At 64.5% G+C, this 56701-nt stretch carries 52 protein-coding genes, 3 tRNA genes and 2 riboswitches (2 of these 57 only partly in view); of the genes, 16 read left to right on the top strand and 39 right to left on the bottom strand.

Going from position 1 to position 56701, the window contains the following annotated elements:
• The 5 genes from AC0KWY_RS02240 to AC0KWY_RS02220 all read right to left on the bottom strand — a co-directional run.
• Positions 1–447 carry the start of a putative bifunctional diguanylate cyclase/phosphodiesterase gene (locus AC0KWY_RS02240; RefSeq protein WP_474028033.1) on the bottom strand. 1632 nt of this gene lie to the left of the window's left edge, so 447 of the gene's 2079 nt are visible here — the first part of the coding sequence; its start codon is at positions 445–447; its stop codon lies off the left edge, out of view.
• A 187-nt stretch (positions 448–634) separates the two neighbouring features.
• Positions 635–1642, bottom strand: coding sequence for a UDP-glucose 4-epimerase GalE (gene galE / locus AC0KWY_RS02235; protein ID WP_474028032.1), 1008 nt, complete (start codon positions 1640–1642; stop codon positions 635–637).
• A 22-nt stretch (positions 1643–1664) separates the two neighbouring features.
• Positions 1665–4166 carry an ATP-binding protein gene (locus tag AC0KWY_RS02230; RefSeq protein ID WP_474028031.1) on the bottom strand — a complete coding sequence of 834 codons (2502 nt, stop codon included), beginning with the start codon at positions 4164–4166 and terminating at the stop codon, positions 1665–1667.
• 221 nt (positions 4167–4387) lie between these two features.
• A tRNA-Arg gene (locus tag AC0KWY_RS02225) sits at positions 4388–4464 on the bottom strand.
• 22 nt (positions 4465–4486) lie between these two features.
• Positions 4487–4563: transfer RNA gene (locus AC0KWY_RS02220), tRNA-Pro, on the bottom strand.
• A gap of 165 nt (positions 4564–4728) precedes the next feature.
• Here AC0KWY_RS02220 and dksA point away from each other — a divergent pair.
• Positions 4729–5154 (top strand): RNA polymerase-binding protein DksA, encoded by a 426-nt coding sequence (dksA, locus tag AC0KWY_RS02215; protein WP_474028030.1) that lies wholly within the window; start codon positions 4729–4731, stop codon positions 5152–5154.
• Between the two features lie 162 nt (positions 5155–5316).
• Here dksA and pnp read toward each other — a convergent pair whose 3' ends face one another.
• The 14 genes from pnp to AC0KWY_RS02145 form a co-directional block, all read right to left on the bottom strand.
• Complete coding sequence (gene pnp / locus AC0KWY_RS02210) at positions 5317–7437, bottom strand: polyribonucleotide nucleotidyltransferase (RefSeq protein ID WP_474028029.1); 2121 nt, start codon at positions 7435–7437, stop codon at positions 5317–5319.
• A gap of 134 nt (positions 7438–7571) precedes the next feature.
• On the bottom strand, positions 7572–7841 hold the full coding sequence (gene rpsO / locus AC0KWY_RS02205; RefSeq protein ID WP_474028028.1) for a 30S ribosomal protein S15: 270 nt from the start codon (positions 7839–7841) through the stop codon (positions 7572–7574).
• Positions 7842–7940: 99 nt separating this feature from the next.
• Entirely contained in the window at positions 7941–8846 is a 906-nt protein-coding gene (gene truB / locus AC0KWY_RS02200) for a tRNA pseudouridine(55) synthase TruB (protein WP_474028027.1), read from the bottom strand.
• Between the two features lie 5 nt (positions 8847–8851).
• A complete protein-coding gene (gene rbfA, locus AC0KWY_RS02195; RefSeq protein WP_474028026.1) occupies positions 8852–9241 on the bottom strand; it encodes a 30S ribosome-binding factor RbfA in 390 nt (129 codons plus the stop codon).
• Positions 9241–12006 carry a translation initiation factor IF-2 gene (gene infB / locus AC0KWY_RS02190; RefSeq protein WP_474028025.1) on the bottom strand — a complete coding sequence of 922 codons (2766 nt, stop codon included), beginning with the start codon at positions 12004–12006 and terminating at the stop codon, positions 9241–9243. The genes rbfA and infB overlap by 1 nt, the downstream gene beginning before the upstream one ends.
• Positions 12007–12023: 17 nt before the next feature.
• Positions 12024–13496, bottom strand: coding sequence for a transcription termination factor NusA (gene nusA / locus AC0KWY_RS02185; protein WP_474028024.1), 1473 nt, complete (start codon positions 13494–13496; stop codon positions 12024–12026).
• A gap of 21 nt (positions 13497–13517) precedes the next feature.
• The gene (gene rimP / locus AC0KWY_RS02180; protein WP_474028023.1) at positions 13518–13958 is read right to left on the bottom strand and encodes a ribosome maturation factor RimP; all 441 of its coding nucleotides are present in this window, start codon (positions 13956–13958) and stop codon (positions 13518–13520) included.
• 150 nt (positions 13959–14108) lie between these two features.
• Positions 14109–15122: a 23S rRNA pseudouridine(2605) synthase RluB gene (gene rluB / locus AC0KWY_RS02175; RefSeq protein WP_474028022.1), complete on the bottom strand. Its 1014-nt coding sequence runs from the start codon at positions 15120–15122 to the stop codon at positions 14109–14111.
• On the bottom strand, positions 15109–15654 hold the full coding sequence (scpB, locus tag AC0KWY_RS02170; RefSeq protein WP_474028021.1) for an SMC-Scp complex subunit ScpB: 546 nt from the start codon (positions 15652–15654) through the stop codon (positions 15109–15111). The genes rluB and scpB overlap by 14 nt, the downstream gene beginning before the upstream one ends.
• A complete protein-coding gene (locus tag AC0KWY_RS02165; protein WP_474028020.1) occupies positions 15623–16495 on the bottom strand; it encodes a segregation and condensation protein A in 873 nt (290 codons plus the stop codon). Before AC0KWY_RS02165 ends, scpB begins: the two co-directional genes overlap by 32 nt.
• 43 nt (positions 16496–16538) lie before the next feature.
• Entirely contained in the window at positions 16539–17741 is a 1203-nt protein-coding gene (locus tag AC0KWY_RS02160; protein WP_474028019.1) for a tryptophan--tRNA ligase, read from the bottom strand.
• Positions 17742–17753: 12 nt separating this feature from the next.
• Positions 17754–18401 (bottom strand): site-2 protease family protein, encoded by a 648-nt coding sequence (locus AC0KWY_RS02155; RefSeq protein WP_474029692.1) that lies wholly within the window; start codon positions 18399–18401, stop codon positions 17754–17756.
• A gap of 11 nt (positions 18402–18412) precedes the next feature.
• The gene (locus AC0KWY_RS02150) at positions 18413–19039 is read right to left on the bottom strand and encodes an L-threonylcarbamoyladenylate synthase (protein ID WP_474028018.1); all 627 of its coding nucleotides are present in this window, start codon (positions 19037–19039) and stop codon (positions 18413–18415) included.
• A gap of 3 nt (positions 19040–19042) precedes the next feature.
• Positions 19043–19882: a 3',5'-nucleoside bisphosphate phosphatase gene (locus tag AC0KWY_RS02145; RefSeq protein WP_474028017.1), complete on the bottom strand. Its 840-nt coding sequence runs from the start codon at positions 19880–19882 to the stop codon at positions 19043–19045.
• 110 nt (positions 19883–19992) lie between these two features.
• Positions 19993–20081, top strand: a riboswitch (glycine riboswitch).
• A gap of 7 nt (positions 20082–20088) precedes the next feature.
• Positions 20089–20178: riboswitch (glycine riboswitch) on the top strand.
• A gap of 76 nt (positions 20179–20254) precedes the next feature.
• On the opposite strand from AC0KWY_RS02145, the gene gcvT reads away from it, so the two are divergent.
• Genes gcvT through gcvP form a run of 3 tightly spaced genes read left to right on the top strand, consistent with a single transcriptional unit; the run spans position 20255 to position 24645 of the window.
• Entirely contained in the window at positions 20255–21346 is a 1092-nt protein-coding gene (gcvT, locus tag AC0KWY_RS02140; RefSeq protein ID WP_474028016.1) for a glycine cleavage system aminomethyltransferase GcvT, read from the top strand.
• Positions 21347–21366: 20 nt separating this feature from the next.
• Positions 21367–21753, top strand: coding sequence for a glycine cleavage system protein GcvH (gene gcvH / locus AC0KWY_RS02135; protein WP_474028015.1), 387 nt, complete (start codon positions 21367–21369; stop codon positions 21751–21753).
• A gap of 12 nt (positions 21754–21765) precedes the next feature.
• The gene (gene gcvP, locus AC0KWY_RS02130; RefSeq protein ID WP_474028014.1) at positions 21766–24645 is read left to right on the top strand and encodes an aminomethyl-transferring glycine dehydrogenase; all 2880 of its coding nucleotides are present in this window, start codon (positions 21766–21768) and stop codon (positions 24643–24645) included.
• A 70-nt stretch (positions 24646–24715) separates the two neighbouring features.
• On the opposite strand, the gene AC0KWY_RS02125 is transcribed toward gcvP, so the two are convergent.
• Genes AC0KWY_RS02125 through AC0KWY_RS02115 form a run of 3 tightly spaced genes read right to left on the bottom strand, consistent with a single transcriptional unit; the run spans position 24716 to position 26462 of the window.
• Positions 24716–25396, bottom strand: a complete 681-nt coding sequence (locus AC0KWY_RS02125) for a DUF799 domain-containing protein (RefSeq protein WP_474028013.1) — start codon at positions 25394–25396, stop codon at positions 24716–24718.
• Positions 25393–25767, bottom strand: coding sequence for a DUF4810 domain-containing protein (locus AC0KWY_RS02120; protein WP_474028012.1), 375 nt, complete (start codon positions 25765–25767; stop codon positions 25393–25395). The genes AC0KWY_RS02125 and AC0KWY_RS02120 overlap by 4 nt, the downstream gene beginning before the upstream one ends.
• 17 nt (positions 25768–25784) lie before the next feature.
• Positions 25785–26462: a CsgG/HfaB family protein gene (locus AC0KWY_RS02115; protein ID WP_474028011.1), complete on the bottom strand. Its 678-nt coding sequence runs from the start codon at positions 26460–26462 to the stop codon at positions 25785–25787.
• A 226-nt stretch (positions 26463–26688) separates the two neighbouring features.
• On the opposite strand from AC0KWY_RS02115, the gene AC0KWY_RS02110 reads away from it, so the two are divergent.
• Entirely contained in the window at positions 26689–27225 is a 537-nt protein-coding gene (locus AC0KWY_RS02110; protein WP_474028010.1) for a DUF2946 family protein, read from the top strand.
• 6 nt (positions 27226–27231) lie between these two features.
• Here the strand turns inward: AC0KWY_RS02110 and AC0KWY_RS02105 are convergent, their stop codons facing one another.
• Positions 27232–27435, bottom strand: coding sequence for a hypothetical protein (locus tag AC0KWY_RS02105; RefSeq protein WP_474028009.1), 204 nt, complete (start codon positions 27433–27435; stop codon positions 27232–27234).
• A gap of 204 nt (positions 27436–27639) precedes the next feature.
• Here AC0KWY_RS02105 and AC0KWY_RS02100 point away from each other — a divergent pair, with 204 nt between their 5' ends.
• The 5 genes from AC0KWY_RS02100 to AC0KWY_RS02080 all read left to right on the top strand — a co-directional run bounded on the left by AC0KWY_RS02100 (position 27640) and on the right by AC0KWY_RS02080 (position 30423).
• A complete protein-coding gene (locus AC0KWY_RS02100) occupies positions 27640–27801 on the top strand; it encodes a hypothetical protein (RefSeq protein WP_474028008.1) in 162 nt (53 codons plus the stop codon).
• Between the two features lie 81 nt (positions 27802–27882).
• Positions 27883–28014, top strand: coding sequence for a hypothetical protein (locus AC0KWY_RS02095; RefSeq protein ID WP_474028007.1), 132 nt, complete (start codon positions 27883–27885; stop codon positions 28012–28014).
• An 86-nt stretch (positions 28015–28100) separates the two neighbouring features.
• On the top strand, positions 28101–28553 hold the full coding sequence (locus tag AC0KWY_RS02090; protein ID WP_474028006.1) for a hypothetical protein: 453 nt from the start codon (positions 28101–28103) through the stop codon (positions 28551–28553).
• A 28-nt stretch (positions 28554–28581) separates the two neighbouring features.
• A complete protein-coding gene (locus AC0KWY_RS02085; RefSeq protein WP_474028005.1) occupies positions 28582–28911 on the top strand; it encodes a hypothetical protein in 330 nt (109 codons plus the stop codon).
• Positions 28912–28935: 24 nt separating this feature from the next.
• Positions 28936–30423, top strand: coding sequence for an esterase/lipase family protein (locus tag AC0KWY_RS02080; RefSeq protein ID WP_474028004.1), 1488 nt, complete (start codon positions 28936–28938; stop codon positions 30421–30423).
• A gap of 4 nt (positions 30424–30427) precedes the next feature.
• On the opposite strand, the gene AC0KWY_RS02075 is transcribed toward AC0KWY_RS02080, so the two are convergent.
• The 4 genes from AC0KWY_RS02075 to AC0KWY_RS02060 all read right to left on the bottom strand — a co-directional run bounded on the left by AC0KWY_RS02075 (position 30428) and on the right by AC0KWY_RS02060 (position 33909).
• The gene (locus tag AC0KWY_RS02075; protein ID WP_474028003.1) at positions 30428–31303 is read right to left on the bottom strand and encodes an arginase; all 876 of its coding nucleotides are present in this window, start codon (positions 31301–31303) and stop codon (positions 30428–30430) included.
• A gap of 223 nt (positions 31304–31526) precedes the next feature.
• A tRNA-Ser gene (locus AC0KWY_RS02070) sits at positions 31527–31619 on the bottom strand.
• Positions 31620–31676: 57 nt separating this feature from the next.
• Positions 31677–32897, bottom strand: a complete 1221-nt coding sequence (locus AC0KWY_RS02065; RefSeq protein WP_474028002.1) for an aspartate kinase — start codon at positions 32895–32897, stop codon at positions 31677–31679.
• Positions 32898–32982: 85 nt separating this feature from the next.
• The gene (locus tag AC0KWY_RS02060) at positions 32983–33909 is read right to left on the bottom strand and encodes a histone deacetylase family protein (protein ID WP_474028001.1); all 927 of its coding nucleotides are present in this window, start codon (positions 33907–33909) and stop codon (positions 32983–32985) included.
• 125 nt (positions 33910–34034) lie between these two features.
• Between AC0KWY_RS02060 and AC0KWY_RS02055 the strand changes: the two genes are divergently transcribed.
• From AC0KWY_RS02055 to mltB, 4 genes are read left to right on the top strand one after another with little or no spacing between them, the layout of a single operon-like run.
• Positions 34035–34982 carry an AAA family ATPase gene (locus tag AC0KWY_RS02055; RefSeq protein WP_474028000.1) on the top strand — a complete coding sequence of 316 codons (948 nt, stop codon included), beginning with the start codon at positions 34035–34037 and terminating at the stop codon, positions 34980–34982.
• A 5-nt stretch (positions 34983–34987) separates the two neighbouring features.
• Positions 34988–35941, top strand: a complete 954-nt coding sequence (locus tag AC0KWY_RS02050; RefSeq protein ID WP_474027999.1) for a DUF58 domain-containing protein — start codon at positions 34988–34990, stop codon at positions 35939–35941.
• Entirely contained in the window at positions 35938–37884 is a 1947-nt protein-coding gene (locus AC0KWY_RS02045) for a transglutaminase TgpA family protein (protein ID WP_474027998.1), read from the top strand. Before AC0KWY_RS02050 ends, AC0KWY_RS02045 begins: the two co-directional genes overlap by 4 nt.
• Positions 37881–38900 carry a lytic murein transglycosylase B gene (gene mltB, locus AC0KWY_RS02040; protein ID WP_474027997.1) on the top strand — a complete coding sequence of 340 codons (1020 nt, stop codon included), beginning with the start codon at positions 37881–37883 and terminating at the stop codon, positions 38898–38900. The genes AC0KWY_RS02045 and mltB overlap by 4 nt, the downstream gene beginning before the upstream one ends.
• Positions 38901–38906: 6 nt before the next feature.
• On the opposite strand, the gene rpoS is transcribed toward mltB, so the two are convergent.
• From rpoS to AC0KWY_RS02015, 5 genes are read right to left on the bottom strand one after another with little or no spacing between them, the layout of a single operon-like run.
• Positions 38907–39845: an RNA polymerase sigma factor RpoS gene (rpoS, locus tag AC0KWY_RS02035; protein WP_474027996.1), complete on the bottom strand. Its 939-nt coding sequence runs from the start codon at positions 39843–39845 to the stop codon at positions 38907–38909.
• A complete protein-coding gene (locus tag AC0KWY_RS02030; protein WP_474027995.1) occupies positions 39842–40744 on the bottom strand; it encodes a peptidoglycan DD-metalloendopeptidase family protein in 903 nt (300 codons plus the stop codon). The genes rpoS and AC0KWY_RS02030 overlap by 4 nt, the downstream gene beginning before the upstream one ends.
• Positions 40741–41403: a protein-L-isoaspartate(D-aspartate) O-methyltransferase gene (locus AC0KWY_RS02025; RefSeq protein WP_474027994.1), complete on the bottom strand. Its 663-nt coding sequence runs from the start codon at positions 41401–41403 to the stop codon at positions 40741–40743. Before AC0KWY_RS02025 ends, AC0KWY_RS02030 begins: the two co-directional genes overlap by 4 nt.
• The gene (gene surE / locus AC0KWY_RS02020; protein ID WP_474027993.1) at positions 41400–42140 is read right to left on the bottom strand and encodes a 5'/3'-nucleotidase SurE; all 741 of its coding nucleotides are present in this window, start codon (positions 42138–42140) and stop codon (positions 41400–41402) included. Before surE ends, AC0KWY_RS02025 begins: the two co-directional genes overlap by 4 nt.
• A complete protein-coding gene (locus AC0KWY_RS02015; protein WP_474027992.1) occupies positions 42140–42454 on the bottom strand; it encodes an H-NS histone family protein in 315 nt (104 codons plus the stop codon). Before AC0KWY_RS02015 ends, surE begins: the two co-directional genes overlap by 1 nt.
• Before the next feature lie 295 nt (positions 42455–42749).
• On the opposite strand from AC0KWY_RS02015, the gene AC0KWY_RS02010 reads away from it, so the two are divergent.
• Positions 42750–43016: a hypothetical protein gene (locus AC0KWY_RS02010; protein WP_474027991.1), complete on the top strand. Its 267-nt coding sequence runs from the start codon at positions 42750–42752 to the stop codon at positions 43014–43016.
• 12 nt (positions 43017–43028) lie between these two features.
• Positions 43029–44990, top strand: coding sequence for an asparagine synthase (glutamine-hydrolyzing) (gene asnB / locus AC0KWY_RS02005; protein WP_474027990.1), 1962 nt, complete (start codon positions 43029–43031; stop codon positions 44988–44990).
• On the opposite strand, the gene AC0KWY_RS02000 is transcribed toward asnB, so the two are convergent.
• The 7 genes in view from AC0KWY_RS02000 to AC0KWY_RS01970 are tightly spaced (at most 28 nt apart) and all read right to left on the bottom strand, a layout consistent with a single transcriptional unit that may run on beyond the window.
• Positions 44991–45755 (bottom strand): enoyl-CoA hydratase/isomerase, encoded by a 765-nt coding sequence (locus AC0KWY_RS02000; protein WP_474027989.1) that lies wholly within the window; start codon positions 45753–45755, stop codon positions 44991–44993. It lies immediately after the preceding gene.
• A gap of 2 nt (positions 45756–45757) precedes the next feature.
• On the bottom strand, positions 45758–46936 hold the full coding sequence (locus tag AC0KWY_RS01995) for a beta-ketoacyl synthase N-terminal-like domain-containing protein (RefSeq protein WP_474027988.1): 1179 nt from the start codon (positions 46934–46936) through the stop codon (positions 45758–45760).
• Positions 46937–46964: 28 nt separating this feature from the next.
• A complete protein-coding gene (locus AC0KWY_RS01990; RefSeq protein WP_474027987.1) occupies positions 46965–47210 on the bottom strand; it encodes a phosphopantetheine-binding protein in 246 nt (81 codons plus the stop codon).
• Between the two features lie 27 nt (positions 47211–47237).
• Positions 47238–48491 carry a hydroxymethylglutaryl-CoA synthase family protein gene (locus AC0KWY_RS01985; protein WP_474027986.1) on the bottom strand — a complete coding sequence of 418 codons (1254 nt, stop codon included), beginning with the start codon at positions 48489–48491 and terminating at the stop codon, positions 47238–47240.
• Positions 48488–49729 carry a cytochrome P450 gene (locus tag AC0KWY_RS01980; protein WP_474027985.1) on the bottom strand — a complete coding sequence of 414 codons (1242 nt, stop codon included), beginning with the start codon at positions 49727–49729 and terminating at the stop codon, positions 48488–48490. The genes AC0KWY_RS01985 and AC0KWY_RS01980 overlap by 4 nt, the downstream gene beginning before the upstream one ends.
• 14 nt (positions 49730–49743) lie before the next feature.
• Positions 49744–50559, bottom strand: a complete 816-nt coding sequence (locus AC0KWY_RS01975; protein WP_474027984.1) for an FkbM family methyltransferase — start codon at positions 50557–50559, stop codon at positions 49744–49746.
• A gap of 27 nt (positions 50560–50586) precedes the next feature.
• A protein-coding gene (locus tag AC0KWY_RS01970; protein ID WP_474027983.1) for an amino acid adenylation domain-containing protein crosses the window boundary here: on the bottom strand, positions 50587–56701 show its 3' portion. The gene runs 1295 nt beyond the window's last position; 6115 of the gene's 7410 nt are visible here — the last part of the coding sequence; its start codon lies beyond the right edge, outside the window — the gene reads right to left on this strand; its stop codon occupies positions 50587–50589.

Below are 56701 nucleotides of genomic sequence, written 5' to 3'. Positions count from 1 at the left end.
GATGCCTTCGTTGGCGGCCTCGAAAACCATTTGCGCCAGCTTGCGGTCGATCGTCCGCCCCCGGTGGCGGGCGCAACGCTGCAAGGCCTCCAGCAGTTGCGCCGGATCGAGCGGTAGCGTCAGATAAGCGTCGATCCCATCGCGGATGACGCGATCGAGCAAGGCAAGATCAGCCGCCGACGTGGTAACGATCACCGCGATATCCGGGTCCCATTGGCGAGCCTTTTCGCACAAGGCCAGGCCGTCTCCGTCCGGGAGCGTCTCGGCAACAAAAACGATGTCGGGTTCATCGGCCCCGCAACTGGCAAGAGCGCTGACCATGGAGTCGGCGAGCGAGGTCTCGCGCACGTGCAGGGCAACGCATTCGGTCAGCATCTGACGCCGGGCGCTATCGCCGTTGACGATCAGCACGCGCAGGGAAGCGAGATCAATGGAAAGTTCCGGCATCGCCGCAGTCACCACATACCGGGAAAAGCAGCGGTGGTCCCGCCGGAAAAACGGGGAAAGGAATCAGTCGCCAGACAGGACAAGGGAGCTTCCGGAAAGCATAAAACGAATCGCGGAATTTACCCGTAGCCAGCGAAAAAACCTATACAACCTAGGTCATACCCGCCTGCCGGCAGGGACTCCAGGCTTATATCAGGCCTTGCGGATTGTTCGATTGCCAGCGCCAGACATCCTCGCACATCGCCGCCAGATCGCGGGTTGCCCGCCAACCCAGCTGCGCTTCGGCATTGGCCGGATCGGCATAGCAACTGGCGATATCACCCGGGCGACGCGCAACAATCCGGTACGGCACCGGCCTCCCGCTTGCCTTCTCGAAGGCCCGGAGCATTTCCAGCACGCTGTAGCCGCGGCCGGTTCCCAGATTGACCGTCAGTTCGCCCGGTGCGCGCGCCAGGGCGTCAAGGGCCGCGAGATGACCGAGGGCCAGGTCGACAACGTGGATGTAGTCGCGCACGCCGGTGCCGTCAGGCGTCGGATAGTCGTTGCCGAAGACCGCCAGTTCCGGACGCAGACCGACGGCAACCTGGGAAATGAAGGGCATCAGGTTGTTGGGAATGCCGTTCGGACTTTCGCCGATCAGGCCGCTGAGATGGGCGCCAACCGGGTTGAAATAGCGCAGGATGGCGACGCGCCAGGCCGGATCGGCGCGCCGCAGGTCGCGCAGGACTTCCTCGATCATCAGCTTGCTGCGCCCGTAGGGATTGGTCGCCTGCAGCGGAAAGTCCTCGCGGATCGGCACCGCGTGCGGATCGCCATAGACCGTCGCCGACGAGCTGAAGACCAGCTTGCGCACGCCAGCTTCCACCATGGCGCGGAACAGGCACAGGCTGCCGCAGACGTTGTTGTCGTAATAGGCGAGCGGTTTTTCCACCGATTCGCCGACCGCCTTGAAACCGGCAAAATGAACCACCGAATCGATCGGATTTTCGGCAAACAGACGCGCCAGCAGGGCCTGATCGCGGACGTCGCCCTGCACGAAGGCCGGCCGCCGGCCGCTGATGGTTTCGATCCGGTCGAGCACGCGCAGGCTGCTGTTGCTGAGATTGTCGAGAATCAGCACCGATTCGCCACGGGCGAGCAGTTCGACGACGGTGTGCGAACCGATGTAGCCGGTTCCCCCGGTGAGCAGAATCATGATTTCTCCCTGAACGGTGATCTCATTCCGCCGACCGTCCATTCGCCCGTAGCCATTGCAGCAAGGCGGCAAACAGCAACCCCGGCGCCACCGGCTTGCCGAGGTGATCGTTCATGCCGGCGGCCAGACAGGCCTGACGATCTTCATCGTAAGCATTGGCGGTCATGGCCAGGATCGGCGTCCGCTGGTTCAGCGATCCGCCGCGGATCGCGGCGGCTGCCTCGATGCCGTTGCGGTTCGGCATCTGCATGTCCATCAGGATCAGGTCGTAGCGATTCTCGCTGGCCATGCGCACCGCCTCGTCGCCGTCGACGGCGAGATCGATGACCAACCCGACGTCTTCCAGCAAATCGCAAGCCACTTCGCGGTTGATCGGATCGTCCTCGGCCAGCAGGACGCGGGCACCGAGAAAGTCGCGGCGCAGCGCCAGCTCCGGCGATTCCGCGACGAGGCAGGCGCTACCATCGGCCTCGATGACCGGCTGCTTGTCGAGCTTCACGACGAACCAGAAACGACTGCCCCGACCGGGTTCGCTTTCGACGCCAATTTCACCGCCCATCAACTCGACCAGGCGCCGGCTGATCGCCAGCCCCAGCCCGGTTCCGCCAAAGCGCCGGGTCATCGAGGAATCCGCCTGCTCGAAAGGCGTGAACAAACGCGGCAGGGCTTCGGCGGCAATGCCAATGCCGGTGTCGCTGACTTCGCAGCGCAGGCGCAGTTGCGCTCCGCTATCCTCAAGCACCGCGAAACGCAGGCCGATACTGCCGACCTCGGTGAACTTGAGGGCGTTGCCGAGCAGATTGATCAGCACCTGCGACAACCGCAAGGGATCGCCCAGCAAGGCCTGTCGCGCGCCAGCCGGCAACGGCTCGACAAGCAACCGCAAACCTTTTTCCTCGGCCCGATGCGCCGTCACCCCCAGCGCGCTGTCGAGAATCTCGGTGAGACGGAACGGCCGCTTCTCGAGCGCCATGCGCTCGGCCTCGATCTTGGAAATATCGAGGATGCCGTTGATCAGGTCGAGCAGGTGCGCCGACGACTGCCTTGCCTTGGCCAGGCGTTCGCGATCCCGGGGATCGCCGGTCTTGCGCCAGACCAGCTCGATCATGCCCATGATGCCGTTCATCGGCGTGCGCAGTTCGTGACTCATGTTGGCCAGGAAGGCACTTTTCGCCCGGCTCGCCGACTCGGCTTCCGCCTTCGCCCGGACCAACTCGGCGGTCCGTTCGACGACCAGCGCTTCCAGATTGTCACGATGCGCCTGCAGCTCCTCCTGGACCCGCTTCAATTCGCTGACGTCGGTGATACCGCCGAGCAGGCCGGCGATCCGCCCGTCGGCATCGGCAAAGGTAGCCTTGTGGAAGATCACCTGGCGCCGCCCTCCGGGACCCATGATGCTCCATTCGTAGCTCTGCGTTCCCGGCTCGGCAAACAGGCGGCGGTCCATTTCGTCGTAGCGCTCGGCGATTTCCGCAGGCGCCATGTCGAACACGCTGTGACCGACGATCTCGTCGCGGCGCTTGCCGAGCAATTGCTCGAAAGCGCGATTGCAACCGCGATAACGGCCCCCGGCATCCTTGTAGAAGAAAGGAATCGGCAGGCATTCGATCAGCGTGTTGAGAAAAACCGCCTGATCGCCGAGTTGCCGCCAGGAACGGCGCAGCAACCAGGCCGCGCCCAAGGTGGCGAGGAAGAACACGAGCAGCAGGACCAGCGTGCGCTGCAACTCCCGCCGCCAATCGGCCATGAAGTCCTGCGGCGCCATCGCCACGGTCAACACGAAAGGCGTGTGCTGAATCCGGCGGAAGGCATAAACGCGCTCGATCCCGTCTGCCCCCGTATTGGCCAGAACGCCATCCGTAACGCCGGCGTCGAGCCGGGCCGCGAAGCCCTGTAGCAGAGACGAGGCCGCCGCACCGGCGCCCTCCCCTGACGGGGCCGGATGGGCGGTCAGCAGGCTCAGGTCGAGATAGCGGATTGCCGCCTCGCCATGGGTGCCCAGTTGCAGCGGCGCCAACTGGCGGGTGAAATGATCCAGCGTGACCGCCGCCGTCACGACGCCGGCAAACGCTCCGTCGGCACGCCGCCAGGAACGGGTGAAGGCAACCACGCGGATTTTCGACACCTTGCCGAGCACCGGCTCGGCCACGATCAACTGTTCGCCGGGCGCTGCCTGATGGGCGGCGAAGAACGGCCGGTCGGTCAGCGAGACCGGCGCCCGGCGGTCGACGCCTTTGCCCCAACGCAGGTACCCCTCGGCATCGCTGACGCGAAAGGCGTCGATCGCCCGGTGCCTCCCCAGATGCAGTTGCAGGACGTGCTCGATTCTCTCGTCGGACAACTGGCCTTCGCTTCCCAGCCACTCGAGCATATCGACGATACCGAGCAGGCTCAAATCGATGCGCCTGACCGAATCGCCGACCCCCAACTCAAGCACGGCGGCCAGATTGGCGGCATTTTCCCGGACCTGAGCCAGCACCCGTTGGCGACTGGTCTGCAAGCTGTTTGCGGCGATCGCGATCATCAGCAGATTCAGCAACAGCACCCCGAGCACCAGCAGCCGATAAAAACGCCGCCCACTGCCAGGAAGAAGCGCAGCCGGAACATTGGCGGAAAGATTACGGGAAAACATCAATGAAGCTGCAATGGCGGACAGTGAATGACGAGAACCGGAATTATCACATTTCCATCGGCTTTTACGTCGGCACTTGTCAGGAAACGCCGAATCGGGCGTTGCAACGAGCCTGGCGCGCCCGGAGGGACTCGAACCCCCGACCTATTGCTTAGAAGGCAATTGCTCTATCCAGTTGAGCTACGGGCGCGCGGGTTGCCGCCGGAAGAGGATGGTCGGGGCGGTGGGATTCGAACTCACGACCCTCTGCTCCCAAAGCAGATGCGCTACCAGACTGCGCTACGCCCCGACAAGGCTGCGGATTGTATCAGCGAGATCGCCGCGACGCCAGCAATGCAGCGAAAATAGCCGATTCATGACAGCGGCACATTGCGCTGCAGCAAGGCTTTTCCTTGCCTCACCCCGGGCTTTCTGATATTTAATCGCTTTTTTCGTCACTGGAAGCGCTCACAAAATGGCAGAAGACCTGCTTCACAAACATTTCACTCCTTACGAGCCGAAGGCTGGTGAGGATTACATGAGCAACAAGCAACTCAGTCATTTCCGGAAAATCCTGGAATCCCTGAAAAAGGAACTGAGCGAGGACATCGATCGCACGGTGCACACCATGCAGGACGAAGCGACGGTGTTCGCCGACCCCAACGACCGCGCCAGCCAGGAAACCGACATGGCGATCGAACTGCGCAATCGTGACCGCGAACGCAAGCTGATCAAGAAGATCGACGAAACCCTTGGCCGCATCGACGAGGGCGATTACGGGTTCTGCGACAAATGCGGCGTTGAAATCGGCATCAAGCGCCTCGAAGCACGCCCGACGGCAACGCTGTGCATCGACTGCAAGACGCTCGACGAACTGAAGGAAAAGCAGATGGCGAAATAATCGCCAATCGCTTTCAGCGCAGACTCACCTTGAGGTGAGTCGTCGCAGAAAACAGATGGCCGGGTGACACTGGCCAGCCGTTTTCACCCCCCGGGCAGAGCCGTCCGGGGCGACGAAAAAAGGGCACCTTGCGGTGCCCTTTGTCTTGCGGGAAGTACCGGATTACTGTGCTTCGGCGGCCGGTTGAGCAGCCGCTTCCTCGGCAACCGCCTTCATCGACAGCTTGACGCGGCCGCGGTCGTCGGTCTCGAGAACCTTGACGCGCACGACCTGACCTTCCTTGACGTAGTCTTCGACCTTGTTGACGCGCTCCTTGGCGATCTGCGAGATGTGCAACAGACCATCCTTGCCCGGCAGAACCGAAACGATCGCACCGAAGTCGAGGATCTTGAGCACGGTGCCTTCGTAGATCTTGCCGATCTCGACTTCCGCGGTGATCGCGTCGATCTTGGCGCGAGCGGCGGCGGCAGCCTCGCCCGAGGTGGCGGCGATGGTGATCGTGCCGTCGTCCTGGATGTCGATGGTGGTGCCGGTTTCCTCGGTGATGCTGCGGATCACGGCGCCGCCCTTGCCAATCACGTCACGGATCTTCTCCGGATTGATCTTGAAGGTGTACAGACGCGGTGCATAGGCCGACATCTCTTCACGCGGGCCGGCGGCAGCTTCCTGCATCAGGTTCAGGATGTGCAGGCGAGCGTCCTTGGCCTGAGCCAGTGCCACCTGCATGATTTCCTTGGTGATGCCCTGGATCTTGATGTCCATCTGCAGCGCGGTGATGCCGCTGGTCGAGCCGGCGACCTTGAAGTCCATGTCGCCGAGGTGATCTTCGTCGCCGAGGATGTCGGTGAGCACCGCGAAGCGGTTGCCGTCCTTGATCAGGCCCATGGCGATACCGGCGACGTGCGCCTTCAGCGGCACGCCGGCATCCATCAGCGCCAGGCAGCCGCCGCAGACCGAAGCCATCGACGAGGAGCCATTGGACTCGGTGATTTCGGAGACGACGCGCATCGAGTACGAGAAATCTTCCGGCTTCGGCAGCACGGCCAGCAGCGCGCGCTTGGCCAGGCGGCCGTGACCGATTTCACGACGCTTCGGGGTGCCGACGCGGCCGCATTCGCCGGTGGCGTACGGGGGCATGTTGTAGTGCAGCATGAAGCGGTCGCGGTATTCGCCGGCCAGCGCGTCGATGATCTGCTCGTCACGGTTGGTACCGAGCGTGGCGACGGCCAGGGCCTGCGTTTCACCACGGGTGAACAGGGCCGAGCCATGGGTGCGCGGCAGGACGCCGGAACGCATGGTGATCGGGCGCACGGTGCGGGTGTCGCGACCGTCGATGCGCGGGGCGCCCGACAGGATGCGACCGCGGACGATGCCGGCTTCGATTTCGAAGAACAGGTTGCCGACGGTGTTGGCATCCGGTGCGCCTTCTTCGCCGGTGCACAGCGCGGCGACGGCTTCAGCGGAAAGCGCCTTGACGGTCTGGCTACGGGCCTGCTTCGAGGTGATGCTGTAAGCCTCTTCGAGCTTGGCACCAACCAGGTCCTTCAGGCGGGCAACCAGGGCTTCGTCCTTGGCCGGCGCTTGCCAGTCCCATTCCGGCTTGCCGGCTTCCTCGACCAGTTCGTTGATGGCGTTGATCGCCTTCTGCATCTCGGTATGGCCAAACACCACGGCGCCGAGCATGACTTCTTCCGACAACTGGTCGGCTTCCGATTCGACCATCAGCACGGCGGCTTCGGTACCGGCGACGACGAGGTCGAGCTGGCTGTCCTTGAGCTGCGAGAGCGTCGGGCACAGCACGTACTGACCGTTGATGTAGCCGACGCGGGCGGCGCCGATCGGGCCGGCGAACGGAATGCCGGAGATAGCCAGGGCGGCGGAGGCACCGATCATCGCCGGGATGTCGGAATCGATTTCCGGGTTCAGCGAGATGACGGTGGCGACAACCTGGACTTCATTGTAGAAACCATCCGGGAACAGCGGACGGATCGGGCGGTCGATCAGGCGGCAGGTCAGCGTTTCCTTTTCCGAAGGACGGCCTTCGCGCTTGAAGAAACCACCGGGGATACGGCCGGCAGCGTAAACCTTTTCCTGATAATCGACGGTCAGCGGGAAGAAATCCTGACCGGGCTTGGCATTCTTGGCACCGACGACGGTCACCAGAACGACCGTCTCTTCCATCGAGACAACAACGGCGCCGCCGGCTTGGCGGGCGATTTCGCCGGTTTCCAGGGTCACCTGGTGTTCGCCGTAGGCGAAGGTCTTTTTCACGACATTAAACATTGACTTCCTTTCTCTCTCATCACATTAGACAACAATAACAACAACTTGCACGATACTGGATCAACAACGCCACGACAAAAAACAAAAAAGCGGCCGGGAAATTTCCGGGCCGCCTTCCTTTGCTTCAGCCGCGCTTACTTGCGCAGACCAAGCTTGGTGATCAGGTTGCGGTAGCGCTCGACATCGGAACCCTTCAGGTAATCGAGCAGCTTGCGACGCTGCGAAACCAGATGCAGCAGACCACGACGCGAGTGGTGATCCTTCTGGTGCTCCTTGAAGTGCGGCTGCAGATCGTTGATACGAGCGGTCAGCAGCGCGACCTGGACTTCCGGAGAGCCGGTATCGCCCTTGGCACGTGCGAATTCGGCAACGATGCCGGCTTTTTGTTCGGTGGTGATAGCCATTTCAAAACCTCTTGCCTGATGCGACGCAGCCCCGGTTTGATAGAGCGAACGCCTGTTGATGGGATTTCCCGGACACGGGAAGCGGCGGATTATAACAGATCAGTTTGCCAGCTGCACCAGTCTTTTCGGCCACAGGCGCCCGCCCGGACCGGGTTCGCCGACACCGATCAGGCAATCATCGGCATAGACGCGGATCTTGCCCGTCAGGCCAGCCGGCAGGTCGACCGGATTGCCATGACGGAAGCGCGACTCGGCCTCGCCGCTCAGGTTGACCCGTGGCAGGCTTTGCAACAGGGCATCCACCGGACTCAGCCAGGCCGGTCTTGCCGCTTCGTCCAGGGCTTCGAGTTCGGCCAGCGTCGCCGCACCGGCCAGCGTCAGATCGCCGACCCGGGTCCGCCGCAGCGCCGTCAGGTGGGCGCCGCAGCCGAGCGCGGCACCGATGTCGGCAGCCAGGACACGGATATAGGTACCTTTGCTGCAACTGACCGAGAGGCGCAATTCGTCGCCGGCAAAGGACAGCACGTCGAGCGCGTGGATCGTCACCGGCCGCGCGGCGCGCTCGACTTCGATACCCTGGCGGGCCAGCTCGTAGAGGGGCCGCCCATCGCGCTTCAGGGCGGAATGCATCGGCGGCACCTGCAGGATGTCGCCAGTGAAGGCCGGCAACACCCGCCGCAGGTCGGCTTCCTCAACCGCCACGGCATGCGTCGCGATCACCTTCCCTTCGGCATCGCCGGAATCGGTGACGACACCGAGACGCAAGGTCGCTTCGTAGGTCTTGTCGGCATCGAGCAGATCGGCGGAAAACTTGGTCGCCTCGCCAAAGCACAGCGGCAGGAGACCGGTCGCCAGCGGATCGAGGGTGCCGGTATGGCCGCCCTTGGCCGCCGAAAAGAGACGACGCGCCTTCTGTAGCGCGTCATTGGAAGTCAGGCCGAGCGCCTTGTCGAGCAGCAACACGCCGTTGACCTGGCGCCAGGTCCGTTTCACCTTCGGCTGCATCGCGCTCAGCGGTCGTCGTTGTCGTCCGCTTCGGCGGACACCGAATTGGCCTGATCGATCAGCTGGGACAGGTTCATCCCGCGCTCCAGCGAACTGTCGTAGATGAAATGCAGTTCGGGCAGCGTATGGATATGGATGCGCCGACCCAGTTCGCGGCGCAGGAAACCGGCGGCGCGCTTCAAGCCCTGCTCGACCTCGGCCAGATGCTCGGCGTTCAGGGTCGTGAAGAAGACCTTGGCGTGAGCGTAATCCGGCGTCAGTTCGACGGCGGTCAGGCTGACCATGCCGACGCGCGGGTCCTTAAGTTCGGTACGGATCAGGTCGGCGAGGTCGCGGCGCACCTGCTCCGCGACCCGATCGCTACGCTGAAATCCTCGGGGTCCCTGCTTCTTCATTACAGCGAACGCGCCACTTCCTGGATTTCGTACACTTCGAGCTGATCGCCTTCCTGAATGTCGTTATTGCCACGCAGGGAGAGACCGCACTCGAAATTGGAACGCACTTCCTTGACGTCGTCCTTGAAGCGCTTGAGCGAGTCGAGTTCGCCATCCCACTGCACCGTGTGGTTGCGGATCAGGCGGACGCGGGAATTGCGCTTGACGATGCCTTCCAGCACGTAACAGCCGGCGATCGCGCCAACCTTGGAGACGTGGAAGACCTGGCGGATCTCGACCATGCCGATCACCTGCTCGCGTTTTTCCGGCGACAGCATGCCCGACAAGGCGGCCTTGACTTCATCGACCGCGTCGTAGATCACGTTGTAGTAACGGATATCGACGCCGAAGCTCTCGGCCAGCTTGCGCGAACCAGCATCGGCCCGGATGTTGAAGCCGATGATGACAGCGCCCGAGGCTTGCGCCAGGTTGACGTCGGATTCGCTGATCGCACCGACCGCGCCGTGGATGATCTGGACGCGGACTTCTTCGTTGGACAGCTTGGCCAGCGTCTGCACCAGGGCTTCCTGGGAGCCTTGCACGTCGGCCTTGACGATCAGCGGCAGGGTCTTGACCTGGCCGTCTTCCATCTGCTGGAACATGTTTTCCAGCTTGGCCGCCTGCTGCTTGGCAAGCTTGACGTCGCGGAACTTGCCCTGACGGAACAAGGCGATTTCGCGCGCCTTCTTTTCGTCGGCGAGGACAATGGCTTCCTCGCCGGCCGCCGGCACATCCGACAGACCGAGAATTTCGACCGGAATCGACGGCCCGGCCTCGTTGATCGGCTTGCCGTTCTCGTCGAGCATGGCGCGCACCTTGCCGAAGACCTGACCGGCCAGCACGACGTCGCCGCGGCGCAGGGTGCCGGACTGGACCAGCATGGTCGCCACCGCACCGCGTCCCTTGTCGAGACGGGCTTCGATGATCAGGCCCTTGGCCGGCGCTTCCTTCTGCGCCGTCAGTTCGAGCACTTCAGCCTGCAGCAGGACTTGTTCGAGCAGTTCGTCGATGCCGGTACCCTTCTTGGCAGAAACCGGGCAGAACGGCGAATCGCCGCCGTATTCTTCCGGAATGACGCCTTCGGTGACCAGCTCCTGCTTGACGCGATCGGGGTTGGCATCCGGCTTGTCGATCTTGTTGACCGCCACCACCAGCGGCACACCGGCCGCCTTGGCGTGGTGGATCGCTTCCTTGGTCTGCGGCATCACGCCGTCATCGGCCGCCACCACCAGGATGACGATGTCGGTGGCCTTGGCTCCTCGCGCCCGCATCGCCGTGAAGGCTTCGTGACCCGGGGTGTCGAGGAAGGTGATCATGCCGCGATCGGTTTCGACGTGATAGGCGCCGATGTGCTGGGTGATGCCACCGGCTTCGCCCGCAGCAACCTTGGCGCGGCGGATGTAGTCGAGCAGCGAGGTCTTGCCGTGGTCGACGTGACCCATGACGGTGACCACCGGGGCCCGCGGTTCAAGCGGCACGTCCTTGTGTTCGCCGGTATCCTCGAGGAAGGCATCGGGATCGTCGAGCTTGGCGGCGAGCGCCTTGTGGCCCATTTCTTCGACGACGATCATCGCCGTTTCCTGGTCCAGCACCTGGTTGATGGTGACCATCGACCCCATCTTCATCATCGTCTTGATGACTTCAGTCGCCTTCACCGCCATCTTGTGCGCCAGGTCGGAGACCGAAATGGTTTCCGGCACGTGGACTTCACGGGTGATCGGCTCGGTCGGCGCCTGGAAGCTACCCTGGCCGTCATCGCCCTTGTGCGATTTCTTGTGACCGTGACGGTTGTCCTTCCAGCCGCTGCCGCTATCGGCGCCGCGGGTCTTCAGACCGCCCTTCTTCTTGCCATCATCGGCAGCGCGACCGCCCTTCTCGCCCTTCTTCGGCGCGTCGGGACGCTTGTGCAGGGTACCCTTTTCGCCTTCGGCGGTCTTGGCCTGAGCCGCCGCCTGCTGCTTGGCCTGCTCGGCAAGCTTGGCAGCCGCCGCCGCAGCTTCCGCCTGCTGGCGCATTTGCACCAACTGGGCTTCGCGGGCCTGCTTTTCGCGCAGTTCGCGTTCCTGAATCTCGCGCAGACGGCCGAAGCGACGCGCTTCTTCCTCACGCGCCTTGAGTTCCTTTTCGCCGATGATGGCTGCCCGGTCCAGCGGACGCCGGACAACGACGGTCTCGCTCGGCGCGGCCTCTTCGACGGACTCGGCGACCGGCTCGGCGTCAACCTGCACCACCGGCTCCGGCACGACTTCCGGTTCCGGCTCGGGTTCCGGCTCGGGCTCCGGCACGACTTCCGGTTCCGGCTCGACGACGACCGGCACGCTTTCCGGCAGCGACTCGATAACGAGCTCCTGCGGCAAGTCGCCGACCGACTCCAGGATTTCCTGGTCGTCGAGCACTTCGCCAGCGCTTTCACCCAGCGCGTCAGGCACGTCGCGCTTGACGAGAACGCGCTTCTTGCGCACTTCGACCTGCACCGTCCGGGCTCGACCATGAGCATCGGTCGCCTTGATTTCGGACGTCTGCTTGCGGGTCAGCGTGATCTTGTTCTTCGGCTGCGCATCGCCATGCGCACGGCGCAGATAATCGAGCAGACTGGACTTGTCCTGATCGGTCAATGTATCGCCACCGCCGGACTTACCGACACCAGCGCGATTGAGCTGCTCAAGCAGCGAATCGACCGGCATCTTCAGTTCAATGGCAAATTGTGAAACGGTTGTTGCGGACATACTTGCTACCTCCCCGCTCACTCGAACCAGTGAGCCCGAGCCTTGAGAATAAGTTCTTTGGCACGCGCTTCATCGATGCCGGCGATTTCCAGCAGTTCGTCGACCGCCAGTTCGGCGAGGTCGTCACGTGTCTTGATGTTGTGTTCGGCCAGCTTGGCCGCCAGTTCCTTGGTCATGCCTTCGAGACCAATCAGGTCCTCGGCGACGTTTTCGAGCTTCTCCTCGGTGGCGATGGCTTCCGTCAACAGGACGTTACGCGCACGATTGCGCAGCTCGTTGACGATGTCTTCGTCCAGCCCATCGATTTCGAGCATCTCGGCAAGCGGCACGTAGGCCACTTCTTCCAGGGTCGAGAAACCTTCCTCGATCAGCAGGTCGGCCAGTTCCTCGTCGATGTCCAGCTTTTCCATGAACACCACACGCGTCACCGCGTATTCGGCCTCGGCGCGCTTGGCCGATTCATCCTGGGTCATCAGGTTGATCGTCCAGCCGGTCAGTTCGGAAGCCAGGCGAACGTTCTGGCCGCTGCGACCGATGGCGATCGCCAGGTTGTCCTCGTTGACCACCACGTCCATGGCGTGCTTTTCCTCGTCGACGACGATCGACGTGACTTCGGCCGGCGACAGGGCGCCGATCACGAACTGCGCCGGATCGGCCGACCACAGCACGATGTCGATGTTCTCGCCGCCGATCTCGTTACGCACTGCGGTGACGCGCGAACCGCGCAGGCCAACACAGGTGCCGATCGGGTCGATGCGCGGATCGTTCGACTTGACGGCAATCTTGGCACGCATGCCGGGGTCGCGGGCGCAGGCCTTCAACTCCATCAGGCCATCCTCGATTTCCGGCACTTCGAGATCGAACAGTTTGATCACGAATTCGGGCGCGGTACGCGACAGGATGATCTGCGGGCCGCGTGCACCACGGTCGATGCGCAGCAGGTAGGCGCGGACGCGATCGCCGATGCGCAGGTTTTCCTTCGGGATCATCTGGTCGCGCGGCAGCAGGGCTTCGATCTTGCCGGCTTCGACGATGGCGTTGCCGCGCTCCATGCGCTTGATCGTGCCGGAAACGACGTGCTCCTTGCGCTCGAGGAAATCCTGCAGGATCTGCTCGCGTTCGGCGTCGCGGATTTTCTGCAGGATCACCTGCTTGGCGGCCTGCGCACCGATGCGGCCAAAATCGATCGGCTCCAGCGGCTCTTCCAGGTAATCGCCGGGTTCGATATCGGCATCGTCCTTGCAAGCTTCCGACAACGGAATCTGGAGGTATTCGTTGACGTACTCGTTCTCCGGCACCACCAGCCAGCGACGGAAAGTGTCATAACTACCGGTGGCACGATCGATGACGACACGGACTTCGGCTTCGTCGTGGATACGCTTCTTGGTCGCGGACGCGAGCGCCAGCTCAAGGGCACCGAAAACGATTTCCTTGTTGACGTTCTTTTCGCGGGCCAGGGCATCGACCAGCAGCAACAGTTCACGGCTCATGGGCTAAGACCTCCAGGGACTTCAGTCGAATTTGGGCACCAGACGTGCCTTTTCGATATTGTTGAATTCGAGTTCCACGTCTTCCTTCTCGAGGCGAAGACCAACCTTGCCGCTCTCACAGCCAAGCAGTTGACCCTGGAAGTTGCGGCGATTGTTGTGCGGGATGCGCAGCTTGATCTGGATCGACTGCCCAGCGAAGCGGGCGAAATCCGCTTCCTTCTTGACCACGCGGTCCATGCCCGGCGAGGAAATCTCGAGCCGGTCATAATCGATGTTCTCGACTTCGAAAACGCGCGACAACTGGTTCGAGACCTTGGCGCAATCTTCGACATCAATCCCGCCCTCCCTGGCCGGCGCGTCGATGAAAACGCGAATGGTCCTGCCGCGGGGCGACATCTCGACATCGACGAGCTCGTAGCCGAGGCCGGTCACAGTCGTTTCAAGCAGCGTATTCAAATCCATAGGCACAAATAAAAAATGGGCGAAACGCCCACCTCAGAAAAATAAGATGTCTGCAAAACTGCAGGAGAAACAAACCCGTGAATTATAACGGGTTTATTCCCTCCCGACAATTGCTTTCGCCGTCTTCCGGCGTCTGGCGGGCCTTCCCGCTCAGGGCTTCGGCGCGGCCTTGGGCGCCCCAACTTCGCGCATCAGCGCCTTGACCTCGCCCTCCTCGAGTTCGTGGCAACGACCGCGCTTCAACTGCGGCGGCAGCACGAAAGGACCGTAGCGGACGCGGATCAGCCGGCTGACCGTGCAGCCAACCGCCTCGAACATGCGCCGCACCTCGCGGTTGCGGCCCTCGAACAGGCTCACCCGGTACCACTTGTTCGCCCCTTCGCCACCGGCATCGGTCAGGCTGGCAAAGCTGGCCGGGCCATCCTCGAGCTCGACCCCTTTGAGCAACTGCTGCTGCGCCTCATCGGTCAACTCGCCGAGGACGCGCACGGCGTACTCGCGCACCAGTTCCGAACTCGGGTGCATCAACTTGTTGGCCAGCTCGCCGGAGGTGGTGAACAGCAGCAGGCCGGAGGTGTTGAAGTCGAGGCGGCCGACGGCGATCCAGCGCCCGCCGCGCATCCGCGGCAGGGCAGCGAACACCGACGGACGGCCATCCGGGTCGTCGCGCGAGACGATCTCGCCTTCCGGCTTGTGGTACATCAACACGCGCGGCGCACGGGCGCCGCTGCCGGTGAAGCGGATATTGATCAGGCGGCCGCCGACCTTGACCTTGTCGGTCGGAATGACCGACTGGCCGATGGTCGCCACCACGCCATTGACGCTGACCTTGCCCGAGGTGATCCATTCTTCCATCTCGCGCCGCGAGCCGACGCCGGCCTGGGCCAACACCTTCTGCAGGCGTTCCGGCTTGGCTTCGATCAGCGGCTTGCCGTTACGACCGATATTGCCACGATTGGCGCGCCCGGTCTGTGGCTTGCCCGGGCGCCGGGGCGCCGGCTTGACCGCCGGCTCGGCGGCTTCCGGCAGTTCACCACCGGCATCCGGCTCGCGCCCGGCGTGCGGCGGCTGGTTGCGCCCGGCACCACGACGCGGACGCGCGCCTGCCGGGGTCTCGTCGGCCCCGCCCGGGGCGCGGAAAGGAGTACGTTTATGGGTTTTCATGATTCAGCTCCAGTGTCTGGCTGATTTGCTCCAGCGGCGGCAGTTCGCTGACGCTACGCAGGCCCAGATCATCGAGAAATTTTTTGGTCGTGGCAAACAGCGCCGGTCGACCGGGGGTGTCGCGGTGGCCGACGACGTCGATCCAGCCACGCTCTTCAAGGGTTTTGACGACATTCGGGTTGACCGCGACGCCGCGGATCTCCTCGATGTCGCCACGCGTCACCGGTTGACGGTAGGCGATGATGGCCAGCGTCTCCAGCACGGCGCGCGAGTATTTCGGCGGCTTTTCCGGGTTCAACCGCTCGAGGTAGGGCAGGAATTCGGCGCGCGTCCGGAAACGCCAGCCGGACGCCAGTTGCACCAGCTCGACCGGGCGCTCGGCCCATTCGGCGCGAATCTGGTCGAGCAGCTTCCTGAGCGTTTCCGACGACAGCTCCTCGTCGAACAGCTTCTTCATGTCGTGCGTCGTCAGCGGCTCGCGGGTGGCGAGCAAAGCCGCTTCAAGCACTTTCTTGACCAGGCTCGCTGCCATCGCCCTCCTCCAGCATTGCCTCTTCCACCTCGCCGTCGCGCAGATTGACGTAGATCGGCGCAAAAGCCTCGGTCTGCGTGATGCGGATCAGCTTCTCCCGCCCCAGTTCGAGCATCGCCAGGAAATGCACGACTAGGCCGGGCGCCCCCATCGCCGGATCGAACAGCGTCTCGAACTGCACGAAACCGCCCTTTTCCTGCAAAGCCCGAAGGATGATGCCCATGTGCTCGCGCACCGACAACTCCTCGCGACTGATCTTGTGATTGCGTTTCAAGAGCGCCTGCCGGACGACCACCATCCAGGCGTCGCGCAGGTCGGCCGCCGACACTTCCGGCTGACGTTCGATCAGCGATTTCTCGACCAGCGTCTCGACCCAGAAGAACTCGCGCTCGGCCTGTGGCATCGCGTTCAGCCGCTGACCGGCAAGCTTCATCTGCTCGTATTCCATCAGACGGCGCACCAGTTCGGCACGCGGGTCCTCGGCCTCGTCATCGCCGGGCAGCTTGGGCCGCGGCAGCAGCATGCGCGACTTGATCTCGATCAGCATCGCCGCCATCACCAGATACTCGGCGGCAAGTTCGAGGTTGCTGGCGCGCATCGCCTCGACGTAATCGAGATACTGCCGGGTCAACGGCGCCATCGGAATGTCGAGGATATCGACGTTGGCCTTGCGGATCAGGTAGAGCAGCAGATCGAGCGGCCCCTCGAAGGCGTCGAGCATGATCTCGAGCGCATCCGGCGGGATGTAGAGGTCGAGCGGCAAGGTCTCGAGCGGCTCGCCGTAGATGCGGGCGACCGGTTCGAACAACGTCGCCTGCGGCAGATCGACCGCAAGATTCATGCGTTGACCGCCAGCCAGCGGATGCGGAACGACGCGCCGCCCATCAGTGATATTCCAGCCCCATCGCCTCGCGCACGTCGCGCATCGTCTCGCGCGCCAGTTCGCGCGCCTTCTCGCAACCGTCGGCGATGATGTTCTTGACCAGCACCGGGTCGTCGAGATACTGCTGGGCGCGCTCGCGCATCGGCGCCTGCTCGCGCAGGATGCCTTCGATCACCGGCTGCTTGCAGTCGATGCAGCCGATGCCGGCGGTACGGCAGCCTTGCGCCAGCGTCTCGCGCGTCGCCGCGTCGGTATACACCTGGTGCAGTTGCCAGACCGGGCAGCGTGCCGGATCGCCGGGATCGGTGCGACGCACGCGCTGGGTATCGGTCGGCATCGACTTGACCTTCTTGGCCACCGATTCCTCGGACTCACGCATGGTGATCGTGTTGTTGTACGACTTCGACATCTTCTGCCCGTCGAGCCCCGGCATCTTCGATTCTTCGGTCAGCAGGTAGCCCGGCTCAACCAGGATCATCTTGCCGGTGCCTTCCAGGAAACCGAACAGGCGTTCGCGGTCGATCGCCGACAGGTGCTGGATTTCGTTGAGCATCGCCTTGCCCTGCTCGAGCGCTTCCTTGTCGCCTTCCTGCTGGAAGCGCGTGCGCAATTCCTCGTAGAGGCGGGCCTTCTTGCCGCCCAGCTTCTTGACCGCGTCGCGCGCCTTGTCCTCGAAACCCGGTTCGCGGCCGTACATGTGGTTGAAGCGGCGCGCCAGTTCGCGGGTGAATTCGACGTGCGGAATCTGGTCCTCGCCGACCGGCACCTTGTCGGCGCGGTAGATCAGGATGTCGGCGCTCATCAGCAGCGGATAGCCGAGGAAACCGTAGGTCGTCAGGTCCTTGCCGGCCAGCTTTTCCTGCTGGTCCTTGTAGGTCGGCACCCGCTCGAGCCAGCCGAGCGGCGTCATCATCGACATCAGCAGATGCAGTTCGGCGTGCTCGGGCACCCGCGACTGGATGAACAGCGTCGCCTGATTGGGATCGACGCCAGCCGCCAGCCAGTCGATGACCATGTCCCAGGTCGCCTTCTCGATGCTCTGCGGGTTGTCGTAGTTGGTGGTCAGCGCGTGCCAGTCGGCGACGAAGAAAAGACAGGGATATTCGTGCTGCAGGCGGACCCAGTTCTTGAGGACGCCGTGGTAATGGCCGAGATGCAGCGCCCCGGTGGGACGCATGCCGGAAAGGACACGTTCTGCGTACATAGCGGTTGTCGTTTAGTAAAGACCGAAAAGGAATTCGATGGCGTGCGCCGTGAAGAGCACCAGAGGATTCATGATGTCGCCGAGGATACCGGTGAACAACAGGAGCAGCAAAATCGGGAAACCCCACGGCTCGATGCGCGAGAACTGCCAGGCCAGCCGGTGCGGCAGCAGGCTGACGGCGATCCGCCCGCCGTCGAGCGGCGGCAGCGGCAGCAGGTTGAGGACCATCAACACGCAGTTGATGATGATGCCGACCTCGGCCATGCGCGCCAGCGGCACCGCAAAGAAATCCGGCACCTGCCACGACAGCTTGAACATCAGCGCCCAGAAGCAGGCCATCACCAGGTTGGCGGCCGGCCCGGCAGCGGCGACCCAGAGCATGTCCTTCTTCGGCTGGCGCAGGCGGGTGAAATCGACCGGCACCGGCTTGGCGTAGCCGAACATGAAGTTCCCCGCCGAGAACAGCAGGATCGCCAGCGGAATCAGCACGGTGCCGACCGGGTCGATGTGACGCAGCGGATTGAGGCTGATGCGACCGAGCTGCCAGGCGGTCGGGTCGCCGAAATGGCGGGCCGCGTAACCGTGCGCCGCTTCATGCAGGGTGATCGCGAAGACCACCGGCAAGGCAGCGATGGCGATGGTCTGGATCAGCGCATTGATGTCGAGCATGTTCACTCCAGCCCAAAGGGCGCCAGCGGCCCGCGCCCGGCACGGATCAGCTCGGGAAAAGCACCGGTCAGGTTGACGACGCTGGTCGGCTCGATGCCGCAAGGGCCGCTGTCGAGGATCAGTTCGATCTGCTCGTCGAGCCGATCCTGGATTTCCCAACCTTCGGTCAGCGGCGCGTCGTCGCCGGGCAACTGCAAGGTGGTCGTCAGCAGGGGCTCGTTCAATTCCTCGAGCAGCGCCAGCGTCACCGGGTGGGCCGGCACCCGCAGGCCGATCGTCTTGCGCTTCGGATGCAACACGCGACGCGGCAACTCCTTGCTGCCTTCGAGAATGAACACGTAACAACCGGGCGTGGTCGCCTTGAGCAGACGGTACTGCGCGTTATCGACGCGAGCGTAGGTGGCGATCTCGGAAAGATCGCGCACCATCAAGGTCAGGTGATGACGATCGTCCATCTGCCGGATCAGGCGGATGCGATCCATCGCCTCCTTGTCGCCGAGATGGCAAGCCAGCGCGTACGAAGAATCGGTCGGCACGGCGACGATCGCACCATTGCGGATGAATTCCGCGGCCTGGACGAGCAGGCGCGGTTGCGGGGAATCAGGATGGATATTGACGACGCGGGCCATGGTTCAGTCGAAAAGACGCCACACCGGCTTGAGGTCCGGCGGCAGTTGAAAAGCCCGGCCGAGCTCGACATGACTTTCTTCCGGGCCATGAAAATCCGAGCCGCGCGAGGCGTGAAAGGCATAGTGCCGCGCCAGACGCGCGAAATGCAGAACATGGTCGGGTGAATGGCTGCCGCTCGAGACCTCGATCGCCTGACCGCCGAGATCCTTGAACTCGTCGAGAAACTTGCGCATGTCGCCACCCGACATCTTGTAACGCCCGGGATGCGCCACCACGGCGACGCCGCCGGCGGCACGAATCCAGCTCACCGCATCGACCAGCGTCGCCCAGCGGTGATCGACGTAGCCCGGCTTGCCCGGCGTCAGGTAATGCAGGAAGACCCCGGCAATGTCGCGGGCAATGCCGATCGACACCAGGTAACGGGCAAAATGGGCGCGCGAGATCAGGTCCGGATTGGTCACATAACCGAGCGCGCCTTCATAGACGCCGGGGATGCCGATTGCCGCCAGTGCCTCGCCCATCCGTCGGGCGCGTTCGACACGGCCGCTGCGCAGGCCTTCGAGGCCGCCGACGAGATCCGGGTGGACAGGGTCGAAGGCCAAGCCGACGATATGGATCGGCTTTTCCCGCCATTCGATCGAAATTTCCACACCATTGACGAAGCCCATGCCGGCCGCCGCCGCCGCTTCGGCGGCCTCGGCCAGGCCGCCGATGTCGTCGTGATCGGTCAGCGCCCAGCAATCGACACCGTTCGCCGCCGCCCGGCGGGCGACCTCCGCTGGCGGCAACAGGCCGTCGGAAACCGAGGAATGGCAATGGAAATCGAAATTGGCTGGGGTCACGGAAATCGGCAAAAAAGCAAACCGGGAGTTTATCACGAAGGCGGGAGTCGGCCGCCGTCCCTGGTGCGGCGCAACAAGTTGCTTGGACATCGATGTCCGGCTATAGTGCCAACCGTTCCACGGGAGAGCGCAGCACAGGCTGCCGCCGAAGGCGCAATTTCACCCGAAAACGCTCAGGCAAAAGGACCGCGGAACCAGTGGCAGGCCACTGAAACTCTGGAGAGCGATGACGGCCTACCCGGCTGCCATCCACCGATGGGGCAAATCTCTCAGGTATCGAGGACAGAGGGGTGAAACGCAAGATTCGTTCTTTCGTTTCACCCCTTTTCCGTTTCCAGAAACGGCTTTAACAAAAGCCAGCAAAGGATTGATATGCTGAAGAAAACAGTACTCAACGCCGCCCACCGCGCGCTTGGCGCCCGGATGGTCGATTTCGGCGGCTGGGACATGCCGGTCAACTACGGTTCGCAGATCGAGGAACACCACGCCGTGCGCAACGACTGCGGCATGTTCGACGTCTCGCACATGTGCCCGGTCGATCTGGTCGGCGCCGATTGCCGCCCTTTCCTCTCCCGCCTGGTCGCCAACGACGTCGCCAAGCTGACGGTTTCCGGCAAGGCGCTCTACGCTGCCATGTTGAACGATGCCGGCGGCGTCATCGACGACCTGATCATCTATTTCCTGACCGACACGCGTTTCCGCATCGTCGTCAATGCCGGCACCGCCGACAAGGACCTCGCCTGGATGCAGGCCAAGGCGGCCGAATGGCAGCTGGACGTGAGCATCACGCCGCGCCGCGACGGCGACAACGCGCTCGGCATCATCGCCGTGCAGGGCCCGAACGCCCGCACCAAGGTCTGGCAGGTGCTGCCCCAGGCCAAGGCCGCAACCGAAGGCCTGAAGCCCTTCTTCGCCGCCGAGGTCGACCAGTACTTCATCGCCAGCACCGGTTACACCGGCGAAGACGGTTACGAGATCATGCTGCCGGCCGACGAAGCCGAAACCATCTGGACCGCCCTCAAGGATGCGGGCGTCGCCCCCTGCGGTCTCGGCGCCCGCGACACGCTGCGCCTGGAAGCCGGCATGAACCTCTACGGCCAGGACATGGACGAGAGCGTCTCGCCGCTCGACGCCGGCCTGGCGTGGACCGTCGCCATGAAGGACGAACGCGACTTCGTCGGCCGTGCCGCACTGGCCACCAACGGTCAGCAGAAGCAGTTTCTCGGCTTGGTTTTGCTCGACAAGGGCGTACTGCGCGGCCACCAGAAAGTCATTACCAAACAAGGCGATGGTGAGATTACCTCAGGCAGTTTCTCACCAACGCTGCAGCAGTCCATCGCCCTTGCACGGCTGCCGCTCGGCGTTACCGTCGGCGACGAAGTCGAGGTCGACATCCGCGGCAAACTGCTCAAGGCCAAGGTCACCAAACCCGTTTTTGCCCGCAACGGCAAGACAGTTCAATAACCCCCATTCAGGAGAAAACCATGTCCAACGTCCCGTCCAACCTCAAGTATGCCGCCTCCCACGAATGGGTCCTGAAGAACGAAGACGGCTCCGTCACCGTCGGCATCACCGACCATGCGCAGGAAGCGCTGGGCGACCTGGTCTTCGTCGAACTGCCGGAAGTCGGCGCCCATTTCGCCAAGGAACAGGAAATCGCCGTCGTCGAATCGGTCAAGGCCGCCGCTGACGTCTATGCGCCGCTCGCCGGCACCGTCACCGAAGTCAACCAGGCCGCTGCCGACGCGCCGGAATCGGTGAACCAGGACGCCTACACCGCCTGGCTGTTCAAGATGACGCCGGACAACCTGGCCGACGTCGACGCGCTGCTCGACGCCGCCGCCTACCAGGCCGTCGCCGACGCCGCCTGAGAAGGACCGCCCATGCCGCTCAACCAAACGCTCTCTGTGCTTGAACAGCACGACGAGTTCATCGACCGTCACATCGGCCCCTGCGCTGCCGAGACTGACGAAATGCTGGCCGCCATCGGCGCCGCCAGCCTCGACCAGCTGATCGCCCAGACGGTGCCGGCGGCGATCCGTCTGCCGGCCGATCTGCCCTTGCCGGCGCCGCGCCGCGAACACGAGGCGCTCGCCGACCTGAAGGCGATCGCCGGCAAGAACACCATCGCCAAGTCCTGCCTCGGCATGGGCTACTACGACACGCTGACGCCCAAGGTGATCCTGCGTAACGTCATGGAAAACCCCGGCTGGTACACCGCCTACACGCCCTACCAGGCGGAAATCGCCCAGGGCCGCCTGGAAGCGCTGATGAACTTCCAGCAGATGGTGATCGACCTGACCGGCCTGGAGATCGCCAACGCCTCGCTGCTCGACGAAGCGACCGCCGCCGCCGAAGCGATGACGATGGCGCGCCGCGTCTCCAAATCGAAGTCGAACCGCTTCCTGGTCGACGCCGCCTGCTTCCCGCAGACCATTGACGTCGTCCGCACACGCGCCGGCTATTTCGGTTTCGAGGTCGTCGTCGCTGCCGCCGAAGCGGCGGACGGCGAATTCTTCGGCGCCCTGCTCCAGTATCCCGACGACAACGGCGAAGTGCGCGACCGCAGCGCCCTGATCGCCAGCCTCAAGGCCCGCGGCGCCACCGTCGCCGTCGCCTGCGACCTGATGGCGCTGGTGCTGCTCAAGCCGCCGGGCGCCATGGGCGCCGACATCGCGCTCGGTTCGAGCCAGCGTTTCGGCATCCCGATGGGTTTCGGCGGCCCGCACGCCGCCTTCTTCGCCACCCGCGAAGCCTTCGTCCGCTCGATGCCCGGCCGCATCATCGGCGTCTCCAAGGATGCCCGCGGCAACACCGCCTACCGCATGACGCTGCAGACGCGCGAACAGCACATCCGCCGCGAAAAGGCCAACTCCAACATCTGCACCTCGCAGGTGCTGCTCGCCAACATGGCCGGCATGTACGCCGTTTATCACGGCCCGCAGGGCCTGAAAACGATCGCAGCACGCATCCACCGGCTGACCGCGATCTTCGCCGAAGGCCTGAAGCGGACCGGCATCAAGCTGCTCACCGGGCAGTTCTTCGACACCGTCCATGTCGACCTCGGCGCCCGCGCCGAAAGCGTTTATCACGCCGCACTGGGTGCCGGCTACAACCTGCGTCGCGTCTCGGTTGGCGTCCTCGGCCTCTCCTTCGACGAGACGACGACGCGCGGTGACGTCGCCGAACTGTTCAAACTGATCACCCAGGTCACGCTCGACATGGCGACCCTCGACGCCCAGGTCGCAGCCGCCACGCCCGCCATGCCGGCGGCGCTGCTGCGCGGCGATGCGATTCTGTCGCATCCGGTGTTCAACACGCACCACACCGAGCACGAGATGCTGCGCTACCTGAAGTCGCTGCAGAACAAGGATCTGGCGCTCGACCACTCGATGATCTCGCTCGGCTCCTGCACGATGAAGCTGAACGCGACCAGCGAGATGATCCCGGTCACCTGGCCGGAATTCGGCGGCATTCACCCGTACGCCCCGCGCGAGCAGGTTGCCGGCTACCACGAGATGATCGGCGGCCTCACCGACTGGCTGAAGACCGTCACCGGCTTCGACGCCATCTGCATGCAGCCGAACTCCGGCGCCCAGGGCGAATACGCCGGCCTGGTGGCGATCGCCCGTTACCACGCCAGCCGCGGCGAAGCGCATCGCAAGGTCTGTCTGATCCCGAAATCGGCGCACGGCACCAACCCGGCCACCGCCCAGATGGCCGGCATGCAGGTTGTTGTCGTCGATTGCGACGACAACGGCAACGTCGATGTCGCCGACCTGCAGGCCAAGGCAGAGGAACACCAGGACGACCTCGCCTGCCTGATGATCACCTACCCGTCCACGCACGGCGTCTTCGAGGAAGCGATCAAGGACATCTGCGCCATCGTGCACGCCAACGGCGGCCAGGTGTACATGGACGGCGCCAACCTCAACGCTCAGGTCGGCCTGACTTCGCCCGGCTGCATCGGCGCCGACGTCAGCCACATGAACCTGCACAAGACCTTCGCCATCCCGCACGGCGGCGGCGGACCGGGCATGGGCCCGATCGGCCTCAAGGCCCACCTCGCCCCGTTCATGGCCAACCACGTGGTGGCCCCGATCGACGGCCCGCACGGCGGCCAGGGCGCGGTTTCCGCGGCGCCTTTCGGCTCCGCCTCGATCCTGCCGATTTCCTGGATGTACCTGGCTATGCTCGGCGGCGCAGGCGTCAAGAAGGCGACCCAGTTCGCCATCCTCAACGCCAACTACGTCGCCAGCCAGCTCAAGGACCACTACCCGGTGCTCTACGTTGGCAAGAACGGCCGCGTGGCACACGAGTGCATCCTCGACATCCGCCCGATCAAGGCCGCCACCGGCATCGCCGAGATCGACATCGCCAAGCGCCTGATGGACTACGGCTTCCACGCCCCGACGGTGTCCTTCCCGGTGGCCGGCACCATCATGGTCGAGCCGACCGAGTCGGAATCGAAGGCCGAACTGGATCGTTTCATCGAAGCCATGGTGGCGATCCGCGCGGAAATCCGCGAGATCGAGAACGGCACCTGGAGCGCCACCGACAACCCGCTGAAGAACGCGCCGCACACCCAGGCCGACCTCGTCGATGCCGAGTGGCGCCATCCCTACAGCCGGCAACAGGCGGTCTTCCCGCTACCCTGGGTAGCAGCCAACAAGTTCTGGCCAAGCGTCAATCGCATCGACGATGTGTACGGCGACCGCAACCTGAACTGCGCCTGCCCGCCGCTGTCTGCTTACCAGGACTGAAAACGCTCCCGGTAAAAACAAAAACGGCCTCGCAAGAGGCCGTTTTCAATTGCGAAAGAATGATTTCGTGTCAGCGCAACGCCTGACCATCCTTCTGGTACTGCGGCGAACGCGGGCCAAAAAGAATGCCGTTTGGCACACCGGCGCTCAGCAGCCGCGAACTCGTCATACCGGCGATCACGTGCCCTTGCTCGCTGACCGTTTCGATGATCTGCCGAACGACCGCCTTGACCAGCATGCCGATCAGACCGCCGCTATTGTTGTCGCTCTCGGCACTCGATGCCGTCGCCGAACCATGCCATAGCTGCGTGCCTGTACGCAGATCGACCAGCTTGGCCTCCGCCGTGACCCGCGTTTCGCTGGCAAGCACTTTGTAGGAGGTGCCGTAATCCTTGATGTTGATGTAGAGCGCCGCGTCGGCACCAAATATTTCGCGCAGCTTTGCTGGTGCCACTTCGTGGATATCTGCCGGCGCCGTCAGACCGTTGTGCCTGAAGGTTTCGTCGACCAGTGTGACCGGAAACACGTAATAGCCGGATTCGGCAAGCGGCGCCGTGGCATGGGAAAGCATGCTGTACGTCGCCTTGATGTCCGGAGACTGGTTGACCGGCGGCAGCACCAGTATCGACGCCGGCCTTGCCGCGCGAAACGCGGTGTAGTCGTAAGCCTGCTGTGTCGCACAACCGCCAAGCAGGGTCAGGGCAAGCGTCAGAAACGGCAAACGCAGCCGGGAAAGGGAACTGTGTTTCATCGCACGCTTTCCTGTTTCTGGTTTTTCTTGAGCAGGAAATCGAGATAGACCGAGCTTTCCGGAAAGCTCTGCTTCTCGGCCAGAAGATTCTGCTCGAACAGATCGGTGCGACCGGTCAGCCCGTACAGCATGCCGAGATGCGCCTGCAACCCCGGAGGGACATTGCGACCGCTCGCCTTGGCCTCTTCGCGAACCTTCTCGAGCTCGACGATCCCTTCCTCCGGCCCCTTGTCACCCTTGAAATGACTGTACTGGACTGCCTGAAAGCTCCCCCAGTGGTATAGCGGCTGGCGCTGCTGTGCGCAGCCCGCAAAGAGCACCGCGCTGGCGCACGCCAGCAGAAGCCATCCTTGGCTTGTCTTAACTTCCATTACCCCTCCTGCCGGAATCAATGAGCCGGACGCCAAGCGCCGCTTTCCACGCCCAGGACCAGACCATCGACCGCCTCCCGGATGGCAAGGTCGAGAACCTTGCCGTTCAGCGTCGAGTCATAGCTGGCCGTACCGCCAAAACCGATCACTTCACGATTCGACAGAGCATATTCGCCGGCACCGAAGGTTGAATAGATGACTTCCGATGTCTCGACATCGACCACGTTCAGCGCCACCTTCGCGTATGCCACCTGCTGCTTTCCACGACCGAGCAAACCGAAAAGCTGATGGTCGCCAATTTCTTTCCGGCCAAATTCGGTGACATCACCGGTGATGACGTAACGCGCGCCCTTCAGGGCTTGCTGCTTGCGGGAAATCTCCGCTTCCTGCTTGGTCTCGGTCAGGTTCTGGCGGTCAAGGACGGAAAAACGGTTGCTCTGTTGCAAGTGGGAAACCAGGATCGTCTTCGCCTGACTACCCAGACGATCGACGCCATCGGAGAAAACTCCGCGCATGAAGCTGGAGCGATTATCGAATTTGCCTACCGAAATCGGCTGGCGTTCGCCGACATATGGGCGCGCAGCGGCAGCGGTTTGCTGGGATTCGATCGCCCGCGACGTTTCGGTTGCGCATCCCGAGAGCATGGCGACCAAAGCCACAACAAAAATCACCAGGGCGTTTTTTTTCGAGTTCACCGTGATCTCCTTTAATTTCAAAAAAATTTGTCCAACGGGATAAACAACTTGCAAAATTCAATCCAAAGAAACGCCGCGATTGTCCGCCAATTCAGGAGATCCAGGCAAGAGAACCCTGCACGCACGAGACAAACATGGAATTTTTGAACCTGCTCAGGATGCCGAAAAGTTCGACTGAGACCCTCAACATGCATACCATGGAATACATTCGATATCCGGAAGACAAATGATTTCATCCCGATCTGATTTTTCCGGTCATGCCAAATGGCCGAACGTCCCCGCCTGTTATGAGTGGCTCTCGCTCGACCGGCGCGGGGACTGGCGATTGCAGGGAGAACGGGTGACGCACCGCGGCCTGATCGACTTTCTGAACCGGCAATACGCCAGTGACGAAGCGGGCCGTTGGTTCGTCCAGAACGGCCCGCAACGGGTTTACGTCGATCTTGCGGCAACGCCGTGGATATTCCATCGCGACGGCGCGGCCTTCGTCGCCCACACCGGTGCTTCGGCCGGTAAGATCAAAGCCGCGCTGCTCGACGACGACGGCAGCCTCTACCTCGACACCGCGCTCGGCATCGGCCTGCTCGACGACCGCGACCTGGCCGCTTTTCTCGAAGAGTGCCAGCCGAATGACGAAGCCAGCCTGCTACGGCTGATGACCGGCAGCGACAGTGAAATCCGCTGGCGCGACCTGTCGCTGCGTCACGTCGCGGCGGCCGAACTGGCGCAGCGCTACAGCTACATCCAGCAGCCGCGCCCGTAGATCGCTTCAGGACTCTCCCGGGTCTTCGTCGCTGGCCTGCAGCCACCACAGTAGATCCTCGCCTTGCAAGGGCGTCGGAATCATCTGGTTGCGCTTCCAGCGATAGACCGGACCGAACGGCAGGTAACGCGCCATCACCTGCCCCTGCTGGGTAACGCCGAAAAACGGCAGACCGGAACGGATCGCCGCGCGGATATCGTCGTGTGTCATGCGTTTGTCACCTTTTTTACAAACACCGTGAGTATCCCGCGCCGGAAGCTGACGGACAAGCCCCGCCGTTCATCGGGAAAATGGCGATGGCGGGCGGCTTTCCGGCAAAGCGCCGAACTCCGGACAACTGGCCCTTTTCTTGCTGCTTTTCTAGCTGCATGTCGCAGCCGCTCCCACAACCTCCACCGCCAAGCATCGACCACCATGACCCGAGCAACGATCGCCTCCTGGGCTAGCCGCCATATCGTCGATCCGATCGAGATCGACTGCGTCGTCACCCTGATGCTGAAGATTCTCGACGGCAAGTGCAAGATGAACGACGCCGACAAGAACGTTGCCATCGCGCTTTACGATGCCGTCGGTTGACGTCCGGGAAACCGTCTGGACGCAGCGAGCTGTCACGCACTGATCGAGGAAGCACGAACGGCCTGCGATGAGGCGCTGAGGATGCGCATCTACGAACAGCGCCTGCTTGCCGAAACGATGCTCTCGCGCCCGGTGATGAAAGCCTTCAAGTCCCGACTGCGCGAGGCCGGCATTCTGCAGCGCAGCAGCGACGATCACGCCGAAGTCTATTAGAACGGCGTCCTGGGCATGCCGAAGCGGCGAGCGCGGTATATGATGCATGCAACCCCATTGCCCGGACCCGCCTACCGGGGATCGTCATGCCGAAGAGCTCTCGCCTCGCCACCCTTTCCCGCCCGCTCTACGCGGCAGCCTTGCTGCTCGCGCTCAGCGCCTGCACCCCGCGGCTGCTCGCACCTTACGATGAAGTGACCGACCGCGCCGTCAGCGCGCTGCAACGCAAGACCGAGGCGCACCTGATTGCGCTCGAGGCAGCGACCGGCCCACCCGACTGCCGCTTCGAGCGACATCAACAGTTCTATACCGACGCCCGGATCGAGCTCAGCGCCCTCGCCGTGCGTACCGCCGCCATTCCCGGCAACGAACGGACCAGCGAGCAGACAGCGCTGCTCCAGCGCAGCCTGGAGAGCCTGCGGCAACTGCACCGGATCGATTGCCTCTCGCCGGAGCAGATCGCCATCCTGCGCATTCAGTTCAACAGCAGCTTCACCGCCATCCTCAAGCTGGAACTGGCGAAACGCCGCGGCGGGTAAACTTGCGTCATCTCCGGAGGAGCCTTCGATGAGTCTGAGCACAACGCAATTGAGCAAGGACATCCTGGCCGCATTGCGCGGCAGCCTGAGCGAGAAATGGCCGGAGATCCGCGAATATGGCGAGGCCGAAGCGAAGAAGCTGGCGCAGACCCTGGTCATGATCGAGACCCTGACGCTGTCGGGAAAGATCAACCCGGCGCAGGCGGCCCTCCATCTCGATATCCAGAAGAACGCGACCCGCAGCGTGCTGCTGACGCTCGAAGGCCTCGGCCTGCTCGCCGTCGAAGCCGCGCTCGACGCGGCGCTGGGCGTGATCCGCGAAACGGTCAACGGCGCGCTCGGCTTCACCCTGTTGTAACCCAACCATCCCGAGGAGACGATCATGGCAAAGACAATGGCGCCGTACTACCCGATCATCTATGTCCGCGGCTACGCGATGACCCCCGGCGAAATCGCCGATGCCGCGTCGATGCCCTACATGGGCTTCAACCAGGGCGCGACCAAGTTGCGGCAGGCCTGGGATGGGCGCGTCACCAAGCACATCTTCGAGTCGCCGCTGATCCGGCTGATGAAGGAATACGGCTACCGCGACTGTTTCGATGACGGCGCCGAGATCAACGGCAGCCTGCCGCCACGCAGCGTCGTCATCTACCGCTATTACGAGACGGCGGACAGCGACCTCGGCGACGGCAAGGTGCTGTCGATCCCCGAAGCGGCGCGCGGCCTGCAGGCCTTGATCCAGCGCGTGCGCCGCCAGGTCTGCGGCGACGACGGCGAACTGCTCGCCGCTTTCAAGGTGCACCTGGTCGCCCATTCGATGGGCGGACTGGTCGTCCGCGCCTTCCTGCAGAACGACGCGATCAGCACGCCGGACGACCGCGCGCTGGTCGCCAAGGTATTCACCTACGGCACGCCGCACAACGGGATCGAGATGGCGGGAATCAACGTGCCGGCGGTTCTCGGTCTGTGGGACATCAACAACTTCAACCGCCAGCGGATGGCCGAATACCTCGGCCTGCCCGGGAAGCCGGAGCGGGTCGACTCGCTGGACGGGAAATTCGACCCGCAGCGTTTCTTCTGCTTCGTCGGTACCAATCACCGCGACTACGCCGCTGCGCTCGGCGTTTCCCGCCTGCTGGCGGGCGAAATGAGCGACGGCCTGGTGAAGATCGAGAACGCCACCGTCAGCGGCACCCCGCGCGCCTTCGCCTATCGCAGCCACAGCGGCCCGTTCGGCGTCGTCAATTCGGAAGAGGGTTACCAGAACCTGGTCCGCTTCCTGTTCGGCGACCTGCGCGTCGATGGCAGCCTCGACGTCGACGTCCTGCCCCTACCGCCTTCCGTGCAGAAGGCCAAGGACGCCGGCAAACAGATTCGCTGCTCCTACTATTTCGAGGCGACGGTCGCGCCGCGCGGCAGTTTCAGCGCCAAACTCACCGAACGCCGCCGCGACACCTACAGCGCCGTCCTGCGCGGTTACGACGAACTGCTACGCCTCGACCGCGCCGGCATCGACGCGCCGCGCTCGCCCGCCCTGTTCTCGGCCTTTCTCGACAGCAAGCGGATCACCGTCGGCAAGACCCTCGTCTTTTCGCTGGAACTGGCGGTGTTGACCACCGGCTACACCATCGACGACAGTTTCTGGCTCGATCAGCACATCGAAGGCGAATACCTGTTCCGCGACACCCTGACCTTGAAGCTGACACTGGCGCAGGACGGCTTCCGGCTGCGCTACCTGAGCTCCGACGAAAACTGGAGCGAAGGCCAGGGCCGGCTGGTCGAACCCACGGGCGAGCAGTACCTGATCCCGCTCGCCTCGAGCAAGGGATTCCGCGGCCAGCTCCGCCTGAGCGTCGGCCGTTCCGACTGAGCGTTCAGCCGCCGACCGTCTCGCCGATCAGGTCGGCGATCAGTTGCGCAGTCATCCCGTGACGGTCGCGATCCGGGTTGTATTCGACGATTTCCAGGGCGCGCAAGCCGGGCTGCCCAGCCAGCCAGCGCCAGGCCGTGCGTACGTCGGCGGCAGGCAGGCCATCCGGCTCCGGGCTGCCGACGCCCGGTGCGAAGCGCGGATCGATGGCGTCAAGGTCGAGGCTGACGCCGAAGCCGGCCGGCGCACTGCCGACGATGCCGGCCGCCTCGTCGAGACAGGCGGCAAAACCGCGGCGGGCGATTTCCTCGCCATCGAAGATGCGCACGCCCTGGCGGCACAGGAAGTCGATTTCCTCCGGCTCGTAGCTGCGCGCCCCGAGGACAGCGCAATGCCCAGCGCTGAGCTGCGCCCCGGGCAGGCCGATGCTCACCAGACGGCGATCGCCCTGGCCGAGCAGGCAAGCCAGCGGCATGCCATGGACGGCGCCGGAATAGCTGCTCTCCGGCGTATGGCTGTCGAGGTGGGCATCGATCCACAACAAACCCAGTGGCTGCCCGATGCCGCGGGCGACGCCGCTCCAGGTGCCGACCGCCACCGAATGGTCGCCGCCGATGACCAGCGGAAACTGCCCCTGGCGCAGGGTACTTTCAACCTCGTCGGCGAGCGCCCTGCAGAGCGCGGCGATTCGCGCCGTGCGCGACAGCCGCTCGCCGTTCGGGGCAAACAGGGTGCGTCCCCAATCCAGCGCCGGGTGCCGGGCCAGCGTCTGCCAGGCCTGCGAATGATGGAAGGCGACCGGCCCGTCGGCACATGCCACGTCCTGGGCGCCAATACCGCTGGCGGCACCGATCACCCGCACCCGACGGTCGCCGCTCACCGTCTGGACTCCCGGACGCCGGCGAGCGTCATATCCTCACGCAGGGCAAGGAGCGCACAGCCAGCCACCGTAACCCCGTTCATCGCTTCTCCCGTTTCGTCCGACCTCTCGAGCGCCGTGCGGAACATTGTGCAGGAAGCCGAGGCCGGCGGTCCAGCCTGCCCCGGCGGCAAAACGCGGGCAACAAAAAAGCGCCCCGAGAGGCGCTTGTTTGTATCGTTGCTGGCGGAGACGGAGGGATTCGAACCCTCGATCCAGGTTTTGCCCGGATGCACCCTTAGCAGGGGTGTGCCTTCGACCACTCGGCCACGTCTCCAATCCGTTCAGCGACGAGGCGCGGATGATATAGCCTCCGCGCCCTTTGGTCAAACCTTTACTGGTCCAGACCGAAAGTGCGGTGCAGGACGCGCACGGCGAGTTCCAGATACTTTTCGTCGAGGACGACGGAAATCTTGATTTCCGAGGTGGAAATCATCTGGATGTTGATGCCTTCGTCGCCCAGCGCCTTGAACATCTTGGAAGCGACGCCCGGGTGCGAGCGCATGCCGACGCCGACCGCCGAAACCTTGCAGATCTTGTTGTCGCCGACGATCTCGCGGGCCCCCAGCTCGCCCTTGACCTTTTCCAGGATGGCCTGGGCCTTGGCGTACTCGCCGCGATTCACCGTGAAGGAGAAATCGGTCGTGCCGTCGTGGCCGACGTTCTGGATGATCATGTCGACGTCGATGTTGGCATCGGCAATCGAGCCCAGGATGCGGTAGGCGATGCCCGGGGTGTCCGGAACGCCCAGCATGGTCAGCTTGGCTTCGTCGCGGTTGAAGGCGATGCCGGAAATGATCGGTTGTTCCATGTTCTTGTCTTCCTCAACAGTGATCAGCGTACCCTCCCCTTCGTCCTCGAAGCTGGAAAGAACGCGCAGTTTGACCTTGTACTTGCCGGCGAATTCGACCGAGCGGATCTGCAGCACCTTGGAGCCGAGGCTGGCCATTTCCAGCATTTCCTCGAAGGTGATGGTGTCGAGCTTCTTCGCTTCCGGCACGACGCGCGGGTCGGTCGTGTAGACGCCGTTGACGTCGGTGTAGATCTGGCACTCGTCGGCCTTCAGCGCCGCCGCCAGGGCGACGCCGGAGGTATCGGAACCACCGCGGCCGAGCGTCGTGATGTTGCCGTCGGCATCGACGCCTTGGAAACCGGCAACGATGACGACCTTGCCGGCATCGAGATCGCGGCGGATGTTCTCTTCCTCGATCGACAGGATGCGCGCCTTGGTGAAGGTGCTGTCGGTCAGGACTTTGACCTGGCCGCCGGTGTAGCTGCGGGCATCGACGCCGATCGCCTTGAGGCCCATGGCGAGCAGGCCGGTGGTGACCTGTTCGCCGGTGCTGACGACGGCATCGAGTTCGCGGGGATCGGGCTGGGCTTGCATTTCCCGGGCCAGCGCGATCAGCTTGTTGGTTTCGCCGCTCATCGCCGAGACGACAACGACGATCTGATGTCCCTGCGCCTTGAAGCGGGCGATGCGCCGGGCGACATTCTTGATGCGCTCCGGGTTGGCGACGGAAGTACCGCCGTATTTCTGAACAATCAACGCCATGGATTCATCCGTAAAAACGTTGGAAACACGAAAAAAGAGGGCCGGATTTTACCCCAGCCCGCTCATTTCTAAAAGAAAGCGCTGATCAGAGATCGGCCAGCGCCCGCAGATGGGCGCCGACGCTGCGCGCCAGCGAAGTCATCACGTAGCCGCCCTCGAGCATCGAGACGATGCGTTTGCCGCACATTTCGGCGGCCAGCTTCTTCAGGTGCTCGGTACACCAGGCGAAATCCTTCTCGACCAGCTTGAGGCCGCCCATGTCGTCCTCGTAGTGGCCGTCGAAACCGGCCGAGATGAAGATCATCTGCGGCTGGAATTCCTTGAGCCGCGGTGTCCACACCTGCAGCACGGCGTCGCGGAATTCCTCGCCGCCACAACCGGCGGCCAGCGGCACGTTGCACATGTTGGCGGCCGGATTGTCGATACCGGCGTAAGGATAGAAAGGATGCTGGAAGATGCTGCACATCAGCACCTTGTCGTTGCCGGCAAAGCAATCCTCGGTGCCGTTGCCGTGGTGCACGTCGAAGTCGATGATGGCGACGCGTTCGAGACCGTGCACCTTGATCGCGTGCATGGCGGCAACGCCGATGTTGTTGAAGAAGCAAAACCCCATCGGGGTCGTGCGCTCGGCATGATGACCGGGAGGACGGACCGAGCAAAAGGCGTTCTCGCATTCGCCGCCAACCACCAGGTCCACCGCCAGGCAACCGGCACCGGCGGCCCGCAGCGCGGCCTGCCAGGTATGCGGGTTCATCGCTGTGTCGGGATCGAGATGGACAACACCCAGTTCGGGCGAGGCGCGCTTGATGCGTTCGAGATGCGACGCCGGGTGGACGCGCAACAACTGCTCGAAGGTGGCGAGCGGCGCGTCGTAGTAAACAAAATAGGCGTCGATGCCCTGAGCGATCAGATGATCGTTGATGGCAGTCAGGCGTTGCGGGCATTCCGGGTGATGCGTTCCCATGTCGTGCAACTGGCAGTCGCGATGGGTGATGAAGGCAGTTGTTGTCACTTGTTCTCTCTCTGCTGTTTTTGCGCCTGGGCAGCGCTCCTCTGTGGCTCATTATCATCTCATTCCGGCGACCGCTTCAAGCATTAGAATGGGCAATACCCCGCACCCCCTGACGGATTGAACGCATGCCCCACACAAAAACATCAGCGACGGCCGAGCACCCGCCGGACTTCGCGCCCATCCTCGCCGCCGCCAACCGGATCATCCTCGGCAAGGCGCAGGAAATCCGCCTCGCCGTTGCCTGCCTGCTGGCCGGCGGCCACCTGCTGATCGAGGATCTGCCGGGCCTCGGCAAGACCACGCTGGCGCACACGCTGGCCGCGCTGTTCGGGCTCGATTTCTCGCGCATCCAGTTCACCGCCGACCTGCTGCCGGCCGACATCACCGGCGTCTCGATCTACGACCGCGGGCAATCGACCTTCCGTTTCGTTCCCGGCCCGGTCTTCGCGCAGCTCGTGCTGGCCGACGAGATCAACCGGGCGACGCCGAAAACCCAGAGCGCGCTGCTCGAAGCGATGGAAGAAGGCCAGGTGACGAGCGAAGGCGAAACCCGCCGCCTGCCCCGCCCGTTCTTCGTCATCGCGACCCAGAACCCGGCGCACCAGATCGGCACCTTTCCGCTACCGGAATCGCAACTCGACCGCTTCCTGATGCGCATCGAACTCGGCTACCCCGGGCGCGACGCGGAGCGCGAACTGCTGCGCAGCGGCGGTCGCCGCCAGGCCGCGGAAAGTCTCGCCCCGCTGCTGGTGGCGACGCAGTTGCCGGCCCTGCAGGAAGCCGTTGCCGCCGTCCATGCCGCCGACCCGCTGATCGACTACGTGCAGGCGCTGGTCGAGGCCAGCCGGCAGAATCCGGCCTTCCGCCACGGCCTCTCGCCGCGCGCCGGACTGGCGCTGCTGGCGGCAGCCCGCGCCTGGGCCTGGCTGGCCGGCCGCGACATGGTGCTGCCCGACGACGTCCAGGCGGTCTTCCCGGCGGTCGCCCGCCATCGCCTGCTGGCAGCGCACGGCGACGGCATGGCCGCCGCCGGCGACATCGGCGCGCTGCTCGCCGGCGTCGCCATTCCCTGACCGCGATGCGCCTGCTCGACCGGCTGCAGGAATTCATATTCGGCAAGCGCAGCGACGGCGAGGCGCCGATCGTCCTCGACCGCCGGCGGATCTTCATCCTGCCCTCGCGCACCGGGCTGCTCTACGCGCTGGCCCTGCTCGTCATGCTGATCGGCGCCATCAACTACAACCTGGCACTCGGCCACGCGCTGGTCTTCCTGCTCGCCAGCCTCGGCCTGACCGGCATGGTGCACAGTTTCCGCAACCTGCACCGCCTGCGCCTGCTGCCGGGACGGGCCGCGCCGGTGCATGTCGGCGAGACGGCGGAGTTCGAGCTGACGCTCGAGAACGACCGCCCCTATGCGCGCCGCGCCCTGGTATTTACCGCCGTCGCCGGGCTGCCGGTGAATGCTGCGGTCGACGCCGACGGACGGACGACGGTCGCCGTACCGGTGCCGACGCAACGGCGCGGCTGGCTGGCGCTGCCGCCGGTACGCCTGGACACCCGCTACCCGCTCGGCCTGTTCACCGCCTGGAGCCAGCTACGGCCGGCGATGCGCTGCCTGGTCTACCCGAGCCCGATCTTCACCCCGTTGCCGGCCAGCCGCCCCTTGCCAAGCGGCAGCGCCCGCCATGGCGAGGGTGGCCAGGAGGATTTCGCCGGTTTCCGCGAACGCCAGCCGGCCGATTCGCTGCGCCACGTCGCCTGGAAGGCGAGCATCCGCCAGGGTGACGACCGGCCGCTGCTGATCAAGGAGTTCGCCGGCGGCAGCGACAGCGAACTGCGCCTCGACTGGGCGGCGACCGACCCCGCCCTGTCCGCCGAAACCCGGCTTTCGCTGCTCGCCGGCTGGGTGATCGACGCCGGCCAGCGCCAGCTTGCCTTCGCCCTCGCCCTGCCCGGCGTGGACATCCCGGCCGCCAGCGGCCGCGAGCAGCAACGCCGCTGTCTCGAAGCGCTCGCCCTGTATCCGGCATGAACCAGAAACGCGACGCCAGCCTCAGCCGCGAACAGCCGCCCTGGCTGTTTGCCGCCGCCATCGCCGCGACGGCGCCACACGCGCTGGCGCAACCGCTGTGGCTGACGGCATTCGCCGTCGTCCTCTTCGCCTGGGCTGGCTGGCTATGGTGGGAGGACCGCCGGCTGCCCGGGCGCTGGGTGGTACTGGCGCTGACCGTTGCCGGCAACCTGGCGATCCTCGCCGAATACCGGACCTTGTTCGGGCGCGAACCGGGAGTTGCCCTGCTGGTCATGTTCATGGCCCTCAAGCTGCTGGAAATGCGCCACCGGCGCGATGCCGTGGTCGTCGTCATGCTCGCCTATTTCCTGCTGCTGACGCATTACTTCCATTCCCAGGAAATCGCCGTCGGCCTCTGGCTGGTGGTTGCCCTGTGGCTGGTCACCGCCGCGCTGACCCGCCTTCACGCCGGCACCATCGAGCGCCGCGAGAACCTGCGTCTGGCGGCGACGCTGCTCCTCCAGGCACTACCGATGATGCTCGTCCTCTACCTGCTTTTTCCGCGCATCAGCGGTCCGCTCTGGGGCTTGCCGGAAGACGCCCATAGCGGCCGCACCGGACTGTCCGAGCGCATGAACCCGGGCAGCATCGCCGAACTGGTGAGCAGCGGCGAAGTCGCCTTCCGGGTCCGCTTCGACGGCGCCCCGCCGGCGCGTCACCTGCTCTACTGGCGCGGCCCGGTGCTGGAGAACTTCGACGGCACCACCTGGCAGCGTTCGGCCCGCCGCCTGCCCGAGGAAGTGGTGCAGGCCGACGGCCCGGAAATCGCCTACGAAACCACGCTGGAAGCCCACGGCCAGCGCTGGCTGCTGGCCCTCGACGCGCCGCTGGCGCTGCCCGAAGGCGCCAGCCGCGACGGGCGGCTGGCGGCGATCGCTGCGCGCCCCGTCGACAGCCGGCAGCGCTTCCGCCTGCGCGCCGCCACCGCTTTCCGTTTCAACCCGCAGGAAGCGCCGGCGACGCTGGCCGACAACCTCAGTCTGCCGACCGCAGGCAATCCCCGCGCCCGCGCCCTCGCCCGCGAGTGGCAGCGGCAAGCGCGCGCGCCGGAGGAGCTGGTCGATCTGGCGCTAGACCATTTCGCCCGGGAAGCCTTCCACTACACCTTGCGTCCGCCGCTGCTCGGGCGCGACCCCATCGACGATTTCCTGTTCCGCAGCCGGCGCGGCTTCTGCGAGCACTACGCCAGCAGCTTCGTCTTCCTGATGCGTGCCGCCGGCCTGCCGGCGCGCGTCGTCAGCGGCTACCAAGGCGGCGAGTTCAATCCGCTCGACGGCTACCTGGTCGTCCGCCAGTCGGAAGCCCACGCCTGGGCCGAGGTCTGGTTCGCCGGGCGCGGCTGGACGCGGGTCGACCCGACCGCGGCGGTCGCCCCGGAGCGCATCGAGCAAGGCATCGTCAGCGCCCTGCCGGCCGGCGAGCCCCTGCCCGCCTTCCTGCTCAACCGCGCCGATTGGCTGCGCGACCTGCGCCACCGCTGGGAAGCGGTGAATAACACCTGGAACCAGTACATCCTCGGCTACGACGGCGAGCGCCAGCGCCAGTTCCTGTCGCAACTGGGCTTCATCAACGTGGACTGGCGGCTGCTCGCCACCCTGCTCGGCCTTGCCGGCGGCGGCGTGCTGGCCGCCATCCTGCTGCTCAACCTGTGGCACCGGCCGCGCCTCGACGAAGCACGCCGGCTCTGGCTGCGTGCCCAGCGCCGAATCGGGTTAAACTGCGCGCCTCAGGAAACCCCGCTGGCATTTGCCGAGCGCGTGCGCAGGACCGATCCGGCGCTGGCCCCCGCTGTCGATGCGGTCGTCCGCCATTATCTGCTCGCCCGCTATGCCCGCACCGACCCCGAACACCTGGCGGCGCTGCGCGCCGCCGTCAATCGCCTGCCCCGACGGAGAATCGTTTGATCAAGACCCTGGCCGCCTGCGCCCTCACCGCCCTCACCGCCTTCAGCCAATGCGCGCTCGCCGCGCCCGGCAGCATTGCCGAACTGCCGGAAGCCGAAGTCTTCGCCCGCGACCTGGCGCAACGCCACGGTTTCGACGCCGACGAACTGCTCGCCCAGTTCGCCAAGGTCAAGCAGAACACCGGCGTGCTGTCGCTGATCGCCCCGCCGACGCTGCCGACGCAGCGCTCCTGGACGCGCTACCGCGCCCGCTTCGTCAACCCGCAGCGCATCGCCGGCGGCGTCGATTTCTGGCAGGAGCACGCGGCGACCCTGGCCCGCGCCCGGGCGCTCTACGGCGTCCCGGAAGAAGTGATCGTCGCCATCATCGGCGTCGAAACCGTCTATGGCCGCAACACCGGCGGCTTCAGCGTGCTCGAGGCGCTGGCGACACTGGCCTTCCAGTACCCGCGGCGAGCCGATTTCTTCCGCACCGAACTCGAACAGTTCCTGCTGCTCAGCCGCGAGAACAGCCTCGATCCGCTGACCGTGCGCGGCTCCTACGCCGGCGCGATCGGCATCCCGCAATTCATGCCCGGCAGCCAGCGGCGCTTTGCCGTGGATTTCGACCGGGACGGCCGCGTCGATCTGGCGAACAGCGTCGACGACGCGATCGGCAGCGTCGCCCGCTTCCTCGAGCAGCATGGCTGGCAGGCCGGCCAGCCGGTAGCCGTGCCGGCCAACCTGCCGGGAACGCCGGACGCCTCGCTGATCGAAGCCGGCATCCGCCCCAGCCTGCGGGCAAGCGAGCTGTTCGAGCGCGGCATCCTGGCCGAAGCGCCAGCCGACGCGACGGTGACGCTGGTCGACCTGGTGACGCCGGAAGCGCCGACCGAATACTGGCTGGGTTTCGAGAATTTCTACGTGATCACCCGCTACAACCGCTCGAGCTTTTACGCGATGTCGGTCTTCCAGTTGGCCGATGCCATCCGCCAGGCGCGCGCCGAGACGCAGACCGCGCTCAACCAGGCACGCTAGGCGCGCCTACAACACCGAGTCGCGCGTCACCTTGCCGCGCCGCATCATGCGGCGCAGGCGCTCGAGGCCTTCCAGCTGGATCTGCCGGACGCGCTCGCGGGTCAGGCCGAGATCGCCGGCGATCGCGTCGAGGGTGGCGATTTCGTTGCCGTTCAGGCCGTAACGGCGCTCGATCACCTGGCGCTGGCGTTCGCCCAACTCGCCCAACCAGCTTTCGAGCAGGACACCGACTTCGCTCGACTGCAGCAGCAGCTCCGGATCGGCCGCCCCGCTGTCGTCGGTGATGAACTCGGCCATCGTGTGATTGGGATCGATGTCGAGCGGCGCGTCGAGCGACGCGATGTGCTCGTTGAGCGACAGGATGCGGCGAATGTCGGCGACCGGCCGGTCGAGCAAGGTCGCCACCCGCTCGACGCTGGATTCGCGGCCGTCGGCAGCCTCCAGGTGGCGCATGGCGCGCAGCACGAGGTTGATTTCCTTGACCACATGCACCGGCAGACGGATGGTCCGCGCGTGGTTCATGATGCTGCGCTCGATGCTCTGGCGGATCCACCAGGTCGCGTAGGTCGAGAAGCGGAAACCACGCTCGGGGTCGAACTTTTCCAGCGCATGGATGAGACCGAGGTTGCCTTCCTCGATCAGGTCGAGAAAGGGAATGCCGCGATTCAGGTAATGCTTGGCGATATTCACCACCAAGCGCAGGTTGTGCTCGATCATCTGCTGGCGGGCGGCAAAATCGCCACGGCGCACCAGACGCGCCTTGGCCAGCTCCTCGTCCGGCGTCAGCAGCGGCTTGGCGCCGATCTCGTTGAGGTAGATCTGGGTGACATCCTCGATCAGGCTGCCTTCGGCCGACGGCAGATCGCCCAGCGCCTGCAGAAAGCCATCGCTTTCCGCGGCGCCGGTCAGCGCCGCTTCTTCTTCGTCGTCCTCATCGTGACTCATCTTTTCGGCAGGAAGGGCAGCGGATCGACCGGCTTGCCCTGCTTGCGGATTTCGAAATGCAGCTTGACGCTGTCGGTGCCGGTATCGCCCATCTCGGCGATCTTCTGGCCGCGCTTGACCGCCTGCCCTTCCTTGACCAGGATGCGCCGGTTATGGGCGTAGACGGAAAGGATGTCGGTGCTGTGCTTGACGATCACCAGCCGACCATAGCCCGCCAGCGCGTCGCCGACGTAGAGCACCTTGCCGTCACCCGCCGCCTGCACCGGATCGCCGGCCTTGCCGCCGAAATCGATTCCCTTGTTGCTGCTGCCGTTATAAGCCGACTTGACGGTCGCGGCGCTCGGCCACGCCCATTGCCCAGCCTCGGCTTCGGCTGCGGCTGGCGTTGCGGCCGGCGGCGTCGCCGGAGTCGCCGCTGGGGCGCCAGCCGGAGCCGCCGCCGGCAGATTGTTCAAACGGGCATGCGCTTCGTCCGAATACGGCTCCTTGCCACCGCGCGGCTCACTGATCGTCCCCTTTGCCGGCGCGGCCGGCGTGCCGCCCTTCGGTGCCGCATCGAGCGGCCGCGATTCGACACCGCTGTCGATACCGATCGGACTGGCTACCGATGCTGCCTGCCCGTTGGCGCTTGCCACTGCCGCCGCCGGGCGCAGCCGTAAAATCTGCCCTTCGCGCAAGGCCGAAGGGTTTTCGATATTGTTCAGCGCGGCAAGTTCGCCGTGGTCGAGACCGTTCTCCCGCGCGATGCGGTACAGGGTATCGCCGCGTTTGACCAGGTACTCCCCGGGACCGGCAGTACGACTCTGGGCCGTCGGCGAAGGGTTGGCGATCGGTGCTGGCGCCTGGGAACAGGCGGCAAGTGAAAGAAGGAGTGAAAACTGGAGAAGGGGTTTGATCATTGTGTTCCGGATAACAAAGGTACGAACCGGACCGGGTCCAGTCGCATCTCCGTAAAGCCGTTTGTTGTGTGTTCGACAAGGCAAAGATACTGCTCCTGCCCCCCGACAGGCAAGACCATTCGGCCGCCGGGCGCCAGTTGGCGAAGCAATTCCGGTGGAATAACCGGCCCGGCGGCAGCGACGATGATGCTGTCGAAGGGTGCGGCCTCCGGCAAACCGAAATTACCGTCGGCCAGCTTCAGACGCACGTTGAACTGCTGCAGCGTGCGCATGTTGGCCTTGGCTTTCTCGAGCAGGGGCCCGATCCGTTCAAGCGCGAAAACATCCTTGCTCAACTGCGCCAGCACCGCCGCCTGGTAGCCGCAACCGGCGCCGACTTCAAGCGTTTTGCCCAGGCCGGGACGGGCATTGAGCAGCAGCTCGATCATCCGGGCGACGATATAGGGCTGGGAAATCGTCTGCCCCATACCCAGCGGCAAGGCCGTATCCTCGTAGGCTCGGGAGGCCAGCGCCTCCTCGACGAAGGCGTGGCGCGGCACCGCCGCCATCGCCGCGAGGACTTTCTCGTTACGGATGCCCTTTTCGCGCAGGCGGTCGATCATCCGCGCACGCGTGCGCTGCGAAGTCATGCCGATGCCCTGCAAGGTGCGAACCGTCATTGCAACCACGCCCGGATCGTTGACAACTGACTGACCTGCGTCAGGTCGATCTGCAGCGGCGTGATCGAAACCCGCTTCTGTTCCACGGCATGGAAATCGGTCCCCGGCCCGGCATCGGCAGCGGCGCCAGCGGCACCGATCCAGTAAACCGTTTCCTTGCGCGGCGAGGTCATGCGCACAACCGGCTCCGCCTTGTGCCGGCGCCCGAGACGGGTCACTTCCCGGCCGGTCAACTGGTCATAGGGAATATCCGGCACATTGACATTCAACAGGACCGGCGCCTCGATCGGATTATCCAGATAATGCTCGACGAGCTCACGGGCAACCCGTCCCGCGGTGGCGAAATTCAATCCGTCGAAACTGGTCATCGACATGGCAATCGCCGGAATGCCGAGCAGATAACCTTCCATGGCCGCCGCAACGGTTCCCGAATAAATCGTATCGTCGCCCATATTGGCACCCGAATTGATTCCGGAAACGATGATATCCGGCAAGTAATCCAGCATTCCGGTTACCGCCAGATGCACACAATCGGTCGGCGTGCCATTGACGAAATAAAACCCGTTGGCCGCCTGTTTCAGCATCAGCGGCCGATCCAGCGTCAATGAATTACTGGCGCCACTCCGATTCTGCTCCGGCGCGACAACGACGATTTCACCCAGACCGGCCAGGGCATCCGCCAGCGCAGCCAGCCCCGGCGCAAAATAACCGTCGTCATTACTGAGCAGGATGCGCATCAGACCAACAGCGCATCCATGTCGCCGCCTTCCGCCAGCCAGGCTTCAACCCACTTCGGCTTGCGACCGCGGCCGGTCCATTCCTCGCCGCTCTGCGGGTGACGGTATTTGACCTTGACCTTGCCGCCGGTGGCGACACGGACTTTGGCTTCCTTACCCAGCAGTTCCTCGATGGCAAAACCACGGGCCTTGGCAAAGGCGCGAACTTCATTGAGGACATTCACCTTTTCGGCAGCTTCGCGCCGCTTCAATTCGGCGGGAATCTGCTGCTGAAGATCGCGCAGCTGGGCGAGAGTGAGTGTAGACAGATCCATGACAACCTCCTTGAACGAAGAATCCGAGATTATAAAGCAAAATCGGGAAGGGATTATTGAATAACCACCGGCCTGACAAAAATTCAATATTCATGCAGGAATATATCCATGAATCACCGTAAATGAATTTCACATCGGCGCGTGAATATCACCGCCATGACAGACCTCGACATGAGGCAATTCAGGATGCCAAATCGCTGCAAAAAACACCTGCCCGTAGTATCCTCAGGCCATATTCATGCTGCCGTTTCCGTTCAGCGCCGCCAAAAAACCGAACCGCCCCATCCCGCAGCCCATGAGCGACAAAATCCGCGACTACATCGAGCAGCAGTTCCTCATCGAATTCGACGAATCCTTTCCCGAAGACACCGACCTCTTCAAGGAAGGCGTCATGGATTCCTTCGGTTACGTCCAGATGTGCCGTTTCCTCGAAAGGGAATTCAATTTCCGTTTCCTGGAAAACGAGATGACCGGCAATGTCTTGACCAGCCTGACCCGCATCCGGGAATTTGTCCGGCAAAAGGGCGAACTGGCCGCTGCCGGCGCCGCGCCGGCTCCCTGAACCGCGCTTCCGATGTGCGGCATCGCCGGTTTCTTCCATCCCTCGCTGGCCAGCGAGGCCTACCCGGCCACCCTGCTCGCGATGTTGCGGGCCATTGCCCACCGCGGCCCGGACGCCACCGGCTATGTCCTGGATGAACACTGCGGTCTGGGCTCGACCCGGCTGTCGATCATCGACATTGCCGCCGGCGTGCAACCGCTTGCCGATCCAGGTGAGCGTTTCTGGCTCTGCTACAACGGCGAAATCTACAATTACCTCGAACTGCGCGCCGAACTGGAAGGACTGGGACGAAGCTTCCTCACCCACTCGGACACCGAAGTCCTGCTGCAGGCCTGGCTGCACTGGGGCCCGGCCTGTCTCTCGCGCTTCAACGGCGGTTTCGCCTTCGCCCTTTACGATCGGCAGCAGGATGAACTGATCCTGGCCCGCGACCGCTACGGCAAACGCCCGCTGTTTTATGCCCCGCAGGGTCGCGGCTGCTTGTTTGCCTCGGAAATGAAGGCATTCCTGCCCTTCCCCGGCTTTCGCTTCGAGCACGACCCGGCGCAACTGGCCTCCATCCTTGGCGTGTGGACGCCACTGCCAGCGCAGACCGGCTACGCCGGCATCCACAGTTTGCCGATGGGCCACTGGCTCAAACTCAAGGCCGAGCGAATCGAACTGTTCCGCTACGACACGCTGGATTTCCAGGGCACGACCACCGTCGCCAGCGCCGAAGAAGCGCAGGAACTGATCCGCCAACGCCTGCGCGCCAGCGTCGCCCTGCGCCTGCGCAGCGATGTCGAAGTCGGTGTTTATCTGAGCGGTGGCATCGATTCGGCCATCGTCGCCAGACTGGCCCAGGAAGCCAGTTCCCGTCCCTTGTTGACGTTCTCGGTGGAATTTGCCGACCGGCAGTACGACGAATCCACTGAACAGCAGGAAATGGCAAGTTTCCTGGGCAGTCGCCACCACGCCCTGCGCATCACCCACCAGGACATCGTCGACCATTTCCCGGCCGCCGCCTGGCATGCGGAAATTCCCGCCTTCCGCAGCGCTTTTGTGCCGATGTACCTGCTCTCCCGGCAAACCCGGGCCGCCGGCATCAAGGTGGTTCTTTCCGGTGAAGGCGCCGACGAGGCCTTCCTCGGCTACGACATCTTCAAGGAAACCCTGCTCCGCCGCGACTGGCAAAGCCTGGGCGACGAGCCTCGGCGCGCCCGGCTGGCCAGTCTCTACCCGCACCTGGAACATTACGGCCCGCAGGATCTGGCGGCGATTACCGGGCTCTATCAGCAATTTTCCGAAGAACGCTTGCCGGGGCTGTTCTCCCACGAGCTGCGTTTTCAGAACGGGCGCTTCTCGGCGCGCCTGATCAAGGAGGCCGGCGATCCCTTGCAGGCCATGGCGGCACTGGTTGCGGCGGAACCCGGCTATGCCGCGCTCGGCGCGGTCCCCAAGGCGCAATGGCTGGAGTTCCGCACGCTGCTTGCCGGCTATTTGCTGTCAACTCAGGGCGAACGGATGAGCCTCGCCCATGGGGTGGAAAACCGCTGCCCCTTCCTCGATCCGGCAGTGGTCGAACTGGCCAGTTCGATCAACCTGCGTTTCGACGACGGTTTTGCCGAGAAGTGGCAGTTGCGCCAGGCTTTCCGCGAAGATCTGCCGGCCAGCATCGTCAACAAGCGCAAATTCCCCTACCGCGCGCCGGACAGCGCGGCTTTCGTCGATTGCCGGCCGGACTACCTCGAACTGCTGCTGTCAGGCGATGAAGTGGCGAAGATTCCCTTCCTCGACGGCAAATTCGTCCGCGCCCTGAGCAAAAAGATCATGACCACGCCGGCAGCGGAAATCAGCACCAAGGAAAACCAGACCTTCATTTTCCTGCTTGGCATCGCGCTGCAGCATCGCTTTTTCGTCCAGCGGAGCGGTTTGCCGCAGCTTCCGGAAGTCGTTTCGCCGCTCGGCCGGGCGATCGATCTGCGAGCCCGCTGATCAGGCTTCCCAGGGGAATTTTCCGGACGCCGTGTAGCGACGGATGTTGTGCTGGATTTCCGGATCGCCGAACAGCGCCCGGTTGGCCTCCAGAGCGGCCGGTTTCAAGGCCTCAAGCTGACCGGCCAGGCCCGTCAGATAGGCCTTGTAACGCCCGATGGCCGGCCGGCTCAGCCGTTGCAGGCGCAACAGGTGGCGGCGCAGCAGGGCTTCCGCATCGTCATCGACGGCATCGACCAAGCCGGCCGCCAGCGCTTCGTCAACCGCGAAGGCGCGCGTCATCAGCGTCAGGTAATGGGCTTTCTGCAAGCCGATGCGGCGTACCAGAAAAGGCAGCACGCAGGCCGGAAAAATGCCGAACAGCATCTCCGACAAACCGAAGGCGGCACTGCGATCGGCCAGCACGATATCCGCAGCGGCAACAAAGCCCATCCCGCCCGCATTGACCCGGCCGCGAACCAGACTGATGCTGATGAAAGGCCCGCCGGCCAGGCGCTGCCAGAGCCGGTACAAGGGTTCCGGGTCGGCGACTTCGTCGCTCGCCGCGATGGCGCTGAAATCGCCGCCGGAGCAGAACACCTCGGGCGTCCCTTCGAGGACCAGGATACTGACCGGCGGCTGCCTCGCCTCGCTTTCGCAAAGGCCGACCACCGCCTCCAGTTCGGCGATCAACCGGGCATTGATCGCGTTTTGCGCTTCCGCTCGCTGGATGCGCACCCGACAAATCCCCTTGTCGAAAGAAACCGCCAGGGTCTGATAATCCATGCTCAATGTCCTTGCTGCGGCGCACCGATCACCAGCGCGCTGTCGATACCGCCAAAGCCGAAGGCCAGCTTCAGGGCATGGTGAAAATGGTGTTCCCGGGCCGCGCCACGCACCCAGTCGAATTCCGGAGCCAGCGGATCGTCGAGCTGCGCGCAGGGATGCAGCCGAGCGGCCTGCATCTGTAGCAGCACGGCCGCCGTCTCGACCGCCCCGGCGGCGCTCAGACCGTGGCCGATCAACGACTTGCTGGCATTGATCGCCGCCCCGTTCAGGCCCGCTGCCTGCAATGCCGCCAGTTCCGTCAGATCGCCGCGCGGTGTGCCGGTGCCGTGGGTATTGACGTAATCGATGTCGGCGGCGCGCAAGCCGGCCGCCGCCAGGGCTTCGCGAATGACCCGCAGCTCGCCGTCCAACGACGGCTCCGGCCCACGCTGCCCATTCGCTCCGTGCGCCCCGCCGAGCAGGCTGCCATAGCCGGGACGCCCCGCCGCAGCCCGACGGATGACCAGCGCCGCACAGGCTTCGCCGAACATGAAACCGTCGTGCGCCCGGTCGAAGGGGCGACAGGCCAGCCCTGGGCTGAGTGCGCCGAGCGCGCTGAGCGCCTGCAATTCGAAACAGGACAGATCCTGCAAGGCGCCGATGGCGATACAGGCCTCGACCCGGCCGCCACGCACCGCGTCGGCCGCCTGCAAAATCGCCAGCAGACCGCTGGCCGAAGCTCCGCCGACGCTGTAACTAAAACCGCGAATGGGAAATTCGGCGCAGCACAAGCCGCACAGATCGGTATCGAAACAGGTATAGCCGTGGCTGGGCAAGAGGTAGGCCATGCGCTCGGCGTAGGCTTGCTGGGTGAGCAGCAACTCGCGGGACTGCAGGTTGCTGCCGCCGACCACCAGGCCGATGCGTTCCGGCGCGACGTCGTCCAGACCGGCTTCCTGCCAGGCCTCGGCCAGCACTGCCACGGCGACCCGCCCGCCGAAACCGGTTACCCGGGCGACGCGGGGCGCCAGCAAAGCGGGCGGCTCGGCCAGTTCGGCCCCGCGAAACAGCGACTGGCCATCGGGCAACTGCCGACCCGGTCGCTGCAATGGCCCGAAAACCGGACGCGGCGCCAGCATTCCCTCGATCAGCGCCGTCTTGCCGTAACCGAAGGCCGTCGCCACGCCAATGCCGGTCACGACCGGTGCCTTCCCCGCCAAGCTGCAATCAGCCGACAAGTTTGGCCCGCAGCAGGTCGGCCAGCTCGCCCAGGTTGCGCGGGCCGAACAGCTGGACCATGGGCAGGTTGAGGCCGAGGGCCTCCATGCTCATGATCAGCACATCCTGGCGGGACACCGAATCGATGCCGATATCGACCATCGAATCTTCCGCCGTGATCGGCCGCTCGGCCATCGCCGGCTCGACGATCCGAATCTGTTCGATGATGATGGCTAAAATTGCGTCGCGCTCCAAACCCATTCTCCTTGTTTCGTTCTTGTCTCAGACCCAGCGGTATTCCCGGTGGTAGTCCTTCACCCGCGCCAGGACCAGCCGCTGGCCGGCCGCAAAGGCGGGCCAGGCGCCGGGGATCAGTTGATGATCGAGTTCGGCGTCGCGGGTGCCGAAACGAATCACCGCGCTACCCCGCAACAGGGTCTCATATTCTTCCATGGACAGGCGATATCGCTGATCCAGAGCCGCCCCGATAGCCATCCGGCGCAGCCGCGCCTGGCCTTCGGCACTGGCCACGCCGCTGTAGAACTCCGAGCAGCAACCCGAACCGTAGGAAAACATGCCGATCCGGCGGGCCTGACTGAAATCGCCAACTTCCAGCGTGCCGGCCAGGGCCAGCAGGACCGAGGCGCCCGCCGTATTGCCGACGCGCTGGCCGAAATGCAGGCTGCTCGCGACGCGCTGATTGAAGTCAGCTTCCGTTTCGGCCGGCGTCGCCTTGGCGATCTTGCGCATCAACTGGCGGTGCGCCCCCTTCGCCATGCCGCCGAACGGTGTGTGGAAGCACAGATAGTCGAAACTGCGGCGCAGATCGACGTCTTCGACGCGGCGCGCGTAGTCGCGATAAGCCTGCTCGCAGCAATCGAGATAGGCCATCAGCGACAGATCGGCATTGCCCGCCTCATTGTCGGGACCGGGGCGGCAGGTATCCATCACCTCGAAGGCGTGATTGCCGTAGGCCCCCGGATCGATGCGCCACAGGGCCGGCGTCTCGGAGACCAGGACGGCCACCGCCCCCGCCCCCGAAGTCGGCTCCGAGTAGGCCCATTCCTGGATGGCGCTGGCATCATCGAGCGCGAAGCGCGAAATGTCGCTGGCGATGACCAGGGCCTTGGCGCCGGGCGAGGTGCCGGAGAGGATGAAATTGATCGCCATCTGCAAGCCGGCGGTCCCGGAATAGCAGGCCTGCTTGATTTCGAACAGCCGGCAGTTCGCTTTCAACCCGAGGAGACCATGGACGTAGGTGCTCAGCGACTTGCCGAAATCGATGCCGGACTCGGTGCAGGTGATGACCATCTCGATCCTCCCCCGCTCCTCCTCCGACAATGCGGCGACCAGCGGCTGAGCGGCATTGACGGCGAAGCTGACCGGATCCTCGTAGGGCAGCGCCACCGCCTTTTCCTTCATCAGCAGGTTCTCGAAACGCGGCATGTCCAGACCGCGGTACCGGCACAGTTCGTGAACGTCGATGTAGGCGCTGCCCCCGTAGACATTGAGGGCCTCGATACCGGCAGCAATCACCCGCCTCTCCCCAGGCGCACGGGCAGGTTTTCCAGCCCCCGCGCATTGACCCGATCCAGACGCCAGCATGCCTCGCCCGCCAGTTCGATGCTGGGAAAGCGATCGAGCAAGGCGTCGAAGGCGATCTGTCCTTCCAGGCGGGCCAGACCGGCACCGATGCAGGTGTACGCACCGGCGCCGAAGGTGAAGTGATGATTCGGGCTGCGGCCGACGTCCAGTTGGTCCGGATCGACGAAACTGAGCGGGTCGCGGTTGACTGCGCCAATCAGGCCAAGGACCATGCAACCGGCGGGAATCACCTTATCGCCCACCGGGAAATCCTCGGTGGCGACGCGCAGGATCATGTTGCCGCCCGGCTCATAGCGCAGGAATTCTTCCACCGCCAGCGGCGTCAGGCTGCGGTCGGCGCGCAGCCTGACCAGTTGATCCGGATGGCGCAGCAGGGAAAGCATGCCGTTGCCGATCAAGGTCACCGTGGTCTCATGGCCGGCGATCAACATGGAAACCAGGTTCATCAAGGTTTCCTCCGGATTCAGGATGCCGGCATCGGAGGCGGCCAGCAAGGCAGCGATGATCCCCTCGCCCGGGTCCTTTCGCCGCTCGGCCAGGAAACCGGTCAGGTAGGCCTTGAACTCGTGCAGCGCCACCAGCGCTTCATGCCGGGTTTCCTGCGTGGTCATGATGTCGAGCACGCGGATCATCGAGGCGCTCCAGTTCCGGATGCTTTCGTCCATCTCGGCGGGGATGTCGAGCAGATTGCACAGTACCCGTAACGGCATTGGCGCGGCGAAACACTTGATCAGATCGACCTCGCCGCCGTCGCCCAGCGCTTCGAGCAAGCGGTCCGCCTCGGCCTTGATCATCGGCGCCATGGCAGCAATCGCGGCCGGCCTGAAGGCGTTTTCGAAGACGCCCCGCATGCGCGCATGATCGGCGCCATTGACGTTGATCATCTGCGGCTGGATTTCGGAGAACAACTGATAGGACTCGGGATTCCGCGCGCGCGCTTCCGGCGAAGCCCAACCGTCGCGCCACTTGCTGGTGTCGCGACCCATTTGCGGCGCCCGGGCCATCTTGGCGAACTCCTTGTGCCCCAGGACGAAGTAGATGTCCGAAGCCCGATCATGGTGCACGGCGCCAAGCTCACGCCACGCTTTCAACTGCGGATAGGGATCGGTGAGAAATGACTTGTCCTGCAGCGTTCCCCACCAGTTAATCTCGTCGACGATGGCATTCATTGCACTCTCCCTTTTTAGTTGAGACGTTTAGCATAAATGTGAAAAACCGGCATGACGGCATTGGCCAATGGATGATGGCCGATCGTGGTGTGAAAACCGCGTGCCGCGATTTGTTGCTGCATCAGATCCGTCTCGGCCCGCCCGAGGTGAACCTCGACGACCAACTGCCGGACCAGATTCCAGTTGGCCTCGCCCAGACCGGCCAGCACATCCTTCTCGGCGCCCTCGGTATCGATCTTGAGCAGGTCGATGCGGCTCAGTCCATGCTTGTCGATCTGGTTCGCCAGCGTATCGATCGAAGCCCGGACCGTGCGGGACGAGAACAAGCTCTCGAGCGACGCCGGGTCCGCCACGCTCCGTTCGCTGGCCCCGGTCTTCTCCAGTAGCTCCGCCACCTCCTGATCGGCGGGCGCGCCGAACAATATTTCCCGCATCCCCTTGACCAGTTCTTCCCGCACCGCGCCATGGCTTGAGGACAGCGCGGTGATGCCGGGAAAGTACTCGAACTCGATCTCCCCCGGCGTTGCCCCCAGCCCCATCGCGAAAGCCTGCCCCTTGCCGGCCAGGTTGCGCTCCAGGGCGGCAAAGGCTTCCGGCATCGGCTCATAGGCATAGACCTGAGCGGCTGGACAGAGATCGAGCAGATGCAGGGAAAAGAGGCCGATATTGGCGCCGACGTCCAGGAAAATGCCGTCCGGCGGCAGTTCGATGCCATGTCTGGCAAGATCGTCGTTGAAAATTTCGTGAACCGAAAAGTCCACTTCATAGGCATTGACGCAGTGGATTGGCCGGCCGTCGGGCAAGGTCGTGAGATTCGGGATTGAGGGCATTTTGTGTCCAATCATAGGGGCAAGTATCTATTTGGCAAACTGACGAGGATCATCCAGACCGGCCAGCAGGTGGTCTGCGAGTTGAAGCACGCCCGGTGCCTGCAGCAGGTGGTAATGGTCGCCTGGCAACTCGACCACCGACAGTTCGCCACGAACCCACTCCCGCCAGCCGTGGGTCGGCTCGACAGGGGCTGGCTGACTGGCGGTAAACAACAGCACGGCACCGGCATAGGGCGCCGGCTGGTAATTCCGGAGGGCCAGGGCATGGGTCTGGAAAATCTCCGACAGGTGGGCTTCTTGTTCCGCCGGCAGAACGACGTCAGCCCCTCGCATCGCCGCCAGATCCTCGGCAAAGCCCCGGGCCAGCGAGAGACCCGCCGGGCCTTCGGCTGTTTCCAGACGGTTCAGCAAGGCCGGCGTGTAGCTGTCGATCAGGGCCAGCAATTTCACCCGTTCGCCAGCCTGAGACAGTTGCTGCGCCATCTCGTAGGCCAGCACGCCGCCCAGCGACCAACCGGCAAGGTGATACGGCCCCGTCGCCTGCACCGTGCGCAGCGCGGCCAGCAGGCAGGCCGCCATGGCCGGCAGATCGGCGGGCGGCATGGCCCCGTCGAGGGCCGGCGATTGCAGGCCATAGATCGGACGGCGGGTCGCGAGGTGGTCGGCCAGTTGGCGATAACAACCGACCCCGCCACCCACCGGATGCAGGCAGAACAGTGGCGCACCGACCCCGGCGTGCAACGGCACGAGCACCGTGGCGGCCGCCGCTGCGGCTTCGCCGCGCAACAGTTGGGCTTGCTGACGCAGGCTGGGCGCGGCCAACAGCGCGGCCATCGACAACTGCAGGCCGAACTCGCGGCGCAGCGCCGCCAGCAAGCCGAGGGCGAGCAGCGAATGCCCGCCGCAGAGAAAGAAATCATCGCCTGGGGCAACGCTCGACAGACCCAGCAAGGAACACCAGATCCCGGCCAGTTGGCGTTCGGTCGGATCGGTCAGGACTTCTGGTCGGTCACCAGCAAGCGAGCCGGGCGCCGGCAAGGTCGAACGATCCAGTTTACCGCCCGCCGTCAGCGGCAAGGCATCGAGAAAGACGTAAGCGCCGGGAAGCATCGCCGCGGGCAGGCGGGCGGCAAGAAAGCGGCGCAGCGCGGCTTCGTCAGGCTGCCCATCGGGCACTGCGTAGACCACCAGGGCAGGCTCGCCCTTGTCCCGCTTGCGGGCCAGGACGACCACATCCCGCAGTCCGGCGGCACGCAGGGTGGCTTCGATTTCGCCCAGCTCGATGCGAAAGCCGCGTATCTTGAGCTGATAATCCCGGCGCCCGTGAAAGGCGATCAATCCCTGGCGGCCCGGAATGAAGCTGGCCAGGTCGCCGCTGCGGTAGAGGCGCCCCGCGCCCGAGGCAAAGGGATCGGCCAGGAAACTGCCGGCCGTCAGGGCCGGCTGCCCGTAGTAACCGAGCGCAACCCGCTCACCGCCGATGAACAGTTCGCCCGGCACGCCTTCCGGCAGCGGATTGCCATCCGGATCGAGGATATAGACCCGGCCGCCTGGCAAGGGGCGGCCAATCGGCAGCGGCCCGGCCGGGTCACTGGCCGGGACTTCATGAACGGTCGCGGTGATCGTCGTTTCGGTCGGCCCGTAGGCGTTCAGCAAGCGGGCGCCGGCCAGCGGGCTTTGCCGCCACAGACGGACCAGTTCCGGCGTCAGGGCTTCACCACCGACGATCAGCAAGCGTGGGCAATGGACACGCTCCCGCCCTTCCCTCGCCCAGGCCAGCAGCACATCGCGCAGATAGGCGGGCGGCAGGTCGGCGACGCTGATCGAGTGCGCATCCAAAACGGCGGCCAGCGTCTCGGCTGGCCAGATTTCCCGTTCCCGCATCAGCAGTTGGGCGCCACAGGCCAGACTGGGCAGGATTTGCTCGAGCGCGGCATCGACGTGCAGCGCCGCGAATTGCAATACCCGGTCCGCCGGGGTCAGTCGATAGTGCTCGATCACCGCCGCGCAATGGGTAGCCAGCGCCCGGTGGGCAACGGCAACACCCTTCGGCTGGCCGGTCAACCCCGAGGTGTAGATCAGGTAGGCCGCGCTGTCCGGGGCGACGGTGGACAGGGCGACTGGCGCCACCGCATCTTCGGCGACGGCGGGAAGTTGCTCGATCAACAGCACGGGCACGGTTTCGACCGGCAAACGCCGCCAGGTCGTCGCTTCGGCGATCACCAGAGCCGGCGCTGCATCTTGCAGGATCAAGGCCAGACGAGGGTCCGGACTGTCGGCATCGAGCGGCAACCAGATGGCCCCGGCCTGAAGGACGGCCAGCAGCGCAACGATACTGTCGGCGCCGCGCTCGAGCAGCACCCCGACCGGCTGACCGGGACGCACGCCCCAGTTGCTCAGGCAGAGTGCCAGCCCCTGGGCGCGCAGCAGCAGTTGCCGATAAGTCAGGCGCTGATCGCCGACGACCAGCGCCGTGGCGCTGGGTGTCCGGGCGGCTTGCCCGGCGATCCAGTCGATGACCGTGCCGGGCGCCATCGCCGGTGCCGGCGCGGCATTCCAGTCGACCAGCAGTTGCTGGCGCTCGGCCGCCGTCAGCATCTCCAGCCGGCCGAGCGGCGTTTCGACCTGGGCGCAGATCGAAGCGATCAACTGCTGGTAATGATCGAGCAGGCGTTCGATGCGCGATGCAGCAAAGCGGCCTTGATCGAAAACCGCCACCAGGCGTAGCGTTTCGCCATCCGGGTAGATTTCCAGCGCCAGCGGCACATCGCCTTCCTGGCGCAGCTCGGCGCAGTGGCTGAGCGGAATGCCGGCCAGGCTGGCGAGATCCTCGGGCACCAGGAAATTCTGCCAGGCGAACACTACGTCGAGCGGCGCCTGGCCCGGCAGCCGCCTTCCCGTCCCCTGGCTCGCCGGCGCTGCCGATGGCTGACACAAACCGGCAAACGGCCAGGCCGCATGATCCAGGCCGGCACTCAAGCGCGCCTGGACGGTGCGCAGGAACTCGCCGGCCGGCAGTTCGCCGCGCGGCCCGCAACGAATCGCCAGCAGATTGGCGAAATAGCCGATCGACTGCGCAAACCGCTGGGCCGACCGGCCCAGCGTCGGGACGCCGATCAGGATGTCCGTCTGCCCGGTATAGCGGTAAAGCAGGATATGCAGGGCACCGAGGAAAAAGGCCGAAAGGTCGATCCCCAGCGCCCGCGCCGAGGCGCGCGCGGCAAGGTTCAGGGCTTCCGGCAGGCGTCTTTCCAGACTGGCGCCGAGCAGCGCCTGCCCGGGTTCGGGGCGGCGGTCGGCGGGCAGGCCCAGGACGGGTAATTCGCCCGCCAGTTGCGCCTGCCAGTAGGCCAGATCGGTTTGCCCGGCCGGGCTGTGCAGATAATCCTGCTCCCAGCCGACGAACTCGGCGAAATCCGCCGCGACGGGCGGGGCCGGGCGGGGCCGGCCGGCCGCCAGACAGCCATAGCATTGCCAGAAATAGCGACTGAAATGCAATGCCGAAAGCCCGTCGAAGACAATATGGTGGACCAAGATGAGCAGGACATCCGGCTCGCCGCGCAGCAATTCGAAGCGAATCGGCCGCTCGCCGAAGAGATCGAAAGGACGCTGGCTGCGCGCCCGGAGAAAGGCTTCCGGCGGGACATCGGCGGGCACAGGCAGTTGCTTGAGCAAGACCGCAGCAGCGCTTTTCCTTGCCTGCCAGCGCGGCGCCGCCCCCTCCGTTACGCTCAGCTGCTGGTCGAGTATCGGCCAGGCGGCGAGCATTGCCTGGCAACTGCCTTCCAGTGCCCCCAGATCGACCGCCCCGAGCCGGAAAGCCAGGGGTACGTTATAAGCCGACGATGCCGGATAGAGCTGTTGCCAGAGTAACAAGCCCTGCTGGCCGGCGGAAAGCAGGCCGGCATCGAGTGCGCCTGGCACGGGCTGCGATACGTTTCCGGGCCGGCGCGCCCGGACTTCGGCCGCCAGGCTGCCCGGCGTCGGAAAATCCCGCAGATCGGCATGGCGCAATTGCACGCCGGTCGCCTCACCGATGCCGTAAATCAGGCGCAGGCCGGTCATCGAGTCGGCCCCGAGATCGCGGAATGGACGGTCCTCGGTCACCTGCTCCGGCGGCAGGCGCAATTCGTTGGCCAGCAGATCGAGAATCAGCGCCAGGATTTCCGGGGGACTGTCGGGGGTTGCGGCCAAGGGCTGAGCGTCGATAGCAGATGCGCCATTCGCGGCGGCCGGGGCCGGCAACCAGTAATGCTCGCGGGCAAAGGGATAGTCGGGCAGGACGAGGGGCGGCAGGCTGGGATCAGCCGGCGCCACGGACGCGCCGCTCGCCGTTGGAGACGGATCGGCAGTTGCTAGCTGAGCGAGCAGCTCCTGGCGAGTACTGGCGACCAGTTCGCAGCCGTAGCCGAGGTTTTCCCGGCGATATTGCAAGGTGGCGGCCAGACGGGCCAGCGACAGCTCGGGATGTTGCTCGACATAGTCGGCGAGCAAGGCCCGCCAGGCGGCCAGGCCTCGCGGATCGCGCGCCGACAGCGGAAAACGCTGCGCCCGGGGCGGCGCTTCCGGCGGCAGGACGATTGACGGCGCTTCTTCGAGGATCAGGTGCACGTTCGAGCCGCCGGCACCGAAGGAACTCACGGTGGCCCGCCGCGGCAGTTCCGCTCCGTCGATTTGCACCCGGGGCCAGGCGGCCAGTTGGCGCTGCAGGCGAAACGGCGTACCGGCGAAATCGAGGTGCGGATTGGACCGCGCCTCGCGCACGCCGGGCACCAGTTGCCGGTGTTGCAGTTGCAGCAGGACCTTGGTCAGTTGGGCCAGGCCGGAGGCGGCCTCGGCATGGCCCATGTTCGATTTCACCGAACCGATGGCGCAGGCGGCGGGAGGCAGGGAAAATTTGCCGAAGGCCCGGCTGAGCGCCCGGATTTCCAGTGCGTCGCCGAGCGCCGAACCATTGGCGGCGGCTTCGACATAGCCGATGCTGCGCGGATCGATGCCGGCACTTTGCAGATTTTCCTCGATCAGGCGGGCCTGGGCGTCGGCGCTGGGCACCCCGTAACCAGCCGAATGCCCGCCGTGATTTGCGGCGCTGCCCTTGATCACGGCGAGAATCGGATCGCCGTCGCGCACGGCATCGGCCAGCGGCTTCAACAATACCGCACCGACCCCTTCGGCCGGCAGGTAACCATCGCCATCGGCAAAGCTGCGGCTGTCGGCATGGCTGCCCAGCAAGCCGGCCCGGGCCAGCCCGATGTACTTGGCCGGATGCAGGCTGAGATTCACGCCACCGGCAATGGCCAGCCGGCATTCGCCGCGCTGCAGGCTATGCACCGCCAGATGGACGGCCTGCAGGCCGGAGGAACACATGTTGTCCACCGCGACGCTCGGCCCCTGGAGGTCGAAGAAGAAGGACACCCGGTTGGCCAGCGGGGCCGAGGAGGAAAGCGACACCAGGGTACGGCTCTCGGCATCGGTTTCAACCGCATGGTAGGGCTGATACATCGCCCCGACATAGACCCCGACCCGCGCCGCATAGCGCTCCTGCAACAGGCTGCGCGGATGCCCCGCCCGCTCGAGCAGATGCCAGACGGTCTGCAGGAACAAGCGTTCCTGCGGATCCATCAGGATCGCATCGCGCGGACTCAGGCCGAAGAATGCCGGATCGAAACAATCGACGTCGGAAAGAAAGCCGCCCCACTGGCAGTAACTGCTGCCCGGCTTGCCCTTCTCCGGCGAATACAGGCGGCTATGGTCCCAGCGCTCGGGCGGCACGGTGCTGACGCAATCCCGGCCTTCGCGCAAGACATCCCAGAACGCCTCGATGCTGTCGGCGCCCGGATAGCGGCCGGCAACGGCGAGCACGGCGACATCCGGGCCGGAGTTCGCCGTCGGCCCGCTGCTGGTGGGCGCCAACGATGCGGCACTGTCCGGTATCTGGCTGGCCGCTGCCGGCGGCGGCTCGGGATCACCGAGCAGCGCCGCGAGTTGGTGGCCATGCGAGGCAAGCAGCGCCGCCGCCAGTTGCGCCAGACTCGGGTATTCGAAAAGCAGGGTCCTGGCCAGCGGGCCGAGATCGCGCTCCAGCGCCTCGATCATCTGCATGGCGAGGACCGAGTCGATGCCATAACGATCCACCGTCTGC

The organism is Azonexus sp. MM2026_4 (assembly GCF_055901855.1).
This window is presented reverse-complemented; position numbering and strand designations above follow the sequence as displayed.

What these genes read in the sequence shown, in the direction of transcription:
- AC0KWY_RS02045 (WP_474027998.1), top strand. Translation starts at nt 35,938, where the DNA reads ATGAACCAGAAACGCGACGCCAGCCTCAGCCGCGAACAGCCGCCCTGG.
- AC0KWY_RS02120 (WP_474028012.1), bottom strand. Translation starts at nt 25,767, where the DNA reads ATGGAAGTTAAGACAAGCCAAGGATGGCTTCTGCTGGCGTGCGCCAGC.
- AC0KWY_RS02010 (WP_474027991.1), top strand. Translation starts at nt 42,750, where the DNA reads ATGAGCGACAAAATCCGCGACTACATCGAGCAGCAGTTCCTCATCGAA.
- rimP (WP_474028023.1), bottom strand. Translation starts at nt 13,958, where the DNA reads ATGGATTTGAATACGCTGCTTGAAACGACTGTGACCGGCCTCGGCTAC.
- rpoS (WP_474027996.1), bottom strand. Translation starts at nt 39,845, where the DNA reads ATGAGTCACGATGAGGACGACGAAGAAGAAGCGGCGCTGACCGGCGCC.
- AC0KWY_RS02030 (WP_474027995.1), bottom strand. Translation starts at nt 40,744, where the DNA reads ATGATCAAACCCCTTCTCCAGTTTTCACTCCTTCTTTCACTTGCCGCC.
- asnB (WP_474027990.1), top strand. Translation starts at nt 43,029, where the DNA reads ATGTGCGGCATCGCCGGTTTCTTCCATCCCTCGCTGGCCAGCGAGGCC.
- AC0KWY_RS02000 (WP_474027989.1), bottom strand. Translation starts at nt 45,755, where the DNA reads ATGGATTATCAGACCCTGGCGGTTTCTTTCGACAAGGGGATTTGTCGG.
- AC0KWY_RS02160 (WP_474028019.1), bottom strand. Translation starts at nt 17,741, where the DNA reads ATGTACGCAGAACGTGTCCTTTCCGGCATGCGTCCCACCGGGGCGCTG.
- AC0KWY_RS02100 (WP_474028008.1), top strand. Translation starts at nt 27,640, where the DNA reads ATGACCCGAGCAACGATCGCCTCCTGGGCTAGCCGCCATATCGTCGAT.
- AC0KWY_RS02085 (WP_474028005.1), top strand. Translation starts at nt 28,582, where the DNA reads ATGAGTCTGAGCACAACGCAATTGAGCAAGGACATCCTGGCCGCATTG.
- AC0KWY_RS02230 (WP_474028031.1), bottom strand. Translation starts at nt 4,166, where the DNA reads ATGATCGCGATCGCCGCAAACAGCTTGCAGACCAGTCGCCAACGGGTG.
- AC0KWY_RS02125 (WP_474028013.1), bottom strand. Translation starts at nt 25,396, where the DNA reads ATGAAACACAGTTCCCTTTCCCGGCTGCGTTTGCCGTTTCTGACGCTT.
- galE (WP_474028032.1), bottom strand. Translation starts at nt 1,642, where the DNA reads ATGATTCTGCTCACCGGGGGAACCGGCTACATCGGTTCGCACACCGTC.
- pnp (WP_474028029.1), bottom strand. Translation starts at nt 7,437, where the DNA reads ATGTTTAATGTCGTGAAAAAGACCTTCGCCTACGGCGAACACCAGGTG.
- infB (WP_474028025.1), bottom strand. Translation starts at nt 12,006, where the DNA reads ATGTCCGCAACAACCGTTTCACAATTTGCCATTGAACTGAAGATGCCG.
- gcvT (WP_474028016.1), top strand. Translation starts at nt 20,255, where the DNA reads ATGCTGAAGAAAACAGTACTCAACGCCGCCCACCGCGCGCTTGGCGCC.
- surE (WP_474027993.1), bottom strand. Translation starts at nt 42,140, where the DNA reads ATGCGCATCCTGCTCAGTAATGACGACGGTTATTTTGCGCCGGGGCTG.
- AC0KWY_RS01975 (WP_474027984.1), bottom strand. Translation starts at nt 50,559, where the DNA reads ATGCCCTCAATCCCGAATCTCACGACCTTGCCCGACGGCCGGCCAATC.
- AC0KWY_RS02110 (WP_474028010.1), top strand. Translation starts at nt 26,689, where the DNA reads ATGATTTCATCCCGATCTGATTTTTCCGGTCATGCCAAATGGCCGAAC.
- AC0KWY_RS02015 (WP_474027992.1), bottom strand. Translation starts at nt 42,454, where the DNA reads ATGGATCTGTCTACACTCACTCTCGCCCAGCTGCGCGATCTTCAGCAG.
- rpsO (WP_474028028.1), bottom strand. Translation starts at nt 7,841, where the DNA reads ATGGCTATCACCACCGAACAAAAAGCCGGCATCGTTGCCGAATTCGCA.
- gcvH (WP_474028015.1), top strand. Translation starts at nt 21,367, where the DNA reads ATGTCCAACGTCCCGTCCAACCTCAAGTATGCCGCCTCCCACGAATGG.
- dksA (WP_474028030.1), top strand. Translation starts at nt 4,729, where the DNA reads ATGGCAGAAGACCTGCTTCACAAACATTTCACTCCTTACGAGCCGAAG.
- AC0KWY_RS02090 (WP_474028006.1), top strand. Translation starts at nt 28,101, where the DNA reads ATGCCGAAGAGCTCTCGCCTCGCCACCCTTTCCCGCCCGCTCTACGCG.
- truB (WP_474028027.1), bottom strand. Translation starts at nt 8,846, where the DNA reads ATGCAGCCGAAGGTGAAACGGACCTGGCGCCAGGTCAACGGCGTGTTG.
- AC0KWY_RS02105 (WP_474028009.1), bottom strand. Translation starts at nt 27,435, where the DNA reads ATGACACACGACGATATCCGCGCGGCGATCCGTTCCGGTCTGCCGTTT.
- rbfA (WP_474028026.1), bottom strand. Translation starts at nt 9,241, where the DNA reads ATGAAGAAGCAGGGACCCCGAGGATTTCAGCGTAGCGATCGGGTCGCG.
- AC0KWY_RS02065 (WP_474028002.1), bottom strand. Translation starts at nt 32,897, where the DNA reads ATGGCGTTGATTGTTCAGAAATACGGCGGTACTTCCGTCGCCAACCCG.
- AC0KWY_RS02025 (WP_474027994.1), bottom strand. Translation starts at nt 41,403, where the DNA reads ATGACGGTTCGCACCTTGCAGGGCATCGGCATGACTTCGCAGCGCACG.
- AC0KWY_RS02150 (WP_474028018.1), bottom strand. Translation starts at nt 19,039, where the DNA reads ATGGCCCGCGTCGTCAATATCCATCCTGATTCCCCGCAACCGCGCCTG.
- AC0KWY_RS02050 (WP_474027999.1), top strand. Translation starts at nt 34,988, where the DNA reads ATGCGCCTGCTCGACCGGCTGCAGGAATTCATATTCGGCAAGCGCAGC.
- rluB (WP_474028022.1), bottom strand. Translation starts at nt 15,122, where the DNA reads ATGAAAACCCATAAACGTACTCCTTTCCGCGCCCCGGGCGGGGCCGAC.
- scpB (WP_474028021.1), bottom strand. Translation starts at nt 15,654, where the DNA reads ATGGCAGCGAGCCTGGTCAAGAAAGTGCTTGAAGCGGCTTTGCTCGCC.
- nusA (WP_474028024.1), bottom strand. Translation starts at nt 13,496, where the DNA reads ATGAGCCGTGAACTGTTGCTGCTGGTCGATGCCCTGGCCCGCGAAAAG.
- gcvP (WP_474028014.1), top strand. Translation starts at nt 21,766, where the DNA reads ATGCCGCTCAACCAAACGCTCTCTGTGCTTGAACAGCACGACGAGTTC.
- AC0KWY_RS02095 (WP_474028007.1), top strand. Translation starts at nt 27,883, where the DNA reads ATGCGCATCTACGAACAGCGCCTGCTTGCCGAAACGATGCTCTCGCGC.
- AC0KWY_RS01980 (WP_474027985.1), bottom strand. Translation starts at nt 49,729, where the DNA reads ATGAATGCCATCGTCGACGAGATTAACTGGTGGGGAACGCTGCAGGAC.
- AC0KWY_RS02080 (WP_474028004.1), top strand. Translation starts at nt 28,936, where the DNA reads ATGGCAAAGACAATGGCGCCGTACTACCCGATCATCTATGTCCGCGGC.
- AC0KWY_RS02055 (WP_474028000.1), top strand. Translation starts at nt 34,035, where the DNA reads ATGCCCCACACAAAAACATCAGCGACGGCCGAGCACCCGCCGGACTTC.
- AC0KWY_RS02165 (WP_474028020.1), bottom strand. Translation starts at nt 16,495, where the DNA reads ATGAATCTTGCGGTCGATCTGCCGCAGGCGACGTTGTTCGAACCGGTC.